This is a genomic window from Chryseobacterium kimseyorum (assembly GCF_025971945.1).
In the GTDB taxonomy this organism is placed as follows: domain Bacteria; phylum Bacteroidota; class Bacteroidia; order Flavobacteriales; family Weeksellaceae; genus Chryseobacterium; species Chryseobacterium kimseyorum.
The window spans coordinates 173,014-230,684 of the sequence record NZ_JAPDHW010000003.1 but is presented as its reverse complement, the minus strand read 5'-3'; the positions used below and the strand labels follow the sequence as shown (position 1 = coordinate 230,684).

The following is a 57,671-nucleotide window of genomic DNA, read 5'->3' as shown; positions in this document are numbered from 1 at the left end:
ATCACTCCGCCACCGTTTTTCTCCATCTGCTCCAGTTGATATTTGCAGCCATAAAACACACCATCTAAGTTAACGTTCAGTACTTTTCTCCAGCTGTCAAGGCCATATTCTCCGGTCAGTTTCTGTTCGCCTCCGATTCCCGCATTATTACAGGCAATATCTAATCTTCCGTAGATTTCGACTGTTGATTTAATAAGTGCTTCTACTTCTTCTGCCTTTGACGTATCTGCTTTTACAAATGATGCTTCACCGCCGTCTGATTTGATTTTTTCTACCGCCTGTTTGCCATGTTCTTCATTGATATCAGAAACGATAACTTTTGCTCCTTCTTTTGCATAAGACCCGGCGATTGCCAATCCGATTCCTGAACCTGCTCCTGTAACAAGAGCTACTTTATTGTCTAAAATTCCCATTTGATAAAATTTTGATTAATATTTGAATAATTAAATTTACAATAATTTCAGTTCATTGTTTCTTTTTAAAACATTAAACTTTTATTAAAGTTTTACATGGTAATTTACTCAAAAAGGATTCCGAAATCTACCAACAATTTGATTTTGAGAATTATTAAATCTTAGGCTTAAAAAATATTTAAGATTTTATGGGTGACATTATTTAAACTGATACTCTCCGATTCTGATTTTCCTTCCAGTACTTTTGCCAAGGGTGAATCTGGGGAAATGCAGAAAATTTTATTTCCATCCAAATCAATATTCGAAAGAGAAACCGAAATATAGAAAAGTCCTTTATCCGTTTTTACCAGCGCCCCTTTTTCTGCTTTGACAGAGGGTTTTGTAGATAAACTTTTAAGAAAATCTCTCTGTTTTAAGACTTCATTCAGCTGAACTTGCAGATTGTTGATTTCCTGCTGCAGTATTTCGCGCCCGGTTTCATATTTATCTCCCATTGAGCTTTTGGTGTCGTTGCTGGAGGCGCGGGTTTCAGCGATAAGATTTTCGAAAGTCAGAATTTTTTCTGAGATTTTGTTTTTGAGAATGTTTAGTATTTCTTCTTTTTTCATTTTGAATAATCCTTGTGAAAGATTAAATTTTGGCTAAAGCCAATTCCAACATCAAACTTAAAACGGGCTAAAGCCCGTTCCTATTGATATTATAAATATTCTATTAAAGTTACACCTTATTTTTCAAAAACAGCAAAAGCCGAAACTTTAAAATTAAAATCTTTTCCTTCACTGAAATCTCTCTTTGTTTTGTCAAAAACATTTTTAAAAGTTCCATCTACGTTTTCATCCTGAATGGTGAAATTTACCGGCTCCTTTGAAAAATTTAAAACCACTAAAACCTCATCTTTTCCATTTTTTCTTACGTATGCCAGAATTTTATCATTGGCGGTTGTGTTCAGAAGATATGTTGAAACTGCAGAATCTCCACCTCTCAAAGCTGGATTTGATGATTTTAAACTTAAAAGGGTTTTATAGAAGTCGGCCATATCGTATTTTCCATTCCACTCGATGACGTCTTTTTCGAAGAACTCCAATCTCTTCATATTGGGAAGTTCCTGACCGGAATACAAGAGTGGAATTCCGTTCCATGTGGCAGAGAAAACAGCCATTGGCTTTGTGATATCTCCGTACTTTTCAAACTCGGTTCCATTCCACGAATTTTCATCGTGATTGGTCGTAAACCATGCTCTCATAGAAGCATCACCGATTGCAGAATATTGTTTCAGCAAATCTTTCAGTTCACTGATAGGCTCATTTTTTTTGTAGTAGTCCGCAGATTTGTGCATCCACTTCCATGAATAACTTGCGTCGAAAACTTTACCGTAATCCGGATTTTCCAACTCGTCGTATTCGCCTATGAAGAAAAGAGGCTTTATTTTTTCAACTTCAGGTCTTGCTTCTATCCAGAAATCAACTTCAACCCATGAAGCCAGATCACATCTGAAACCATCGATGCCTGTTTCTCTTACCCAGAATTTCATTGCATCGATCATTTCCTTTCTCATCTCTTTGTTTTTATAATCCAGTTCGATGATATCATCCATTCCTGAAGCTTTGTGAAAACTTCCGTCGGGATCTTTTAAATAAAATTCGGGATGAGTTTTTGTCCATACATGATCCCAGCCGGTGTGATTGGCTACCCAGTCGATGATTACTTTAAAGCCCAAACGGTGCGCTTCGTTAACCATATGTTTAAACTCATCCATGGTACCGAATTCCGGATTGATGGAGGTGTAATCTGATGCTGCATACTGACTTCCCAGACTTCCTTTTTTATTGAGCTGTGCAATTGGGGTAACAGGCATAAACCAAAGGGTTTTCACGCCCATATTTTTGAGGCGGGGCATTTCTTTTTCAAACGCTTTGAAAGTGCCTTCCTGAGTATATTGCCTTAGATTGACTTCATAAATATTGGTGGTATGTTTCCATTCTGTAGGTAAGTCCATATTCTTTTTAATGTTTTGAGTGGTACAGGATAGAAGTCCCAGACCTATTGTTGCGAGTAGAATTGCTTTCCGCATTATTTTTGTTTTAACAAAAGTAACGATTACCGATTTAAATAGGAATTGGTAATGGTAAAATTTCGTTCTGAAATCCGCTTTTTCCTATGCAAACCATACGAAAAATAAAGACTGAGGCCTAGCCCCGGTAGAAACGGTTACCCCACAGCAAGCGTTGGATTATGCTTTGGAGCGAGGAGTATGAGTGGATGACGGGAAATAGCTCCTGAATATTTTGAAAAGTTAATAAGTTGTGAACGTTTGAGGAATTCAAGATTCTTGGAAATTTTCAAATAAAAAACCCTGAAACTTTTCATTTCAGGGCTGTATTTTTTTTAGATTCTGTCGTCGCTGTCATCTTCATCATCGAAAACATCATCGTTGTAATCGTCGTCTTCGTCATCATCAAAGCTGTCATCATCTTCGTCTGCAAAACTGTTTCCTCCGCCGAAGTCGTCTTCAAAACCAAAATCATCATCCATCAGAGGCATTGCTGATTTTTTATTTTTCGAACCTGCACTTCCACTTTTGCTTGGAGCTTTCAGAGGAGCATTTCCGAATCTGTAAACGGTAATCGGATAATTAACACCTTTGGTTTCTTCGTTCACTTCTACCAATTCACAAAAAAATTCCCAAAGGTCAAGCAAGCCGTACTGAAACTGTGCCTTATCGCCAACTGTTTCAAATGCTTCATCGATGTAAACGTCTGACATAATCTCGCCATCCCCTTCATCACTCATATCTTCCAAAGGAACACTCTTCACAATGGTACCATCTTCTTCGAGGAGATTAAAAGTAGAAAGCTCATCACCACTAAGGTTGAAAGCACTTTTGATTCCTAAATGAAGGTTCCACAGTGTTTGTTTTCCTTTAATTTCAAAATCACGGAAAATATCTTCTTTTGTATCTAATATTACACGGATTTTGTAAACCATACTACTATTCCAATTTCTATTTTTACCTTATTTCTATTGATCAATTTCTCTTGCAAATATATAATAAATGAGATTTTAGAAAAGAATATTTAATAATTTTTTAGAATTTTTTTTTGCTTACATTTTGCCCGGCTTATTTGCTTTTTTCGAGCATAAAACTGAATTTGGTACCTTCAAGATACACACTTTCTACCGTAATGTTTTCGTTATGAGCTTCCAGAATATGCTTCACGATGGCTAATCCCAGACCCGAGCCTCCCTGTCTTCTGCTTCTGCTGGTTTCTACACGGTAAAAACGTTCGAAAATTCTTGGGAGAAGTTCTTCTTTTATTCCCATCCCGTTATCGATCACTTCAATAAGCACTTTATTTCTGAGTACGCTGGTCTTCACAACAACTTTTGCTTCCTGCCTGTTGGCGTAATGAATGGCGTTGGAAATAAGATTGATGAAAACCTGCGAAATCTTCTGCTTGTCTGCCTCCACAAGTATCTGGCTGTGTAAAGTCTGTAGCTGAAGCACGGTATTGTTTTTTTCAGCTTCCAGATCGAGAAGGTCGAAAATTTCTTTCACTAAAATATTAACATCAAATTTTGAAACCGTAAGATTGATCTCTCCCGCCTCAAGTCTGTTAATCATATCAAGATCATTAACGATAGCAATCAACCGTTCCACTGAAATACCGATTCGCTCAAGGTATTTGTCTCTGATGTTCAGATTTTCCACACCACCTTCACTCAGTGTTTCTACATATCCCTGAATGGAAAACAGCGGAGTTTTGAGTTCGTGAGAAACATTTCCAATATATTCTTTCCGGTAGCTTTCCATTTTCTTCATCACTTCCATCTCGGTGACCTTCTGCTGGTTGAAATCAGAAAACCTTTCACCTAATTCTTTTAAGGTGATATTTTCCTGATTGTCATAGACAATCTCTTCCGGCAAAATTTTGGAAATATTTCTTACCTGCTTTTTGGCGTAATAGCTAAAAAGCAGTTCGAGAACCACGTAATTGACGATAAACATGACCACAACACAGATGATAAAACCGATCTGAAAAAAGGAGCTTTGATCATACTTCTCGTTCAGAGCATCAAAAATGATGACCAAAACCAGCATCACCAACGTCAGAAGACATGATGAAATGAAACTAAGTCTGTAAAATTTCAATTTTACAAATATTTAAGGGGTTATAGGTAAAGATAGGTTTTTTGAATTAAACGATCAGTTTATATCCAATTCCTTTTAAAGTCTGAATGGTGTTGATTCCCAATTTTTCTCTTAATCTTCTGATGTGTACATCGATGGTTCTTTCACCAACGATAACGTCATTCCCCCAAACTCTTTCTAAAATTTCTTCTCTTTTGAATACTTTTTCGGTGTTTGAAGCCAAGAGATATAAAAGATCAAATTCTTTCTTTGGAAGTAAAAACTGCTGTCCGCTTTTTGAAACTCTAAAGTTGTCCTTATCTATAATAAGATCTCCAACTTCGATCAGCTTTGCATTATCAGAAACCTGAGAAGTCAACTGCAGTAAAGCATTTACTTTCGAAATTAAAATTTTCGGTTTAATCAGCTTTACAATATAATCATTGGCTCCGGCCTGAAAACCTGCCAACTGAGAAAACTCTTCACTTCTTGCAGAAAGGAATACAATTAAACTTTTTTGAAGTTCTTTTACTTTACGTAGTTCCTGGCAAGTTTCGATACCGTCTTTTTCGGGCATCATGACATCTAATAAGATAAGATCCGGGATAATTTCTTTGGCTTTTTCTATACCTTCGTTTCCGTTTGTAGCGGTGGTAACATCATAGCCTTCTTTTTCTAAATTGTATGAAAGAATTTCGAGAATATCCAGTTCATCATCAATTAATAGAATCTTTTTTTGGTTCATTTTCAATTTTTACATTTCAAAGTTAACAAAATTTAAGCAACATGATTGATAATTCGTTTTCATTCACATAAACTTAATATTAAAGGGTATTTCGTAATGTTTAGTTAAGGAAAATTTAAAATTAACTAAACCATTTTCAACCCCATTGTTTTATTCCTTTGCACCGAAAGTAATTAGTAAAAAAGAAATGAATTTTAGAAAACTGAGTATCGCTGTTTTGTTCCTTACCACATCCGGAACTTTATTTTACGCTCAAGAAAAAAACGACACTGTAAAGAACGAAAAAAAGATTGAAGGTGTTGTAATTCAAGGTACCACTAAAAAAGGAGGTGAAGCAAACATCATCAGTGTACAGAGAAAATCTGTAGAAGTGATTGAAAGAGTTGGTTCTGTACAGCTTGAAAAACAAGGTGTAGGTGACGTTTCTGTTGCAGTAACTAAGGCAACAGGTTCTCAAAAACAGGAAGGCAGCGGACAGATCTTCATCCGTGGTCTTGGCGACCGTAACAACTCGACTACCATCAACGGACTGCAGGTTCCTTCAAACGATCCCTTATATAAGAATATCGATCTAAGTATCATCAAAACTGATATGATTGATTTTATCGGTTTGGAAAAAGTTTATAACCCAAGACTCTGGGGAGATATGTCTGGTGCAAACGTAGACATTGTAACTAAAGTTTACACAGGAAAGCCTTATTTTAAAGTTAATTTAGGATCTTCTGTAAACTTTAACGCTGTTCAGAAAAATAATTATTTCTTACAGGATGGGCCAAACTTCTTCGGTTCCACCATGCTGAAGAAACCATCTAAGAATGCTATTGTAAATCAAGGTTACGCATTTAAAACATCTTGGAGAAATGAGGAAGTGAACAATCCTTTTAACTCTGCACTGAGTTTTGATTTCGGAACTAATTTTAAAATTGGTGATCAGGGCAAATTCAGCATTTTCGGATATGGTGGTTTTGATAACAGTTATGAATATTTCAAAGGCGTAACCGGAGGAGCTTATGACGGACAGGATAATGCTCTTAGATTATATACTGATGCTGAAGAATTTAAATACAGCACTAATACAACAGGTTTAATTAATCTAAATTATAAGATTAACCCTAATCACAACATCAATTTATCATCAAATTATATCCATACAACCGAACAGAGATTAGGAAACTACTCTGGATACAACAGAGATTATTATGATAATGATGTCAATCAGGAAAGATATGTAACTCAGTTGCGAAGAGCTACGTACCGAACCAATGATTTATTAGTTAATCAGCTAAGAGGTGAACATGCCGTAAGCGAACCTTTAAAGATCAGCTGGAATTTAGGTTACAACAGATTAGACAGCCGAAGACCGGACAGACAACAAAACGTAACTGTGCTGGACAAACAGACAAACACCAGTTTCTTTGCAAGCTCAAATCCCGGAGCTAACAACAGATATTTTGACAGATTGCTGGAAAATGATTTCGTAGGAGACGTACACGCAGATTACAAAATTGGTGATGCCAAAATAACTTTAGGGTATAGCGGCAGATACAAAGAAAGCGAATTTAAGGCAACTCAGTACAACTTCAGAATTTTACCGGCGCAGGGAACGTATACCGTAGATCCCAATAACTACGATGCATTCTTCAATTTAGCCAATTATCAGGCAGGAGGATTTTTTGACATTGTAACGTTCCGAGGGGATATCAAATTTGATCCGAATACTGCATTAATCCCGCAATTATTTACTTCTGAAGTAAATAATCACGCAGGATACGTGAACGTGGATTATAAATTTACTGAAAAACTGACTGTACAGGCAGGTGTAAGATACGATAAACTTATGCAGAAACTTACGTACAATACTGCTATTCAGCAGGGTGCGAGAGACAAAGACTATAATAAAATTTTACCTGCTGTAAACGTTAAATACAGCATCAACGATAAGCATAATTTAAGACTTGCAGCATCTAAAACATACACAAGTCCGTTATTACTTGAGATTACACCTTACCAGTACGAAGAAGTGGATGAGACTATTCAGGGAAGCCAATCAAACTATCTTGCAGATAACTATAATGTTGATTTGAAATGGGAATGGTTTCCGAAGAAAAATGAATTGATTTCCTTAACTGCATTCGGAAAACACATACAGAATCCGCTTGCTAAAATAACAATCAATTCAGCTTCCAACTTAACGTCAGTTGTAAACGTAGGAGATACAGGAAGAGTATTTGGTTTGGAAGCAGAAGTAAGAAAGGACATCTACGATTCAGGTAAAACAAGACTTTACACCTTCATGAATGGTACTTATCTCAATACTAAAATGGAGCTGGATAGTGAAAAAGTAAGAAGAGAAAATGCAGGTATCGGAGAATCTCAATATACCGCTGATTTCCTTAAAACTTCTGATAAATTACAGGGCGCATCTGAGTTTCTGGCGAACATAAACCTTGGAATAGAACAGAAATGGGGGGATAAAAACCTAATGGATTTTGTAGTTTCTTACTCTTACATTTCAGATAACATTTATTCAATCGGTTTTCAGAGTAGAGGAAATATGGTTGATAAAGCATTCAGCACTTTAGATGCTACACTAAAATTCAAATTAGGAAACGGAATTGGATTCTCATTTACAGGAAGAAACCTTCTTAATCCTACTTTCACAAGATTCCAGGATAATACTGTTAGCGGTCAAGAGCTGGTTTCAAAAAGATATAAAAGAGGTGCAGGTGTAGGCGCAAGCATTTCTTATGAATTCTAATAAGTAAAAAAATAAATAAAATATTGTAAAATGAAAAAGAACAATTTAAAATTATTAGCTGTTGCATTTCTTGTATCAACAACAGCTGTAGTATTTCAATCTTGCAGCGACGACGACGATGATGATATCGTAATCACCAACCCAGGAGGTGCTGCTTCAGACCCAAACAACTTTAAGGGAGAAATTAAGTCTGGTGAAACAGTAACACTTGACGCAACTAAGTTATACAAACTTACAGGAGCTTTAAAAGTAAAAGCAGGAGGTACTTTGGTAATCCCTGCAGGAACGAGAATTGAAGCTAGCGGTGGTACTTCTGCATATATCACTGTAGAGCAGGATGGTAAAATTTTAGCCAATGGTACAGCTTCTAATCCAATTGTGATGACTTCACCAAACCCTACGCCAGGCAGCTGGGGAGGATTGGTAATCTGTGGAAAAGCTCCGATAAATAAGGGTACAAGTGCAAATGCTGAAGTAGGTGACGCAACTTATGGAGGTACAAATGTTTCAGACAATTCAGGTGTACTTAAATATGTAAGAATCGAGTATGCCGGAGCAATCTTTCAGGCAGATAAAGAATTCAACGGTCTATCTCTTTTCGGAGTAGGTAACGGAACAGTAATCGATAATGTATCACTGATCAACGGATCTGATGACGGTATCGAATTCTTCGGTGGAACAGTAAATGTATCCAACATTATTTCTGTAGGAAACGAAGATGATGCTTTTGACTGGACTGAAGGATGGAACGGTATTGCAACCAACATCTATACAAAAAGAAGAGCGACAGGTGTTGGAAACAGAGGGATCGAGGCAGACAACAACGCAAACGACAACAACGCAAACCCTAGATCTAATCCTACCATCAAAAATGCAACATTTATCGGAGGTACAGTAGGAGCAGAAAACGATGCAATCAAATTAAGAGTGGGTACTCACGGAACTTTAGATAATATCGTTTTATCTAACTGGTCTACAGGGATCAACGTAGAGCATGACGCATCTGTTTCTCACTTCAACGGTGGTGGTAAAATCACTAACGTGAAGTTTGATACAAACGTAACCACTAAGGCTTCCTTAAAATCTAGTACAGGTGCTACTGTAACTGCAGCAGCAAACTTATTTACTGAAAATCCTTCTGCAACAGGAGCAGGAAACGGAACAACTGCACCAACGTGGGCTGCAGGATGGGCAGGTATCTAATTAAGTAATTAGTTTCTTCATATTAAATTGAGATCCTTCAGGAGTTTTTCCTGAGGGATTTTTTTATACTCAACACCTGAAAATTCCAAAAACAATTTGAAAAAAATGATAAAGTGGTTCTGTAGCTCAATCTCAACAGAGAATGTATTTAAAATGATGAGGAATTGACTTCATTGAATAAAATATACATCAGAGACCGAAATGATTGTATTCGCAATCGAAATGATGCGGTTATTTGGAGGCGTGATTCGGTCCATGACCACAAACTGTCGGTTCCCAACACTAACGATTCGGTCATTTAGAAGAGTGATCCAGTCCATAACCACAAACTTTCGGATCCGAACCACAATGATTAGGTTCTAAACCTAAATGACTCACTTCACAACGTTAAAAATTGGTTGAAGAACCGAAACGATTGGGTAATATACCGCGATGACGGTCAAAATAACAAATATGGATCCCAGAATAACCGGAACAAATCCTTTATAATCCAAAGTGTACATAAAAACGAAAGATATCTTTAAATAACGATAATAAAACTTAAAAAAACTAAAGTGAGAAGACATTTGAAAAATTATTCGGGATATTGAATGATACATTTATTCTCAAATTAATAATATCATCAAACAAAAAAAATCCCGCTTTCGCAGGATTTAATTTATATTGAAAATATTTTTTAGAATAATTCTTTTCTGATAATATTCTGACTTCTTTCAGGACCTACAGAAACCAAGTAAACATTGATTCCCAAGTATTCTTCGATAAACTCGATGTATTTCTGAGCTGTGTCAGGAAGTTCGTCGTAGCTTCTTACTTTGGTTAAATCTTCTGTCCAACCCGGTAAATCTTTATAGATTGGCTCGTAGTTGTATAGTTTTTCTGTGGATGAAGTGAAATAATCAATGATTTTTCCATCTTCAGTTTTGTAATGCGTAACGATTTTCAGGTTTTCAATTCCTGTAAGAACATCTAATTTTGTGATGACTAAATTATTGATTCCGTTAATCATACAAGCGTGCTTCAAGGAAACCAAGTCTAACCAACCTGTTCTTCTCGGTCTTCCTGTAGTCGCTCCAAACTCACCACCAATCTGTCTGATGCTTTCACCTAACTCATTATCCAGCTCAGAAGGGAAAGGTCCGTTTCCTACTCTAGTACAATATGCTTTGGCAACACCAATCAGGTTTTTCAATGAAGTTGGCGGAACTCCCGCTCCAGTACAGACTCCTCCGGTTGACGGCGAAGATGAGGTAACGTAAGGATATGTTCCGAAGTCGATATCAAGCATCAAAGCCTGCGCTCCTTCGAACAATACGTTTTTACCGTCTCTGATTGCTTCGTTAAGCTCTAATTCAGTATCAACAATTCTTTCCTGAAGCTGTTTTCCGATTTCTAAATATTCGTTGTAGATTTCTTCAACGTCTAAAGTCGGTTTTCCGTAATATTTTTCGAAAAGAGAGTTTTTAACTTTTAAGTTTTTCTCAATTTTATCTCTTAAAATCTCAGGATTCAAAAGATCTACCATTCTGATACCGATTCTTGCGATTTTATCTTCATAGCAAGGTCCGATTCCTTTTTTGGTGGTTCCGATCTGAGTTCCTCCGTGCTCTTCCTCACGGTAAGTATCCAAAAGAATGTGGTAAGGCATGATGACATGCGCTCTTCTGCTGATAAAGATGTGATCTGTTCTCAAGCCTTTGCTTTCGATCTGGCTCACCTCTTTAATGAAAGATTTAGGATTTACCACTACTCCATTGGCAATGATACATTTCCCTTTACACTGCAAAACTCCTGAAGGAAGAAGGTGCAAAACAAATTTCTCTTCACCCACATAAACCGTGTGACCAGCGTTATCGCCCCCTTGGAAACGAACAACGTAATCAGATTTTGCCGATAAAACATCAGTGATTTTTCCTTTACCTTCATCTCCATACTGAAGACCTACAACTACGTAAGTTGACATATTTTACTTTTATTTTAGATTCGTACAAAATTACTTTTAAAAAATTGGGTGGGCAAATTTGATGGGGATTTTATTTTTGGAGCATTTGAAATAATTATTTTTTACCGTAATTATATTCTATGGTAAATATTTTATTGTTAAACATAAATAAATTATTATGATTAAGAATCAATTTTTTTTAATCTAAGAAATAGAAATTCTAAGGTATTGCTTATTTACAAACGAAAACAGTTAATAATAAGGAACAGAGTGTAAAAATTTCACTTTTCATCATTTAAGAAAAACAAAAATCCTACTATCTACAGAACTTTAAACAAGTCTCTTTATTGCGCATCCGAATAGGATATTGACTGGACAAGGATTGTAAAATTCCGTACTGGTTTTATATTTTCAATATCATAATGATAATTAAATATTTTAATAATTTCGATAATTTTAAAAAAATATTATTCATTACAAAAAGACTAATAAATTGTCAATTAGGCATAAATTTTGATTGATTTATATATATTAATCACAAAATTTTAGTTATGAAAAATTATTTTATAATAAGCTGCATAACAGCCGTTAGTATGATTGCGTGTCAAAATGAAGATACAGCATTGCTAGAAAACAGCGAGCTGAATACAAAGACCGAAGATATGAAAAGACAGGGTCAAAACTCTTTCGAAGCTTATCCACAACAAAAAGGCATTCTAAAAAAGGCGTTTTTGAATGGTGAAGAAATTTCTTACGAGGAAATAAATAATGAACTCGTTTATCAGGGAGATATTATACTAAATCCCGATATGCTAAGTACAGTTAAAGGAAATTCGACAGAAAGGACAGGAATTCGGGGAGAACAATATCGGTGGAAAAACAAACGAGTATATTACAGTATAAATCCTGATCTCCCGGCTAAACAAAGAGTTATAGATGCAATTGCACATGTTGAAGCAAACACAGATATCCGTTTTATAGAACGTACAACGCAGACAAACTACATTTATTTTAACAAAGGACAAGGTTGCAGTTCATATATTGGCAAACAAGGTGGAAAGCAAAATATTACTTTGAACATAACTTGCTCTACAGGAGCAGCAATTCACGAAATTGGTCATGCTTTAGGATTATTTCATGAGCAGTCTCGCTTAGACAGGAATGGCTTCTTAACCATCAAATGGAATAATATTGAAGACGGCTATCAACATAATTTCAAAACATGGCAAACATTGGGTTACAACGGGTTTGATTTAGGTGACAACCTAGACTTTAATTCTATTATGTTATACGGACCTTATTCATTCTCTAAAAATGGAAGACCTACAATTACAAAAAAGGACGGTTCCTTATACAATTCAAATTACTCTCAATTATCTCAAGGAGATATTACAACAATTGCTTTTATGTACAGAAACGAATAAAGCTTTTATAATAACTAATAATCGACCTGTTTATCAAAAGATAATCAGGTCTTTTTAGGGATTGTGTTTTTGCTCTACTAGTGTACAATAATCAAACCTGACGCTCAATAATTATTGAGTCTGAATAGTTCCCTTACTAAAATCTGATTATACTTTTTCTTCTACTTCCATTTGCCATGGGCTCTATGAATCCATAAATTTTTCGCCTTCTGTGAGATTTATGATGTTTAAAAGATTTTTAAATTATTTATCAGAATGAAGTTCTCAGGATGAATCTATTAGCTTACTTAAAACTTCTACCTTCACCATATCTTTAATACCATCTAAACTTTAAATGTGAATCTCAAATATAATAAACACAAGTTTCACAAACCTGATACACCTCACAAAAAACTTTCATCAAAAATCCGTAACTTTGCCGCCTACTAAAAATTTTATGGAAAGTATTCAAGTTCACGACAAAACTTTTGTTCCTTATTTAGAGGACGCCGAAATTCAGGAAATTGTAAAAGCAACCGCTTTAAAAATTTATGAAGATTACAAGGATGAAGTTCCTGTTTTCATTGGTGTTTTAAACGGAGTGATCATGTTTTTCTCTGATCTTCTAAAGCATTATCCAGGACCGTGCGAGATTGCGTTTATCCAGATGAGCTCTTACGCAGGAACTGAATCTACCGGAATCGTTTACCAGAAAATGGAATTGACGAAAGACGTAAAAGACCGTCACATTATCTTGGTAGAAGATATTGTGGACACAGGAAATACTGTGGAAAGTTTATTTAAATATTTTAACGAAACTCAGCGTCCGAAGTCTGTAAAAATTGCTTCATTCTTATTAAAGCCTGAAGTGTACAAAAAAGATTTTAAATTAGATTATATTGGAAAGGAAATTCCAAACAAATTTGTTTTAGGGTATGGCCTTGACTACGATGAGTTGGGAAGAAATTTACCCAATTTATATCAGTTGGAAGAAGGAACGATCAACCATTAAACGGCTTTTAGCTATTTGCTGATTGCTTTTAGCTAAAAAAATTAAAAAGAAATAAATTTAATAATAACTAAAATAAGCTGAGAGCAAAGTGCAAGCTGCCAAAAGCAAACTGCCAACCGCCAGAAGCGAAACTAAATTATGATAAACATTGTTCTGTTCGGCCCTCCAGGAAGTGGAAAAGGGACTCAAGCTCAAAATCTGATCGAGAAATTTAATCTAAAGCAAATCTCAACAGGTGATCTTTTCAGATTCAACATGAAAAATGATACTGAACTTGGGAAATTGGCAAAATCTTACATTGATAAAGGGGAATTGGTTCCGGATCAGGTGACGATCGATATGCTGATTGACGAATTGAGAAAGCCGACTGATGCTGCAGGATTTATTTTCGATGGATATCCAAGAACTGCTGTACAGACAGAAGCTTTGGAAAAAATCGTAAAAGAAGAACTGAATAACGATATCGATGTTTGTCTTTCATTGATCGTAGAAGATAAAATCTTGGTTGAAAGATTGCTGAAAAGAGGTGAAACCAGCGGTAGAACTGACGACAGCAATGTAGAAATCATCGAAAACAGAATAAAAGAATATTACACAAAAACTGCAGAGGTTGCAGAATTATATAAGCAGCAAGGTAAGTACGTTGAGATCAACGGTGTAGGAGAAATCAATGAGATTTCTGAAAAGCTTTTTGCTGAAGTTCAAAAAATAAAATAAATAAATTTGAGGTTTGAAGTTTGAGATTCGAGATTGAATTTCAAACTTCAAATTTTCAATTTCAAATTGAAGCATGAGCAATTTTGTAGATTACGTAAAGATTCATTGTAAAAGCGGTCATGGTGGCGCAGGTTCTGCCCATCTTCGCCGTGAAAAATATATTCCCAAAGGTGGTCCTGATGGTGGAGACGGAGGCCGTGGAGGTCACGTTATCATGAAAGGGAATTCACAGGAATGGACTTTACTTCCACTTCGTTATACACGTCACGTAAAAGCGGAACGCGGTCAGAACGGAGCGAAAAACCAGTTAACCGGTGCATACGGAGAAGATACTTATATCGAAGTTCCTGTAGGAACAATTGCTAAAAATGAAGATGGAGAAATTGTAGGTGAAATCTTAGAGCATGGCCAGGAAATCATCCTGATGGAAGGTGGAAAAGGTGGAAAAGGAAATGAGCATTTCAAATCTTCGACACACCAGACTCCGCGTTATGCACAGCCTGGTATGGACGGACAGGAAGGATACATCGTTTTCGAACTTAAAATCTTGGCTGACGTTGGTTTGGTAGGTTTCCCGAATGCCGGAAAATCTACGCTTTTGGCTTCTGTTTCGGCAGCAAGACCTAAAATCGCCAACTATGCATTTACAACATTGACACCCAATTTAGGAATTGTAGACTACAGAAATTACAAATCTTTTGTTATGGCAGATATCCCCGGTATTATCGAAGGAGCTGCTGAAGGAAAAGGTCTAGGGCACAGATTCTTAAGACATATCGAAAGAAATTCAATCTTGCTGTTTTTAATTCCTGCAGATTCTGAAGATCATTTTCAGGAGTTTAAAATTCTGGAGAACGAACTGAAAGAATACAACCCTGAATTATTGGATAAAGATTTTGTCATTTCAGTTTCTAAAGCTGACCTTTTAGATGACGAACTGAAAAAAGAAATCTCTGCAGAATTTCCGGAGCACAGAAAACCATTATTCTTCTCGGGAGTTACCGGCGAAGGACTGATGGAGTTAAAAGATGCTATCTGGAAACAACTTCACGGATAAAAATATTGATTGTGCTGTAAACTTTTTTACAGCACAATTTTTTTATAAAAACTTCGTTGAATTTAAAATTAAACTATGAAAAAAATGACAAAGAATTTTTTTTTGACCTTAGCGGTCACAATTTCGGGAGTTATGAGTGCTCAATCTGTCGCTTCAGGTTCAGATTCTCAGTTTAAATTTGGAGTAAAAGCAGGATACAGTCTTTCTTCGATGAAAGTTTTTGAAGACAAATTAGATTCAAAATCTTACTTCTATGCAGGACTTGTCGGCGAAATGCCAGTTGCTTCAAATGTTGGTATTCAGGCTGAAGTTTTATACACGCAGTTGGGTGGTAAACAATCTCTTCCCTTGGTAGACTTGGTTGGTAATGAAGTTGTGAACTTGGGAAATATAGATTTTAATTATCAGTTGACCCAGATTCAGATCCCTGTTTCGGTAAAATATTATATTATCCCACAACTTTCTGCTGCGGTAGGAATGAATTTTGGTTTTAATCTTTCTGAAAAATTAAAAACTGACGTAATAGTAAATGGCACAGATTCGCAGGACCTAATAGGTTTTAAAACATTAAACCTCTTCCCTTTTTTAGGTGCAGAATACAAACTGACAGATCACTTTTTTGTTGATGCGAGATACAATTTCAACTTTTTCGACGCTCACAAAAACGGATTTACCACAAAGATAGGTTTTATGCAGGCTGGTGTAGGATACAGATTTAATTAAAAATCAAGCAAGAGAAACACAAAAGGTTTCTCTTATTTTTTGGAACACTTCTTGAGAGATACCACACAAATTTAAGTACAATGAAATATTTATTAAGTCTGTTCGCAATAGTGGTTTTATTCTCTTGCCAGACACAGAAAGTTGCATCAAAATATTCAACGATTGAGTATGAAGCCGGAGCATGTTTCGGGTTTTGTCCGATTTATAAGATGACGATTCAGGCAGACCGAACCGCAGTTTTGGAGGCCGAGCATTTTAATTTTTCTAAAGGAACTTCAAAAGACGAATTTTCAAAACCCAGAGAAGGAACTTTCAAAACTACCATCAAAGAAGCTGATTACAATAAATTGGTAGCTTCGTTGGATGATCTAGACGTAAAATCTCTTCAGGACAAATACGGAAGCCGTAACGTTAGCGATTTGCCTACCTCTTACCTAAGAATAAAGTTTGCTGACGGCAGTGCAAAAAACACAGAGGATTATGGAAAAAGAGGTTCTGAAAAGCTGATGAATGTATATCAGATTTTTGAAGATTTGAAACAAAGTCAACAGTGGACGAAAGTAAAATAATTGCTTTCCATTAATTTAGTCTATCTTTGCAGTATATTTCGCGGCATTCTCAGCCAGTAAAGTAATTTTTTACTCAAAATTCTGTTAAAAGTTTTTAGCAGATCTGCTAAAAATGATGAAGTATACTGCTTCACCCGCACTATTTTAATACACAATACCATTTTGTTATTTACAGACTTAAACATTATCAAGCCCATCCTGGATGCGCTTCAAAAGCAAGGTTATGAAAAACCAACACCTATTCAGGAACAGGCAATCCCTTCAATTTTAGAACACAGAGATGTACTGGGAACTGCACAGACAGGTACCGGAAAAACAGCAGCATTCGCTATCCCAATCCTTCAGAATCTTACTGAAAGAAAAGGTCCAAAAAACAATCATATCAAAGCATTAATTCTTACTCCAACAAGAGAATTAGCTATTCAGATCGAAGAAAGCTTCGATGCATACGGAAAAAATTTACCTTTAAGAAAATTAGTCGTTTTCGGTGGTGTAAAACAGGGAAGTCAGGAAACAGCTTTAAGAAGAGGTGTTGACATTTTGGTTGCCACTCCTGGAAGATTACTAGATTTTATCGCTCAGGGAATTATCAGTTTAAAAAATCTTGAAATTTTTGTACTCGATGAAGCCGACAGAATGTTGGACATGGGATTTGTACACGACGTTAAGAGAATCATTAAACTTTTACCTCAAAAAAGACAAACGCTTTTTTTCTCTGCGACAATGCCTACAGAAATTCAGAAATTGGCAGATTCTATTTTGAATACTCCGATTAAAGTTTCTGTAACTCCTATTTCTTCAACGGCAGAAACCATTAAGCAGGCAGTTTACTTTGTTGACAAAGACAATAAGCTTGAATTGCTGACGCATATTTTGCACAATGATATTAAAGAATCGGTTTTGGTCTTCTCAAGAACGAAACACGGAGCCGATAAAATTGCAAGAAAACTGCAGTCTCAAAACATTTCAGCAGAAGCGATTCACGGGAATAAATCTCAAAATGCAAGACAGAATGCTTTAAATAATTTTAAGTCGGGAAGAACGCGGATTTTGGTTGCCACAGACATCGCTGCAAGAGGAATTGATATTGACGAACTTAAATATGTGGTTAACTACGAACTTTCAGACGTGGCAGAAACGTATGTTCACAGAATTGGTAGAACAGGCCGTGCAGGTTCTGAAGGATCTTCAATCTCATTCGTAGACGGTTTAGATTTATTAAACCTAAAGGATACTGAAAAATTGATTGGAATGAAAATTCCGGTTGAGAAAAACCATCCTTTCCATACCGATAATTTGGTGGTTGAGAAGAGAGATTCGAACAACAAACCTTTCACACCGAGACCAAAGCCTGCAGGTGGTCAACAGCAAAAGTCTGATCACAGCAAGAAGCCGAAAAATAAGAGTAATTTTTCCAGAAAAAAATAAATGATAAAGCCTTCCAAATTTGGAAGGCTTTATCATTTTAATCTGTAAACAGTGACAGAATCATATTGAGGTTGCCAGGTTTTGATAGGGTTTGGATAAGATTTTATTTTAACTAAATCTTTCTCATCTAAACTATCAACAATTTTTTTATCCAACGTATTTCTTAAATAGATGACGTTATCAGCATTGACGTTATTAATATCAATTCCCATAAATCCCTGAGTTTTGTCTCTAATTTGAAAATGTGTAGGAAAAAGCATATAGTCAATCTTTTTCATTTTTAGAAAATTTGGAAAACGATCTGAATTAATTTGCTCGAAAAAATTCAAATTTGCTACTAAACCATCTGCAGGGATTATGTTGAAATTTGAATAAAATGCAAATTTTCCCGGAAAATCATAAATATAAATTCTTGAATTGGCCGGTAATATCTTTCCGAGAGAGAGCGTAGTTTCTCTCACCAATTCGTTTGGTTTTTTTTCGAATTTCGAGTTTCTAGCGAATACATTATTTTGAAGACTAAGACTTGTGGTAAGTTTCAACCAACCGATAAGACATAAAAACACAATGGATAATATTGCTAAAACTTTGGTAGTATAATGATTAGTTAATGCTTTAAAATTTAATTTTTCACAACAATCATTTATAAAAAAGCCACAGAAAACCATTTGTGAAACAAAATACCACTGTCCTATTGCCGACTGAAAAAACAGATTATAAAAAAGATGAAAGAGGCTTCCCGATAAGAATACAAGTTTAATTATTCTGCCAGGCACTTCTTTCACAAAAATTGAAAATAAAAGATATAAAAAACCAATTCCGGTAAATATTTTCTGAAGTGTACCAAACTCAATATAACTCTGAATCAACGGAAACGAACTCTTTATTTTCCCGCTAATAGGAACTAAACTCCCAAAAATAAACTGATTTGAAACTAAGTAAGGAACACTTAAAAATGAGAAACCTACAATCATTTTTATTAAGTTTACAATGTTCCATTTTTTTTGTTTCCAAAACCAAAAGCCAAACGGAATGATAATAAAAATATGATCTAATCTTGCCAAAAAAACCAGACTGCAAATCAAGCCAAATAGAAAATCATTGGTGTAATTTTTACAACAGAAATAGAGGAGCAAAGCTAAAGTAAAAAAGGCAAGATGAGCTTCTGTTAGATACAAAGTTCCTACACTAAAAAACATGAGACAGTAAAACGCAAGAGATAGAATTTTGCCTGTTTCTGAATTTTTTAACAAAGTATTTTCTAAAAGTTTAAAGCCAAAAAAAATGAAAAGCACCTGAAATAGCCATAAAATATTTAATACAAAAATCTTATCGAAAGGATTAAAAAGTTCGGCCAAGACACAAAAAACCATCCATAAAGGATGAAATCCATTTGTAAGGTATAGGTCATTGAACCCCATAAAACTGTTGCGAACAATATTATGAGCGATCTGCGGATAAAAAAATCCATCATCAGCCGGGAATTTCGCGGGATTTCCTAGAAAGAATATAGCGGAAATAAAAAACAGATAATGTAGATTTTTTTTAAATATGTGCATCTGATAGTTCTATAAAATTTGATAATCTTCTTTGTGATCTGAAATCGAAAAACAGTAACCGACAATTGAAAATGGTAATGCCGCAGCCATGTAGGTTATTCCTAAAAAATTGTAAGATATACCACTAAGTGATGATTCTATAAGAAAGCAGCTGATGAGTAAAAAATAAAGAATAGCAGAACAGAAGAAGACTTGCCTTACGTTTCTCATATAACCGGATATAAAAACTGTAACTGCGATAAAAAAACACATCACCCAAACATTTCCCTGTCCCTGTGTTTTAAGCGGATTATATTGTAAAAGATAATCGATGTTCTTTACGGGAAGAACGACAGTGGCTGCTAAAATTGAAAATGAAAGAGAAAAGCCGGCAAGTAATATTACCTTATTTTTTGTTTTTGTTTTGATAAAAGGTTTCAATAAAAATAAAATGAGAGGAATTATAACAAGACTTCTCGTAAGACACAGAATGCCCAAAATAATTCCAAGTAAAAAAGGTTTCGCAAAATAATCTGTCTGGAATTTTTTGTGCCAGAAAATAATAAAGGCTGCAATAAAAATAAATGACGAAATAAAATCACTTTTACAAATCACATCATATACAAATGAGAGGGCAATACTGATCAGAAATATGCCGACAATCTGTACATTTCTGTTCCGGAATATATATAGAAGCGATAGCGTAAATATTATAAAAGCCGCGACTTGCAGATATCCCACATTCCCTAAAAAATAGAAAAAAGATGCGATTAGAAGCTGACCGGGAAGATATGAAGGCATCTGACCAATAAAGTTAGGCTTGTCGTAGAAAAAGGTTCCATGCATCCAGTCTTTAAGACAGTATTCAATCGTTTGCCACCTGTCAATATTAACTTTATACGGACTATCAATCAGATGACTGAAGATGATAAATACAATCACCATAATCATGATATAGATATAGGAATAGTTTTTTTTAATCCTAATTTCAACTCTGCTTAAATTGCCGGCCTTATAAATCACTGCATGAAAAATAAGAAAAACGGCAATTAAAATAGGAAGAGGAATTTTATCCTGTCGGATTCCATATTTAATCAGAAATAAGAGATTAATACTGAAATAAATGAAGAGCATAATGAATTTCATTGCCTTATTCTCCAAAGTGAAATTAAGTAACTTCATCATTATACTAGCAAACTTATTTTAGAACAAACAATTTCTTGGCATTCTCACTCGTAATCCTGTCAATCTCAGCAAAATCTGTTTTATAAATGTCCACAAGTTTCCCTGCAACCAAATCTAAATAAGAACTTTCGTTTCTTTTTCCTCTAAAGGGAACTGGTGCTAAATAAGGAGAATCTGTTTCAAGAACGATTTTATCTAACGGAATTTCATTTAAGAACTGATCGATCTTTCCGTTTTTGAAGGTCACTACTCCACCGATTCCTAGGATGAAATTTAAATCAACAGCATGTTTTGCCTGTTCAAGATTTCCCGAAAAACAATGGAAAATCCCTCTTAATTTCGGATGTTTTTTTCTTTCTAAAACTTCAAACGTTTCATCGAAACTTTCTCTGGTGTGAATCACAATAGGCAAATCTTTTTCAATCGCCCAATCAATCTGCTGCTCAAAAGCTTCTACCTGAATATCTAAAGTGGTTTTATCCCAATACAGATCGATCCCGATTTCACCAATGGCAGGAAAATGTCTTTCATCTAAATATTTCTTTACAGTTTCAAGTTCATTTTCCCAGGACTCAGGTTTTACGTAGCAGGGATGAAGCCCCATCATTGAAAAAATCTGATTCGGATAATCGCTTTCCAACTGGAGCATTTTTTCATGAGATTCTGAATCGATAGCCGGAAGATAAAATTCTGTAATTCCTTTATCTAAAGCTCTTTGAATGGCCTCTTTTCTGTCTCCGTCAAATTCTTCAGAATATAAATGAGTATGTGTATCAATCATTATTTAAAATTTTAATAGATCTTCGTAAGGATTTTCTAAATTCAAAAGCATCCCGAAAGCCGGTTCTGTTTTGATTCCTTCTTTCTTTAATTCTATTATTTTTTGTTTAAAATCTTTTCCTTTTTCCTGTAATATTTTGTGTTCTGCAATCATGTGTAGGTAAGCATTTTGCTGGGTTGTCGGTTTATTCTGTCCGAAAATTTCGATCGGAAAACCGTCAAGTTCAAAATTACAAACCGTCGATTCTACTCCGTTAATTATGGACGTTTCGATTTTTAAATCTAAATCAAATTCTGAAAAGGCATGCTTTAGAAATTCAGCAAACTCAATCTGATTCTTAACCTCGCATAAAATGTCCAGATCGCTTCCTTCAATATCAATTTCTATCGGAACTGTTCCTGCTAAAATCGGAGAAAAGTCAGAAAGTTTCTCAAAAACCCTGTGTTTTGTTAGAACTTCAAAAGCTCGTTTCTGTCTGTCATTTCCGTTGCTGAGATAATCAATCGTGGTAAAGTCAGTCATTCAAAGTCAGAATATTTTGTGTTTCGTTTTCTGTTGCTGCGCCTTAATCCTTTCACTCAGTTTTTCCCTGAATTCTATATATTTCGGATCTTTCTCATCATCAGACCTGTGTTCTAAAGCCTTTTGAATTTTAAAATTTTCTTTAATAAAATCTTTAGTTTCCTCAGAAAAATAAGCATTTCCAAATTTTTCAAAAATATAATTCACAGCCTGAGCATTTGGATGTATCATATCTTCCTTGTAGAAACGGTAATCCCGAAGATCATCCATTAAAATCTCATAGACAGGAAGATAATGACAGTTTTCTATCTCTGAAATCACCTCATGAATGGCCGTAATGAGTTTTGATTTGCTTAACTGATTCTCAATCATTCCATCTTTGGTATGACGCACCGGTGACACAGTGAATAAGATCTGAAGATCGTCTTTACAGATATCTTTCAAATTTAAAATCGTATCGTATACCGAATCTGTCAGTTCCTGATGTGTCAATAATCTTTTTTCAAAAAACTTCTGCGGAATTTTATGACAGTTCGCAACCAGCTTCTTCTTGGGTTCAAACTCATAAATAAATGATGTTCCGTAGGTGATGATTACCCAGTGACAGTCCTGCAGAAGTTGATTTCCTTCCACAATTTTAGAGTTGATTTTTTCTAAAGTCTGATGAATAAATCTTGTATCAAAACTTGAGTGATGATCGAGCGAAATATATTCATCATTAAACATAATAAGTTCTTCCTCGTGATAGAATTCAGAATCGTGCAGTCTTTTAATTGACTGATTAATCGAGAAAGGATTAAACAAAGTTCCGAAAGGATTATTTACGGTCTGTAACTGACCCTGCTGAAACAATTCAGACATCTCAGAAGCAAAACAGGATCCTATTGAAAATATTTTATCTTCAATCTCAATCTTAGTTTTAGATTCTGTAATATTTACTTCAGTCCGGAATTTCATTTCGTTAATTTGAAAATGTGCTGATTTGAGAATTTGAAAATGAAAATCGAATCAATAATAATTTTCAAACTGACACATTTTCAAAATTTTAAATTAACTTTCTCTTCTCAAAAGATAATTCGCCAGTTCAGCGAAAGGTTTTTTCTTGTCTTCAGCAATATCTATTTTAGAAAGGTAGCTTTGACCTATTTCATTATGCTTTTCGATCAGACGCAAGGCTTTCTCGTCTACTTTTGTTCTTCTGAAAATCTTTTCAACACCATACACTTTGTCGATGTTATCAGTCTTTTTAGAATACCAGTAATCAAGTTCTTTTTTCTCCTCTTCTGTACCGTGTTCTTTGGCTAAAAGATAGAGAACTGTTTTTTTATTTTCGTAAATATCACCTGCATGCTTTTTACCAAACTGAGCCTGGTCGCCGAAAACATCCAAATAATCATCCATAATCTGGAAGGCAATTCCGATATGTTTTCCGAAATTGAAAATGGCTTTGGCATCTTTAAACTGCGCTTTGGCAATTAATGCTCCGATCTCAAATGAAGACGCACTCAAAACACCGGTTTTGTAAGTAATCATCCTGATGTAATCATCAAAAGTTACATTTTCCTGAGTCTCAAAATTAATGTCATACTGCTGACCTTCGCAAAGAAGCAAACCTGTATGCGTAAAGATTCTGATACACGCTTTGAAAACATCCGGTTCAAGATCTTCAAAAAACTTATAAGCTTTCAGCATTAATCCGTCTCCAGAAAGGATTCCGACGTTAATACCGTGTAGCGTGTGAATGGTCGGCTTGTTTCTTCTTAACGGTGCCTCATCCATAATATCATCATGAATCAGCGTAAAATTATGGAAAAACTCAATCGCCAAAGCGGGCTTTATCGCCTGTTTCATATCACCTCCGAATAAATCACACGCCATCAATACCATAATCGGACGAAGGCGCTTACCACCGTGCGAGATGATGTAATTCATGGGGTCATACAATTCTGTGGGCTTATCTTTGAACGTATATTTATTAATGGCATCAGCAACAATCTGTTGGTAGGTGTCTAAGAATTCCATAAAAGTTTTTAATTTGAACAAAAATACGATTTTTCAAGGCTTTATAAAACAAAAAACTTTGCCTATTAAGACAAAGTTCAGTGATATGATTTATTTTTTTTATTAAGTCAGATACGTTACCGCAAGATATGTAAGTGCAGCAACAATCGCTGAAATAGGAATTGTTAAAACCCAAGCCCAAAGTAAGCTTACCGTAATTCCCCATCTTACTGCGGAAACTCTTTTCGTCAATCCAACCCCGATAATAGAACCGGTAATCGTGTGCGTTGTAGAAACAGGAATACCAAAGTGATCGGTGATAAATAAAGTGATTGCACCAGCAGTTTCAGCACTCACGCCTTCTAATGGAGTTACTTTTGTAATCTTAGTACCCATTGTTTTGATGATTTTCCAACCACCACTCATAGTACCTAAAGCAATTGCGATGAAAGAAACCAATGGAACCCACATGTAATGATCTGCAAAATAATTAAAACGTTCTGCAGTTTCAATATTCAGATAAACCGGATCCTGAAGCATATTAACATGGTAGTAGATCAATGCTGCTCCGATGATTCCCATTACCTTCTGAGCATCATTCAAACCGTGTCCTAAACTGAAAAGAGCTGAAGAAACCAACTGTAATCTTTTGAAAGATTTATCAGCTTTATGCGGATTTGATTTTTTATAAAGGTGAACAATAATTAAAGTGATAATAATTGAGATCACCATCCCGATAATTGGTGCCAGGAAAATGAATAAGAAAATAGGAATTACTTTGCTGAATTTCACCACATCCTGACTCGCAACTTTCGTCACAGTCTGCGTTAAGGTATCCCAGATTCCTAAGTCTGGAGTTGCAACAACCACTTCTCGGTAATCCATCAGGAAAGCATGCATTAATGCTGCTCCTAAGAAACCACCAATCAATGTGTGAGATGATGATGAAGGAATTCCAAACCACCATGTCAAAAGATTCCATGCGATAGCGGCGATTAATCCTGAGAAAATAACTTCAAGCGTAATAAAGTTTTCATTGACGGTTTTGGCAATCGTGTTACCGATTTTAAATTCACCAATGATATACGCTGCGATAAAGAAAGCTGCAAAATTCCAAAGTGCTGCCCAAAGTACAGCCTGAAACGGCGTTAAAACTTTTGTGGAAACAATCGTCGCAATAGAATTGGCAGCATCATGAAAACCATTAATATAATCGAAGATTAAAGCCAAAGCAATAATAACCGTAAGTAAAATAGGAAAATCCATTTTTTGTTATGTATTGTTTTTTTTAAGCGTATTTAATCATGATATTCTCGATCGTATTGGCAACATCTTCTGCTTTGTCGGTTACGATTTCAAGATAATTAAGAACTGATGATATTTTGATGATATTGATGGCATCATTCGTTTCGAAAAGCTCTACCATTGAGTTTGAAAGAAGATCATCAGCAATATTCTCAATAGAATTTACTTTAATACATGCTTCTTTTACCTGCTCCATATTTTTAAAACCTTTCAAATTCTTCATAGCATTCTGAATTTCAAGACAAGCCTTGTGAATCAGCAATGAGAAGTCTGCATAAGCCTTCATCATCGGAGATTTGTACAGGAATATATATTTTGTAGAAGCGTAGATATAATCTGCAATATCATCAAGACCTGTTGCTAAGGTGTGAATATCTTCACGGTCGAAAGGTGTGATGAAGTTTTTCCCCAATTCAATAAAGATCTCGTGAGTAAGCTCGTCATTTTTGTGCTCATAGTCGCTCATCAGTTTCAACATTGCATCATCATTAAGATCGAAATCTTTCACTCCGTTGTTGAAATCATTAGACATTGCAACTAAATTTTCTGTTACTTTTTCGAAAAGCACAAAGAAGATTTTGTCTTTTGGCTGAAATGCGTGGAAAATATTACCAATTGCCATTTGTAAATTGTATTTAATTTATTCGTGTGCAAATTTCCTAAAAAAGCACCTTAACAAAAAGCATCCAGCATTAATTTTTGTTAATATTGAATTAATATTTGTTCACACCAGAATTTATACAATTTAAACTGCTGTAAATCAACAACTTAAATTCAATTTAATACAAACTATTTTTGATCTAATTTCGCCTGATTCAAGTAAATCATTGCTCATTATACACGATATCCACAAAGCTTTTTTAACGGTATAGTTCTTACGCAGGCACTACCTTGGATATTATTTAGAGATCACAGTATTTTTAATACAACTCTAAATTTCAAATAAAAAAAAGCCGGCAAAATTGCCGGCTCACATTATATTGTAGGTTTAAGATCAGTTCGCCTCTTCAGCTCTCATATCTTTTCCTTTAAACTTCATAGACTGAATATTTCCTAAAAGTTCTTTCCCGTAAGATTTTTCAACTTCAAAGAATGAGAATTTCTCAAGAATTTCGATGTTTCCGATCTCAGCTCTCTTACTTCCTTTGCTTGATGTAGCTTTGTTGATGATTTCCAATACATCCAGTTTTTTCAATTGGTCTTTTTTACCAAGGTTGAAGAAAAATCTAGTCATATTTTCGTCTCTCTGTCTTGGCTTACCACCACGATCTCCTCTTCTTTCTCCTCTGTCGCTACGTTCTCCTCTGTCACGGTCTCTTCCTCTGTCGCGGTCTCTTCCTCTTCCGTCTCTGTCTCTTCCACCTCTGTCATCATCTCTGTTGTTAAACTTCTGATCCACAAGATCCTGCTTGTCTTTATAGTACAAAGCAAAGTCTTTCAACTGGAACTGTAGCAGCTGGATAACCAATTCTTCCTTCGTGAAATTACTTAAGTCGGGAACAAGGTTTTGATCGAATTCAAAAACATTTTCATGTTCTGTCATCAGTTTTTCAAAAACTCCTTTTACCTGAGCCGACATTACTTCGTCTCCTGTAGGAATTTTCTTCTCAACGATCTCAATTTTCGTTGTAGATTTTATCTGTTTCAGCTTTCTGCTTTCTTCAGGTTTGATCAAAGACATAGAGATACCATCTTTCCCTGCTCTACCTGTTCTTCCGCTTCTGTGTACAAAAACTTCAGGATCATCCGGTAAAGAGAAATGGATAACGTGCGTCAGTGAATCTACATCCAAACCTCTTGCAGCTACATCAGTCGCAACTAAGATATCGATGTTTTTCAGTCTGAATTTCTTCATTACTGTATCTCTCTGTGCCTGAGAAAGATCACCATGAAGAGCGTCAGCACCATAACCGTTTTGCATTAAAAAGTCTGCAACCTCCTGAGTTTCCATTCTTGTTCTACAGAAAATAATAGAATACTGATTTGGGTTTGCATCAATAAGTCTTTTCAGAGCTTCTTTCTTGTTACGGTAACCTACAACGTAAAATTCATGCTTAATGTTCTTTTTAACTTCGTTAATAGAACCCACAGAAATACGGTGAGGAGTTGTAAGGTAACTTTTAGAAATTCTTTCTACTTCTTTGCTCATCGTTGCCGAGAACAGGAAAGTTTGTTTTGTTTCAGGAGTTTCTCTTAAAATTGTTTCCAATTCGTCTTTGAAACCCATAGAAAGCATCTCATCTGCTTCATCCAAAACCAACCAGTGGATTTCAGAGAAGTCAAGAGCTTTTCTGTTGATCAAGTCGATCACCCTTCCCGGAGTACCCACAATTACCTGTGGCTTATCTCTCAAAGAACGCATTTGATCCGTAATACTGCTTCCACCATAAACTGCTGTAGTTTTGATGTTTTTCATGTACTTCGAATAGTTGTTAATGTCTTTTGAAATCTGTAGACATAGTTCTCGTGTCGGGCAAAGCACCAAAAATTGGATTTTGCGACTCGTATCGTCAATCATGTCCAAAATCGGAAGCGAAAACGCTGCTGTTTTGCCTGTCCCTGTCTGCGCAAGTGCGATTAGATCGCGAATATCTGATTGAATAAAAGGGATAGTCTGTTTTTGGATTTCTGTCGGGCTTTCGTAACCCAGTTCGCCAATGGCCTTAAGGATATCAGGACTTAAATTGGTCTCCGTAAATAAATTCATTAATTGATATAAAATTTTTGCAAAGATACAACTAATTATTTGATAACGCTTTATATAATATTAACGAATTGATAATTTTAATTTGGAAAACTCTAAGTATTTTTGAATTTATGCAAAAAAAGGATAAAAATTTTATTTTAAATTTAAAAAACCCACAAATTCATTTTTGTTTATCGATTTATTTGAATTTTTAATTAATATTTATGAATTATTTAAATGAGAGATAAAAGCTTCAAGTCTGATTAGATTTATTTAATTTTGATTAAAAGTAATAAGAAAATGGCGGCTACCCTTTCAAAAAAAGTATTTGACTATCTGAAACAACTGAATGAGAATAATAACCGGGAATGGTTTAATGATCATAAAAATCTATTCATCGATGCTCAGCAAGAATTTGAAAATTTTGTAGAACATCTTATTCAGGAAGTTGGAAAAACAGATGAAAAAGTAGCCAAACTGAATGCTAAAAAATCACTGCTAAGAATCTACAGAGACATTCGGTTTTCTAAAGATAAAACACCATATAAAACCTACTTCGGAGCTTCATTAGGCATGGGTAAAAGCAATGAAAAGTCTGGTCATTATCTTCACATACAGCCCGGAAAATCATTTATCGCAAGCGGAATTTATTTACCGGAAGCTTCAGTATTAAAGGAAATCAGAAAAGAAATATCTGTTTTCAAAAATGAATTTCTGAAAGCAGTTGATCATCAGGATTTCAAAAAATACTATGGTGCATTAGACCGCGAGCACGAGCTTAAAAAAATTCCGCAGGGATTTGAAAAAGAAGATCCCATGGCTGATTATCTCAGACTTAAAAGTTTTATTGGAGTTTATAACTTATCCAACAAAGAAGTGATGGATAAAAATGCAGTGGAAAACCTAACAGATATTATGAATTCTGCAAAGCCTTTTAATGATTTCTTAAATGCACCGTTTTCGGAAACGCCGGCGTAATTTTTTAGTCATCTGCCACACACTATTCATGTAAACTCTGATCTGTGGTGATAATATTTTAACACCATTTTAACATTTTTCACTACCTTTGTCGGTCGATATAAAATTGAAATCAATGTCTTTATACCAACAGCTCGCAGAAAACTTACAGTACATCAGTCCGAGTTTTTATAAACAGAGGTATTTTAAAAATTTAAAAAATCTCACTAAAGAAAATTTTTCTGGCCGTAATGTAGAACCCGAGCTCGTTTGGATTAAAGAGTATTTAAACAGCAACGCTGTAATTTTTGATATTGGTGCCAACGTTGGAACTTTTCTTTATCAGTTTGAAAATAAACTGAAACATCAGAATATTTACGCTTTCGAACCTAACAAAAAACTCAACATCAGACTGAAAAGATTATTTCCGTCGATGAATATTTCTTCTGTAGCTCTGTCTGACGAAAATACGACTGCAGAATTTAAAGTTCCAATCATCAAAGGAAAAATGGTGGCTTCGAGAGGAACCTTGAATACCTCTTACAAAGAAAAAGATGAGGAAAATTCTTACACCGAAACTGTAGAAGTGGTAAAACTGGATGAATGGGCAAAATCTAAAAACATTCAAAAAATAGATTTCATCAAAATAGATGTTGAAGGAAATGAAATGAAAACTCTTTTTGGAGGAAAGGAAACCATTCAGAAATTCAGACCTACTCTCATGGTTGAAATGGAACAGAGACATCACGATCAACCCATTTGGAATGAAATTTCCGAAGTTGAGAGCTGGGGATTTGACGCCAACTATCTCAACCGAAAAACTTTTACACTTGAAAAATTAACCGAAGAAATTTTAACCAAAAACATCAGCGACGAAAAAAACAAAACCGACTACATCAACAATATTATTTTTCTTCCAAAAAACTAAAATCTTATGAGTGTAGTTGCAAGACAGGGTTTTAAATATTCGATCATTGGGTATTTTGGGTTTTTGATCGGTACAATTTCGGCGATTTTCATTTTCCCTAACGATTTTGAATTCTACGGAAAACTGAGATATATTTTGCCCACGGCAGAAATGCTGGTACCGTTTGTGGTGCTGGGAATTTCTTATTCTAATGTGAAATTTTTTCACAAAGTTGAAAAAGATGGCAAAAAGCAAAACATGCTTTCACTATCTCTGTTGGCGATTTTTGTCAATTTCTGCATCTTTTCAATTGTCTTTTTTATTCTTCCTTATATTTTTCCTAAATTTAAAAATACTGAGGCCTGGAAGATTAAGGAAGTGATCCTACCGATGATTTTACTGCTCTCACTCTGTGCGGTATTCAACAAATACACTTCCAATTATAAACGGATCGTTGTTTCAAATATTTTTGACAATTTATTTCCAAAAATCGCCAATCTCGGAGCCTTCTGTCTGGTATTTTACTTTGCATTGTCACAGAAGATTGCCTACGCATTTTTCTTCGGAATGTTTGCTTTAATGCTTTCAGGATACATTTATTACACGAATCGATTAGAGAAAATAAATTTTGATTTCAGTACAGATTATTTTAAAAAAGATAATTTCTGGAAAGAATTTTCAAGCTATAGTTTTTTTGGATTTCTGGGGACTTTCGGGAATTATTTAGCGATCAACAGCTTTATGATCGGTGAGTTTTTGGGAATGGAAGAAAACGGAATCTACTCGGTTCTGTACGCCTTGATTTCTTTGATATCTATTCCACAACTCGGTTTGTTTAATATTTCTGCTCCGATTATCAGCAAAAATCTTGCAGAAGGAGACATGGATGAGCTTGACAGATTTCATAAAAAAACATCCTTATCTCTTTATTTTCTGGGAGCGGTTCTGTTTTCGTGCATCATGGTTGGATTTCCTTTTCTTACGCACTTTATGCCCAAAAACGGTCTGCAGTTACAGGAATACACTCCTGTAATCTGGATTTGGGGTTCTGCAGTCCTGATCGATCTTGCAACGGGTTTTAACGGCAACATTATTTCGCTTTCAAAATATTACCGTTTCAATATCCTTGTTATGCTCTTGCTGGCAGGATTAACGATTACTTTAAATTTATATTTTATAAATCATACCGACCTAAAACTCATGGGAATCGCTTTATCTACGGCAATTTCCCTAAGTACTTACAATGTCATTAAGATCATTTTTAATTACATTATGTTCAAAGTTTCACCATTGAGTATTGAGATGATTTTTGTTTCGATTATCTGCACGTTAGCGATTACGGTGGCCATTGTTCTGCCAAATTTTGCCAATCAGTTTATTAACTTAGTTTACAAGCCTGCCGTTGTTCTGATACTGATTTTCATTGGAAATTATTTCACCAAAATATTTCCTGTGGAGCAATATTTGAATATGAAATTCCTTAAAAGTGTATTGAAATTTAAATAGATACAAATCTGTTCAGAACATTTTCAACATCATTCAGAATTTTTTCTTTGCTAAAATCTTTTTGAAAATCGAACTCCGAATCTTTCAGCTTTAAAAACTGTTCAATCACATTTTCTTCTTCAGGAATAATAAATTCAAGTTTTGAAGAATAGTTTTTAGGAAAAACTGCAGGTTTACCATATTTGATGGCATCACCTAAATTTCCGGTCATTTTTGTTTCGCCATAGATTTCTTTATTGCTGAAAAATTCGGCTTCCTCCCGAATCGGACACCAGAGAACATCAGCTTTTCGCATCCACTGATCAAAGATTTCAGGAGAAACTCTTTCAGAAAAATAGATTGTTTTAATATTTTCCGGAAGATTTTTATCTAAATTTTCAAGATCTTTAAGTTCATGACATTTTGCTTTTCCCAGAAAAACAAAGGTAAACTGATCTTCGGTTTTTAAATTCCGGATGATATCGAAAACCTTTTTATAATCTCTCCTCTTCTGAGAAACCCCTCCAGGAATAACAATGGTGAAAATCTTATCCCTAATTTTATCAACCGACTTTGTGTAGAAAAGCGGTAAAAATTCAAGCTTATCAGAAGATAATTCCCGATCGAGAACCAAATGATGCTTTGCCTTTGCATAGGTTTTGTTTGCATAAAACAATCCTTCTTTCCACCATAATTTCAGTCTGTAAATCAAATCATTTTTAAAAATATTTTTAATTAAATCTGATTTTGAAATTTTAGAAAAATTCAAATTATGAATTATAACCGAAGTATTATATTTCTCGCCTATGGCCAAAAAAGTATTGAAATAACGGTGAACAGTTCCAATAATAATCAAATCATAGTTTTTTGTAGACAGCTGATCCAGAATCATCGATGAATCTGATTGGTGTACCACATTACCATTTTCCTGAATTTGATTTTTAATCTTTTCCGACAAATAATAATCCACAGAAAATGCTTTGGAGTCTTGCAACAAATCCATAAAATCCTGCGCAATCTCTGCGTGGGTGTCAATTTCTATGTAGGCTATGTTTCTCAAGTGAGGTAAATTAAGTTTTAGATAAAGCCAAATCAGCTTTTATTTATATTTTGAACGCGCTTCCTTCGGCTAAATCAGGATGATATGCCCAACCGATTAGAATTACAGTTTAAACCATTTCTTTTTGAACATATTCCATCGCTGCTCATTAATCACTTTCTGTTCGTCTTTCGAAATCTTCAACTCCAGATTTTGAGATTTACACTTTTCATACGAACCGACAATTTGAAAGAGAAAACCCGGTGATTTCAATTTCATCGCTTCTTTTCCCGCAGCAACATAAGTAAGAAAACGGTTTAATCCTAAAAAATAAAAGTATCTGCCATAGTAATCTGCAGGTTTTATCGTATAATCGGCTCCTTTTACTTTGATTAATTTCACATGCAGTTCAGGTAAAACAATTTCTTCCCAACCCAAATTTTTAAGTAAAATAGAATCAATATTGTCCCAACCTAAGGTTTCCCTTAAACCGCCAATCGCTTCAAAACATTCTTTCCGATAAGCTTTCATTGGGCCGCGAACGTGATGTCTATTTGAATTTCCTTCATAAACCCAATTTCCATTTTGTTCAACATACAGCAGACCTCCAACCAGTCCATAGCTGGGATTACTGACGAATGCTTTCTCCACTTCAGAAAGATAGTTGTCATTTAAAATAATATCGGCATCAAACTTACAGATTATATCAAAATCATTAATATTTTGAGTTTTCAAACCGTTTTTAAATGCGCTGACCACTTTAGAACCAGGCTGATGAGCAGATTTCCCAAGATTAACTGTCTCAAAACGGGGATCGGAATCTGTATAATTTTTGATAACCTCAGATGTTCTATCCGTGGAACCGTCGTTCACAATTACCACTTTAAAATCTTTAAAACTCTGTTGCTGTAAAGAATCTAAGGTGAATGGAAGATTATGCTCTTCGTTGTGCGCGGGAATGATAATTAAAAATTTCACTGGATGATGCAGATTATTGATGATGAGATCAATGATAATTATTTAACAAATTTTAAACTATAAAAAAGAAGGTTTTAAACTTAACAAATGATGCTTTAAAACTAAAAATTGATGCTTTAAGCTTAAACGTTACTGCTTTAAGCTAGAATTTTGATGCGTTAGACCTGAAAGTTCATGCTTTACACATTGTTTTTGATACTTAAAACAAGTGTAAGCAAATATTAAATAATTCTTTATATTATGCATGATATGTTTAAAACTCTCATGTTATCTTTTACATTTATTTTCTAATGCTTAATACTTATCTGATGTACTTTACCTTATTTATTGTGAGGTCTCAGCATGTTTCTGGGATCTAGAATTTCATCTAACTGTTCCTGAGAAAGCAGATTCTTTTCCAATACCAAATTGTATACACTCTGACCTGTTGCCAGAGCCTCTTTAGCAATCTGAGTCGACTGTTTGTAACCGATGTAAGGGTTGAGTGCCGTTACAATTCCGATGCTGTGTTTAACCATATTCAGACACATTTCTCGGTTAGCAGTAATCCCTACAATACATTTCTCACGAAGCGTATCGAGAGCGTTGCAAAGGAAATGAATATTTTCCATGATCGTGTGAGAAAGCACGGGCTCCATTACATTAAGCTGTAACTGTCCGGCTTCTGCGGCAAAAGTAACCGTCAAGTCATTTCCAATCACTTTAAAGCAAACCTGATTCACAACTTCCGGAATAACCGGATTTACTTTTCCTGGCATAATGGACGATCCCGGCTGCATCGGCGGTAAATTGATTTCAGATAAACCTGCTCGTGGTCCTGAAGAAAGCAATCTTAAATCATTACATATTTTCGATAATTTTAAAGCCAGACGTTTCATTGCTGAAGAATAAATAACGTAAGAACCGGTATCCGGAGTGGCTTCAACCAAATCTGGTGCAGAAATGACAGGATAACCTGTGATTTCGGCTAAATTCTTAGCACAAAGCGTGGCATAACCAATCGGAGCATTTATTCCCGTTCCAATAGCTGTTGCACCCATATTCACCTCAACAAAGAGATTGGCGTTGTTATTCAGTTTTGAAATATCTTCTTCAAGTGTCGCAGCAAAAGCTTCAAACTCCTGCCCCATCGTCATCGGAACAGCGTCCTGAAGCTGTGTTCGTCCCATTTTGATGACGTCCTGAAATTCTACTCCTTTCGCTCGGAATGCTTCAACGATTTTTTTCAGTTTTTCAACCAAAGTTTCATTCATCTGGAGCAATCCCATTTTGATTGCTGTGGGATAAGCATCGTTCGTAGACTGTGAAAGATTGATATGGTCATTGGGCGAACAGAATTCATATTCGCCTTTGTTTTTTCCTAATTTTTCCAAAACCCGGTTGGCAATTACCTCATTCGCATTCATGTTGATGGAAGTTCCCGCACCTCCCTGAATCATGTCAACGGGAAATTCGGTATGAAACAGTCCGCCGATTAACTCATCGCAGGTTTCAGCGATTTTAAAATATAAATCCTGATCTAGTAAACCTAATTCATAATTGGTTTTTGCGGCTGCTTTTTTCACAAAAGCCAAACCTTTTATAAATTCGTGATAAGAAGAAAGTAGCTGACCCGAAATTCTAAAATTATTGATAGCCCGCTGAGTCTGAACTCCGTAATACGCCTCTAAAGGAACATTGAGAACACCCAAGAGGTCACTTTCCTGTCTGAAATTTTCCATTAAAAAAGTTTTAACAGTTTATTGTATTTAAATGATAAAAAACGCACCGTTAAAAGATGCGTTTTGAATTTTATTTTGTTGGATATTTTTGATTCAACGACTGCAAAATTGCCCACGTTTCAGCATCCAGAACTCCACTGTAATTCTGTGGTCTGAAATGGTACTGCAGAGCTTCAACCGTTTTCTTTGTAACATCGTCCCATTTTCCATTTGGCAAGATATCATAGCCAAATTTCTGTAAAGCAGTCTGCACCACAAAAATAAATGAAGGCTCGTTGTATCTTGTTTCAATATCGGTCTGCGCCAAAGTCAGAAAGTTCTGTTTAGCCATTTCGTCGTACCACATACCAATCTGATATTCGTCGTACAGTTTTTTCCACGGGAAAAGCGGTCCAGGATCCTGTTTTCTAGTCGGTGCGATATCCGAATGCGCCAAAACATTGGTAGCCGGAATATTATATCGCGTCACAATATCCTTTGCCAGAGCAGCAACCTTTTTAATCTGTTCATCGCTGAAAGGTTGGAAGACCTTCATCCCTGAAGCATCAGCCTTGTACCCCATATTAACGATTTCAATTCCGATGGAAGTGTCATTGAGGTTTTTATCGCTTCTCCAGGCACTGATCCCTGCATGATATGATCGTTTGTTCTCATCAACCAACTGGTAAATTTCATTATCCCCTAAATTATTCACCAGATAATGAGCGCTTACAGACTGTTGCGTAAGAACTTCCACAGATTTATCATCAGGTAAAACGGTGTAATGTAAAATCAGATATTTTTGTCTGAAATTTTGCGCTACTGCAGGGAAATGAGTTTTCACCACTTTGTAGCCGGCAGGTTTTGCAGAGACGATAGATCCATAGCTTATGGTGTTATCATTTTTAGTAATATCTGCAATATTGGTTCTGAAAAATTCAACACCATGTTCAGTGGCAACTTCCGGTTTATTTTTTTCAAAATTTTGAGAGTTAACCGCCGTTTTTGGTTGTGCAGCGGTAGTTTTTGGCCTGTAGGTATTTTTCTTCACATTTTTTTGGGAAGTACACGAAAAAACGAGAGTACTTAAGCCGATGATATATAATGTCTTACGCATTAGTTTATTTTTTTAACTGATTATTCCCTCAAAAATACACAATTTTTTTCTTAAAATTATTTGGTAAATAAGGAAATCTATTCTATATTTGCACTCGCAATAACGGAACAACGATCATTCAAAAAACGTTATAACAGGAGAGTTGCCTGAGAGGCCGAAAGGACATGTTTGCTAAACATGCGTACTGGAAACGGTACCAAGGGTTCGAATCCCTTACTCTCCGCAGCAAGATAAATTCGGGGCGTAGCGTAGTCCGGTCATCGCGCCTGGTTTGGGACCAGGAGGTCGCAGGTTCGAATCCTGCCGCCCCGACTGTTTTAGTAATTTTCTCAAAATTACAAATGGGTGCGTAGCTCAGCTGGATAGAGCATCTGCCTTCTAAGCAGACGGTCTCAGGTTCGAATCCTGACGCGCTCACAAAAAACCGATATTTTAAATATCGGTTTTTTTTATTCCCCAATTTCAACATGTAAAGAAATTTTTTCTGTGATCCTGTTTTCAATTTTCAAAACTGCTTATCATAAGATTCATATACATTACCTTAGTTTCTTTATTACCTTCATAATTAATTCTTACAATATATTTCAAAGAGTCCTTTTTTCTTATTTTGTCTTAAGAATAATAAACGTTATCTACTTTAAATATGAAATGCCATATTCATTTGTGCACGTGGCTTTAACGATTCATAATTATCCTTAACTGCGTTTTCATCGCTGTTATCAACAATTATCATTACTTAAACATTCAATTTTTTTTTGACTATTGAAATTATAGTCAAAAAAAAACTCCGACTTACTATCGGAGTTTCACTATATTTTAAATGAGGAAAGCTTACAAAATTTTTGAAACTTCATTACAAAGCCATTCCAATAATTCTAAATCTTCTTTCGTGAAAGGATCTATCGTGTGAGAATCGATATCAATTTGCCCGATATTTTCACCGTTTTTGAAAATAGGAACCACAATCTCCGCCTTAGTATCAATTGAACAGCTTAAATAATTATCCTGCAAATGAACATCCGGAACGATAAATGTTTCATTAGAAACTGCAACCTGCCCGCAAATTCCCTTTCCATAAGGAATAATGACATGATCTGTTTCTGCTCCTACGTAAGGCCCTAATTTCAGCTCGTCTTTATCTCCGTTTTTGAAGTAAAAACCTGTCCAGTTAAAATAGGATATTTCCTGATCTAAAAGATGACAAACTTTTTCAAGTTTTTCTTCAGTATTATGTTTTGGACTTTCAAGAATAGACGAAAGTCTTTTTTTTAATTCAGACATTTTAAATTTGTTTTAAGAAAATTGTTTTAGAGAAAGTTCCTGTTTATAACCGAACATTCCTCTGTCTTTTATCATTTCGGCAACACCTTCCGGCACCTGATTTTCCCAACCGCTTACGTTGCAGGCTATTTTTCTCAGTATCTCTCTTGAATAAATTTCCAGGAACTCAGGATCGTAGTTTTTAATGTCTACAATACGGTTATTCAATTTGAAATATTTATATAATTCTTTCAGACTTTCTTCTACTTTAAGGTTATCTGAATTTAATAATTCGTGAGTTTCAGGATCTTTGTAAGGATAAAGATATACTCTCATTCCGTTTCGGAAAAACTTACCGAAGGCTTCCAAAATTCCACCAGAAAGATCTTTATAATATTTCTCGTCGAATACCATCAACATATTATTCACACCCATCGCAACTCCAATGTCGCCATTAGTGTAATGAGAGAAATAATCAATCAGTCTGTAGTATTCGGAGAAGTTTGAGATGATCACCGTATATCCTAATTTCCCAAGAACGTCTACTCTATCCAAGAAATCCCGTTCATCGATATCTCCGTCTGCACGAAGATTAGAGATGGTAATTTCGATCAGAACTTCAGTTTCTTCCTGCGTACAGATGGCGTCTTTCAGGAACATATCCATACCGTTGCGCAGCATATCAATGTTCACTCTCGTTACAGGTCTGAAACTTCCTCTTACAGCGAAAATATTTTTCTTGTACAAAACATCCGCCGGAAGCATATTGTTCCCCTGAGAATTAAAAATCACCGCATCGGTCATATTGTTTTTCACAAGTTGCAAAGACATCAGTCTGTTATCAACATAAGCGAACGCCGGACCGCTGAAATCAATCATGTCTATCTCAAGATTATCTGTAGCCACATCATCATAAAGAGATTCTATCAGACGTCTTGGATTATCAAAATAAGTAAATGCACCGAAGATAAGATTTACCCCTAAATTACCAAGAGTTTCCTGCTGTAAAGTCGCGTCATTCTCTTTGAATTTTACGTGAATTACCACTTCGTTGTAATCTTCATTTTCCTTTACCTGAAAACGTATACCAACCCATCCGTGACCTTTTACAGTTTTATCGAAATTAATGGTGGTTACAGTATTTGCGTAGGAAAAAAACTTTCTGTTCGGACTGTTTTCCCGAGAAATTCTTTCTTCGATTAATGAAACTTCATAGCGAAGCATTTTTCGAAGTCTGTTCTGAGTTACATACCTGTTTTTAACTTCTTTTCCGTAGATGGCATCACTAAAATCTTTGTCATAGGCTGACATTGCCTTAGCAATCGTACCGGAAGCTCCCCCTGCTCTAAAAAAGTGTCGTACAGTTTCCTGCCCTGCTCCAATTTCTGCGAAAGTACCATAAATAGTAGGATCTAGATTAATTGTTAATGCTTTTTGTTTAGGAGTTAGTTTCTGATACATTAGGACATTAAATTTTTCGTAAATTTACCAAAATTAAACCAACCTCAAAACAAATGAAGTTGAAATTTTTAGGAACCGGAACTTCTCAGGGCGTTCCCGTTATTGGTTGCACCTGCGAGGTATGCACCTCAAAAAATCCAAAGGACAACCGTTTCAGATCATCTGCAATGGTTACAACCGATGAAAATAAAAAAATTCTCATCGACTGTGGCCCCGATTTCAGACAGCAAATGCTGATTAACAAAGAGAACCATATCGACCTTGCGCTTTTAACCCATGAACATAACGATCACGTTATCGGTCTTGATGACATGCGCCCTTTAATTTTCAAAAGCGGTAAAAATATGCCGCTTTACTGCAGTGAAAGAGTAGGAAATGAAGTCAGAAACCGTTTTCCGTATGCATTCTCTGATGAAAGATATCCTGGAGCTCCTGCTTTTGATTTGCACAAAATTGAAAACCACTCGTTTGAAGTTTTAGATATTGAAATAACTCCTGTAGAAGTTATTCATTACAAAATTTCAGTTTTCGGTTATAAATTTAAAAACTTAGCCTACATTACAGATGCCGGCTTTATTTCAGACACTGAGAAGGAAAAACTGAAGAATCTGGATGTTTTGATTTTAAACTGCATTCGTAAATTTGATCCGCATCCTGCCCATTTTATTCTGGCAGACGTTATAAAATTGCACGAAGAGCTGAGGCCTAAAAAATTATTTTTAACGCATATCAGTCATCATTTCGGTCTGCATAACGTTGAAGATAAGTTACTTCCCGACGGAATTCACCTTGCCTACGACGGTTTGGAGATTAATTTTTAAAGAAAAATTAATAAAAAGTTTTTGAACATTAAAAAAAGTTCCTATATTTGCACACCAATTAAAAACAAGCCCAGTTGGCGGAATTGGTAGACGCGCTAGACTCAAACTCTAGTATCGAAAGATGTACCAGTTCGATTCTGGTACTGGGTACAAAAAGGCACTAACTGCAGACAGTTGGTGCCTTTTGATTTTAAAATCATCGGTGATTTCCTGCACAAAACTTCAGTCTTTCTGCTTTCTCAGCACGAAATATGACATCAAGTATATAATGCGCGCCATCTCTTTCATATATAAATCTCCCTTTTAATGAAATTGAAGTTGCTCAAGGTTAATTGATATAAAAAGGAAAAACACCATGTCGTTTTCTACTATTTCTTTATTATCAATAAAATGAATTGTTGGATGTACTATTTTTATTAATTTAGATAATTAAAGTTTAGGTGTAAAGTAGAGAGTACTCAAATAATTAGTATGAATAAAGATATTACGATAACCGACAGCAAAGAAGGTCAGTTTTTAGGTATTGCTGGAGGAAATTACAGAATTATAATCTCGGGTGATCAAACGAATGGCAGCTATGCAGTGATCGAAATGGTCGTACCTCCCAATGGAGGGCCGCCTCCACATGCTCACGAAGATACGCAGGAGATGTTTTATGTTTTGGAGGGAGAGGTAGAATTTAAAACAGAAAACGAGAAAAAGACGGTTGGTAAAGATGGATTCATCAACATTCCTTTAGGTGGAGCAGTGCACTGTTTTAAGAATCAATCTAACGAATTTGCAAGATTACTTTGTACCGTTGTTCCTGCCGGACTGGAAAAAATGTTTTTGGAAATAGGCGAACCTGTTGCTTTCGGAGAATTTTTAAAAGTGCCGGAATTAACTGAAGAAAGAAAACAATTACTTAAACAGCTTGATCTGAAATACAATCAAAAAACCTATCCTCCAGACTTTTTAGACTGATGGAGAATCATTTTAAAGATGTTTTTAAACTCCTCAAATTTTATTGGAAATAAAATTCAGTTGCTGATAAATAGAAAACCCTATGATCAATCAGGGGACGTTTATTCATTATAAATCCACATCAAAATTGGCTTTTCAGACTTTTCAATCAACGGATCAATCTTTCTCATCGCATTATTTGAAATTGTCGGACAGCCCCAACCTTCCGGCGAACCTTTGGGAAAAACCTCTTTATCGCTCATCAAGTTCCAAGAATGGAAAACGATAAATCTCTTCATGGCATTACTGTTTGTATCCTCGAGTCCGTGCATCAGATATTTTACATTAATTCCCCAATCGCTGTGCCCTCTTCCAGATAACTTATATTTTCCAAGCGATGAAAGATGACTGCCATCTTCATTGCTGAATGTTGGATCTTCTTTTGATTCATCGCTGCTCCATGCATTGTTTCCGCAACCATGACCGACAAGATGCTGACCAGAAATTTTTTCCTCTTTAAAATCCCAGATCACGAAACGGTTCACGCCAGAATGCAGGCTCATATCAATCAGAATACACAAATCAGTATTCATTTTTTTACTTCTGCAGAATTCGAGTGCTTCCTGCGCTTTCTTTCTGGTTTTAACTAAATCTAATTCAGGTTTCTTCAGTTCCACATTAGTCTCTTTCTTAGCAAGGACCGCACCTAACGACTTCCTGCTATCATTCTGACATGAAACAAAAAATAGTACAGTTAATAATAAAACGGAAAATCGCACCTGAATTATTTATAATGAATGAAAATCCCGTAGTCAGTAGGAGTCCAAAGAGCTGCTTTCTGGCCGGCTGCTTTCAGAGCGTTATTTGCCCAGGTATTACAGGTATCTAAGAAGCTGTAACGCCCCTGCGCATCGTAAAATGCATCATTATCACTGTAAACTGCGTTGGTTGGGATTAAAATATAATTCCCATTCTGATCTTTATCAAATTTAGCATCAATAAATTTCACCAGATCCTGATACTGTTTTCTGCTGATCATTATTTTTTTGCAGTCTGATGCTTCAGTCATTGTTTTGTAAAATGAAGTATGCATTGCAGATTCGCTCATCCAAAATGCAGCTTTCACAGCTGTCGTAAATTTAAGATCTGCCCAGGTTGGCGTGTCAAGATAGAAGCCCTTATCGCCCCAGCCCATTCCCACATAATTATAATCTGTTCTCTTCGATGTTGTATTGGCAAAAGGAATCTTAGAACTCCAGTCATAAAGATCATTTTTCACAGGCATTACGATGTCAGTATGAACGCCATTGGTGTAAATATAGATGGGAACTTCTTTTTTGCCACCATCATCCTTAGCCGAAACTTCTATAAAAGGTAGCAAATAGCCCAGAAGGGCATATACCACGATGATTCCGAGGATGAATCCCAAAGTCTTAAGGATGTAAATGAATAATATTTTTACACTCATGTTGATGATTATTGATTACAAAAATTTAATTATCAATTTTCCGTAAAAGTATTTGTTTTATTCCGAAAAATCAGTAAATTTAGTCAACAAAGTATCACAAATATGCACAAAAACACGAAATCCCAAAAAAGATTTAAAGTAAGAGTGAAAACTGCTCCCAAAAGAACCCAAAAAAAACGTTGATTTTCTTAAAGACAGTATCTTTTTGAAAGTCATTTTTTCTTTTACAGCAAAGGTTTTCTGATTTTTACGAATTGTAATCTTTCATTTCTTTAAAAACAAAATTTTAAAGAACGGAGAACTACCCACTTTATTTTTGGAAAGTAAAATTTCCAAACAGATATCTTCACCTTTAGATTTTAGATCAATCCTTCTGACGAGTCGTTCAAAAATTCAATATTTCTTTTCAAACCTGAAAATTTCGTCCGCTTTACCGGTGATTTCCTGAAGATTTCTGAGAACAATTCCTGAGTCAATTCTTTCCACTCTCCTTTTTTGAAATTTTTTAAAGCATTATTAGGTTTAAATTTAGCCTGAAGATTGGGAGCAGAAAATCGGTTCCAAGGACAGACATCCTGACAGATATCACAACCAAACATCCAGTCTTCCATTCTGTCTTTAAAATAATCCGGTATTTCACTTTTCAGTTCGATCGTTGCATAGGAAATACATTTGCTTCCATCTACAATTTTATCAGACACAATCGCATCTGTAGGACAGGCATCGATACATTTCCTGCAGCTTCCGCAGTGATCGGTCGTTGCATGATCCGGAATCAGATCTAAATCACAGATGATTTCAGCTAAAAAATAGAAGGAGCCGCTTTGTTTTGTGATTAAATTGGCGTTCTTTCCTACCCAGCCGATTCCTGATTTCTTAGCCCAGCTTCTCTCTAAAACCGGAGCAGAATCTACAAATACACGAAATCCGAAATCACCGATTTCCTCCTGCAACTCTGAAACCATATCACGAAGAATTTCTTTTACCACTTCATGATAATCTTCCGCGTAAGCATACTTTGAAATTTTATAATTCTCAAAAGTGGAAATTTTTTCTTCGGGAAAATAATTGTAGGAAAGTGAAATCACCGATTTAGAACCTTCAACAAGCAACCTCGGATCGAGTCTTTTGTCGAAATGGTTTTCCATGTATTTCATTTCGCCGTGGAAATTATTTTTAAGCCACTTTTCCAAATAACGGGCGTCTTCTTCCAGAAAATCTGCTTTAGAAATTCCACAATTCTGAAACCCAAAACTTTTGGCTTTGGCTTTAATTAAATGTGAATATTTTTCGGCAGCTGAATTCATTATTTTACATTGCAAAACTAAGATTATTTTATAAATTTGTTGGTCTTTGGATTTGTGAAAAATTCACGATCCATTTTAAGTATTTAACTCTAAAAAATCAAATATTATGTCATTAGCAGAAGTTTTAAAATCAGGAAATTACCACTTAATCGACGTTCGTGAACCTATGGAATTGGAGATGGACGGAAGTATTGAAGGTGCTGAAAATATTCCGTTAGGTGAAGTAGAAGACAGAAAAGACGAAATTTTGTCAATCGAAAAACCTGTTGTTTTATTTTGCAGAAGCGGAAACAGAAGCGGAAAGGCATTAGAATATCTTCAGTCTGAAGGTTTGAAAGATGGCTACAACGGTGGCGGATGGGCTGAGTTGAAAGCGCATTTAGAAGCAACTGAAGGAACTTTTTAAGTTCCTTTTTTTATATCTTTAAGTATGAATTTAAGGGATTATTTCCTTCAACTATGTTTGTCGTGCAGTATGGATGAAATATTGGCTGACAATTTATGGCTTGAAATTGAGAGGAAATATTCTGAGAAAGAAAGACATTATCACAGGTTAAGCCATTTGGAAAATATGTTTTCTGAATTGGAATTTGTGAAAGATAAGATACTGGACTTCCGTACCGTTTCCTTCTCAGTATTTTATCATGATGTGATTTATGATGCAACGTCAAAGCAGAATGAGGAAGAAAGCGCTAAATTCGCACAAATAAGACTTACAAGATTAGGAGTGATTGAGACCGATATTGCAGAAATTTCCAATCAAATTTTAGCAACAAAATCTCATCAGCCGTCAGAAAGCAGTGATACTAATTATTTACTGGATGCAGATTTGTCTGTTTTGGGAAAAGAATCACCGATTTATACAGAGTACACCCAAAACATCAGAAAAGAATATTCTGTATATCCCAATTTTCTCTACAAACCTGGAAGAAGAAAAGTCTTAAAGCATTTTTTGGAGCTTGACAGTATCTTTAAAACTGAATATTTTAAACAAAAGTATGAAGTTCAGGCAAGAGAAAATATAGAATCTGAACTGAACAGGTTATAGTTTTGGCTGAAGCCTTTAATTTCAGAATATTTAAGCGGACTAAAGTCCGCTCCTATTGATTTTGTACTAATTTGAAATAAGAAATACGCTCCAAAAATTCTCTGAATTTCGACACTATCATATTATGATTGAGTTTACAAATTCCGTTGCTTTATTTAAAACAATCTCCGGAGTTTCTTTATGTGGTGTATGTCCTACATTCGGAATGATAAACTTTTCGGAATTTCCACTGATCTGTGTAACCGTCTTATCAACCTGATCTAAACTTCCGTACTCATCATTTTCTCCCTGAACAAACAAGAGCGGACAGGCAATATTTTTCAGCATTGGCTCAATATTCCAAGTTCGGAATTGATCACTGAGCCAAATGTCTGTCCAAGCTTTTACAATGACATCCACTTTATCACCGTGGTATTTTTGCAGACGTTCCGGCAGATTTGTGGTTCTGTAAGCATTTAAAGCATCTTTCACGCCTTGTACCGTAATGTCTTCCACAAAAATATGTCCGGCCTCGCAAATTAGAGCTTTTACTTTCTCAGAATATTTAGATGCAGTAATTAATGCAATGGTGCCGCCGTCACTGTGCCCGAAGAGAATTGCATCGTTAATATTTAATTCAGAAAGCAAATCATTAAGAAGATCAGCTTCCAGTTCCATGTAGTTGTTTTCTCTTTTATGAGTCGTCATCGGAAAGGACTTTCCATATCCCAGGCGGTCATAGATCAGAAAATTACATTGAGTGGCTTCAGCCAACTTCTCAGGAAAATCTCTCCAAAGCTGAACAGAACCTAAAGAATCATGTAAAAATACAATTGTCGGCTTATTTTCGAATGAGTTATTAAATTTTATAAATAAGTTTTTACCCTTTACCTCAATTACCTTTTCAATCATTATTTACAGAGAAGGATTTTTTGTTTCATGAAACTCTTTCAGAAGATTCGCAAATACCTTTTCTACAGGCAAAACCTCATCAATCAAAGCGGAAACCTGACCGATTTCCAGTTCGCCTTCTTCCATATCACCCTCGAACATTCCTTTTTTTGCTCTTGCTCTTCCTAAAGACGCGACCAAAGCTTCAGAATTTCTTCCAACATTATATATTTCCTCGAGCTCGTTAAAAAATTTATTTTTAACCATTCTTACCGGTGCCAATTCCTTTAAAGTAAGATGCGTATCACCTTCATCAAGTTCGGTGATTTTCTTCTTCCAGTTATCATGTGCACTTGCTTCAACTGTAGCTGCAAAACGGCTTCCGATCTGAACTCCGTCTGCACCTAAAATCATTGCAGCTTTGACCTGAGAACCGAGAGCAATTCCACCGGCCGCAATTAATGGTTTTGAGATATGTTTTCTAACGTTGGGAATCAGACAAAAAGTTGTAGTTTCATCTCTTCCGTTGTGACCGCCCGCTTCAAAACCTTCTGCAACAACAGCGTCTACTCCGGCATCTTCACATTTTACCGCAAACTTGGTTGATGAGACTACGTGTGCTACCTTCAAACCTTCTTTCTGCAAAGTTTCCGTGTAAGTTTTCGGACTTCCGGCTGAAGTGAAAACGATTTTCACTCCTTCTTCCAAAATAATCTGAATGACTTCATCTAAATTTGGATACAACATGGGAACATTCACGCCAAATGGTTTATCAGTAGCTAACTTGCATTTCTGAATATTCTCTCTTAAAATGTCCGGATACATGCTTCCTGCTCCAATAATTCCCAATCCGCCACAGTTTGAAACTGCCGATGCCAACCTCCACCCGGAATGCCAAATCATTCCTGCCTGAATGATAGGATACTGAATATTAAAAAGTTCACTAATTTTATTTCTGCTTTCCTGCATCTCATGAAGTTTTTTGGCTGAATTGAAATCTATAAAGTTGCTCATATTGTAAAAATACTAAAATCATAGATTTCACAATAGATATCAGAAGTTTTTTGCAAAAAAAACCTCCAGAAAATTCTGAAGGTTTTTATTTTATTTTTTGATGGATTCTTTTTTCCAGTTTCCTTTAAAGTCGCAGGTGTCGTACCGACCGTCTAACGAAATAAAAGTTGTTGATATTTTTGAATTGACAAATTTCTCAACCATCTCACCCTGTTTTTTCCGCAGAGCCATCTGTTTTATTCTGTCGTAATCCGTTTCCATTGTTATCTGGTGCGCTGGGATGACATCTTCGATTTTCACGATCTTCACCACCTGTCTGTCTCTGTCATCTTTATCATCAAAAGCGCTGGTCACATCTCCTTTGTTCAGTCCAGCCAATTCATAACTGATTGACACCGGAATACTTTCTCTTTCAATTTTATTAGAACCGTCAGCACCAGGAATTACTCCAGCATTGAATTTTGTTCTTTTATCGTCAGAAAATTTAAAAGACGCATCTTTAAAAGTAATTTTTTCAGCTAAAATCAAACCTCTAATGCTGTCAAGTTTCTTTCTGGCAGTTTTCATCTCTTCTTCTGTAGGTGTTGCCATCAAAAGAATATGTCTTGCGTCATAAGCTTTACCAGACTTTTTCACCAACTGAATAATGTGATATCCAAACTCAGATTCTATCGGCTCAGAAATTTCACCTTCCTGAAGATTCAGAGCTGCAGCCTCGAATGGCTTCACCATTTGTCCTTTGAAAATATTTTTCATTAAACCACCATTGGCAGCAGAAGCTTTGTCTTCAGAATAGATTCTTGCCTGGCTTTCAAAACTTTCTCCGCCTGCAACATCCTGTTTGATTTTCTTTAATCTGTTAATCAGTTCTTCTTTATGAGCTTCCGTCAACTTAGGATTCATCACGATCTGAGAAAGAGAAACCTCATCTTTAATCTCAGGTAACTGAGATTTATAAAGGTTATAAAAATCTGTCACCTCATTCGGGGTAACGTCTGCTTTTTCTGTAATTCTCTGATATTTTGCCTGTCCGTAATACGTATCTGTATCTATCTTTTCGATAGCATTTTTCATTTCGTATCCCGTTCTGAATTTATAAGCCGTCAACATTGATTTTTCATCCGGAAACTGAGAAAGCAACTGGTTGTATTTAGCATTTGCCTGCTCTTTGATTGCTGCTGAACGGTTGTCGATCAATGTATCCTTTTTAGCTTCAAAAACCAAAAATTTATTATTGATCAAATTCTCCAAGAACTCACATTTATCTCCGGTACCAGCACCCTGCTGTTTTGCATAATTCATCTGCTCTTCAACATCAGATTCCAGAACAATTTCATCGCCTATCACTGCCGCAATACCATCGATCAACTGACCTTGCTTAAGCTGGGCATTTACTTTAGTTGAAAACAACACAGCAAAAGCTCCAAAAAGAAAAGCGATTTTTAATTTATTTATCATTTTACTATTTTAAACGAGTTGCAAATTTATAATTCTTAGCGAATTACACTCAATTATTTATTATAAATATTTCTTAAAAAAGCCTGATTGCTTACAACTCAACAGCGAAAGTCGTCAATTCTTTAAATTGATTGATTCTTTCCAACATATCAGCTTCATTAATTTCCTCTAATCTCTCTGTTCCGAATTTTTCTACAGTGAAAGATGCCATCGCAGAACCTACGATCAATGCAGACTTCATCGTTTCGAAATCGAACTTTCCTTTTTTAGCCAAATAAGCTGCGAAACCTCCTGCGAAAGTATCACCAGCACCTGTCGGATCGAAAACTTCTTCTAATGGAAGAGCCGGAATTGCGAATATTTTACCGTCGTGGAAAAGAATTGCACCATGCTCTCCTTTTTTGATGATTACAAACTTAGGTCCCATTGTATGAATTTTCTTCGCTGCTTTTACCAAAGAATATTCTCCTGAAAGCTGTCTTGCTTCTTCATCATTAATGCTGATGACGTCAGTTTTAGCAATCATATCTTTTAAAATATCCATTGCAGAATCCATCCAGAAATTCATTGTATCAAGAATAACCAACTTAGGACGCTCATTCATTTTTTCAAGAACGGAAAGCTGAACGCCAGGGTGAAGATTTCCTAAAAGCAAAATCTCTGCATCCTGCATCGATTGAGGAATTTTTGGGTCGAAATTTTCAAGAACGTTTACTTCAGTTGCTAAGGTATCTCTGGTATTTAAGTCGTTGTGGTATTTACCAGACCAGAAAAATGTTTTTCCGTCTTTTACGATTTCCAACCCTTCAATGTTGATATCTCTTTTGGTAAACATATCCAAATGCTCCTGAGGAAAATCTCCTCCAACAACAGAAACAATCCCCGACTTCACTCCCATCACTGATGAAGTAATCCCAATGTACGTGGCAGCTCCTCCTAAAATCTTATCTGTTTTACCAAATGGTGTTTCTATTGCATCAAACGCAACACTTCCTACAACTAAAAGTTTCATATGTATTTTCTTATTTTTTTTAAAGGTCATATGCAATCTCACGATGTCATATGTATTTTCTTATTTTTTTTAAAGATCATATGCAATCTGATGATGTCATATGTATTTTATATTTTTTTTAAAGGTCATATGTAATCTCACGATGTCATACGTATTTCTTTTTTTTAAACCTCACATGCCATCTTTCTCGAACGCAATGCATTATTGGTCTTACATGGAACTCGTAGATTCCACATAAATGATCAATTTTTCTTAATTAATTTTTCCATTCAAAGGTATCAAGCATGTGCATGATATCTTTTTTGATGTAATTGACTGCCGGAGCCAGAGAATCCGGCTTTGGTCTTGTATCAAAATACAGGTAAGCGGTCACAAAATGTTTTGTGCTGTCTGTTGCATAAAACTGAAGATTGGAAGCAGTCTGCCCTTTCAGTTCATAAAAATTTCCGTAAACTTTCTTTTCAGGATACTGAAAAGATTTCGCATCAATAGAACTTGCCTTAATCGTGTGCTCGTAAACCATTTTTTCAGATTCCCTCACATGATCTGCAAAATCACCTTTCACGGGGAAATAAGTAATGAAAACTTTAGCTTTCATCTTCGGGTAATTCATGTAATACCAGCAAGGCTTTTTGGCATCTGCAATTGTAGCAAAATCTGAATATTCAAAAGTATAAGAACAGTTTTTTTCAAATTTCTGATATTTCGGTGTAGGATATTCTAATCTCAATTCACCATAAGGTTTTGGATTTGTTTCCTTTTCACACGAAATTAGCAGCAGAGAAGCGAAAATAAAAATGACTTTTCTAATCATTTTGCAAAAATACAAATTACATTTTAGATTTTAGGTTACAAATTTCAGCATTTCAGTGAGTTTAGAATCTCAACTTACCTTTTCTGCAAAAGATTGAAGTGTACCCGATGAATAATTCACTGAGATAAACATTTATAATTACAGAATGCTGTAAGCGGTTTCATAATTGCGAATATAGTTTTCCAAGGGTTTTGGAAAAGATTTTTCGTGCGAACTTTCAACACTTGTGATGATATAATCATTTTCAGCAATGAAGTTTTTCCAAACTTCTTCTGAATCTACCTCAACGTTAAAAATTTCTATACTTAAATTCTTATGCGTCAATTTATGATTAACCGTTTTTGAACTTCTTATAAAAGTAACCAATTCACCAGAAATTTCAAGTGGAAATTCAAACAGCTTTTTCCAGATGAAATCATCTTTTCTCTGCTGAATTAAAAATTGGCCGTTTCTGTGAACAAAATAATATTTTAATTCTAAATCTGTTGCTTTTACTTTTTTCGTTTTCACAGGAAATTCTGAGATTTTATGCAATGAAAAAGCAAGACAATCATCATTGATCGGACAATCTCCACATATAGGATTTCTGGGTTTGCAAATTTCTGAACCTAAATCCATCATCGCCTGATTAAAATCCCCAACATTTTCAGGCATAATTAAATGCGCCAGTTCTGAAAAATAAGTAAACGCCCTGGAACCGGAAACATCAAAATCATCCGCAAAAACGCGGCTTAAAACTCTGTAGAAATTTCCATCCACGGCAGGCATTTTTCCATTAAAACAAATACTGGAAACTGCAGCTGCTGTATATTTCCCTACACCTTTCAGTTTTAAAATTTCATCATATTCAGAAGGGAAAACTCCGTTGTAATCGTTGATGATCTGCTGTGCCGCTTTGTGAATATTAATGGCACGCGAGTAATATCCTAAGCCTTTCCAATATAATAAGACCTCATCTTCCTGAGATTCTGCCAACGTTTTCACATCCGGAAACCTTTTGATAAAATTATTATAGTGATTTAAGCCCTGTGCAATTCTGGTCTGTTGGAAAACGATCTCACAAATCCAAATTTTGTAAGGATCTTTTGTATTTCTAAAAGGCAAATCTCTTGCATGGGTATCATACCACTTCAAAAGTTTGGTTCCGATGTGAAGAAAGTCTGATGTTTTTTTATTCTTTTTCAAAAAGCCGTCTCATTTTATATTTTGCAAAGATAATTTATTATTTATCGTGTTTTTATGATTTTAAAATATGGAACTTGACAGGCTATAATTTTATTTGAAAGATTAATTTTTTAAGCCTGGCAGTGCAACTCCCACGGAGCTCGTTTTCTTTTTGCTTATTTAATTACAAACATTTAGCTCTTCGGCGCTGAGACATTTTGAAAATTATCTGAAATTATTGCATAAAAAAACCGATGCTTTCAACACCGGCTTTATATTTATTTTTAGAATGATTAATCCTGAATATACTCAGCATCCCACTCGTTACCGTCATCTCCCTTGTGACCGTCAAGTTTAATAACAAAACTTTTAGTCGGGAAATAAGGAGTCAAACGAATGTCTAACCAGACTCTGTCTTTATTCACTTTATCCTGTTCGAAACGAACAATTTTAAATTTCTCAATCAACTTATCAGCACCTTTAATACCGTCTAAGAATGTAACGATTTGTTTTCTTAAATCATCTTCATTTTTAGCGTTCCAGTTTTCGAAGGCTCTTCTGTTTAGGAAATCTAATAAAACTTTGGTCACGTAATCAAATACACGAACTACTGAGTACGTCTGAAGTCCAATATTGTCTCCTGTAAACAGTGTTTTTGCAGAGAATGCCATGATCTTACCATATTCGTTAACCATTGGTACAAGACCCATTTTTTCCAACTGAGAGATTTCACTTTTCTTCAGTTCGAATTTCACAGCGTCTACTTCGTTGATATTACCGTGCTTTTTACCGGCAGCAACCTGAGACATCAGTGTTTTGTGGATTTTTCCTGCCAGTGAAGTTGAAGGTGGAAGTTCTACGTTCTCCTCTTCACCTACTTCTTCAGCTCTACCACGTCCTACCAACCAGTTACAGGTCATGATTACATTACTTCTATGCAATTCACCACCGGTAAGATTAGCAGAATGGAATAAATCTACAACGTCGTCCGGCTTATCCAAATTGGCAAAGTCGGTCACCATCATTACTTTGTTTTCGTTACAAATTTTCGCCCACTTTTCAATCACTTTGTTAGACCCTAAATAACCCGGAATCGCAAGAATTGAATAATTATCTCTCAAATCCAAACGATCATAATACTGTTTGAATTCTTCAGCAACAGCATCAATAAACAAAGGATTATCTAAATCTGACATCTGCTCCAATGAAGCATTGACAATACTTACGTTATCAACCTTATCTAATTCTGTATTTTTATAAAACTGTGCAACAGTTCGGTAAGATGTTTCCAGCTGACGTGATGCATCAAGACTGTTTTTTAAATTGGTCTTTAGATTTTGGTCTGCGGCCTGCGCTTTTGTTTTGCAGGTATCAGCCATTTTCTCAGCAGATTCATTACTGCTTAAGAGTTCAACCCAGAGATTGATTTTCTGCAGCAATTCTTTTCTCTCATCGGTTTTGTTGGCATCATTCAGGAAAATTTCTTTTCTTGCCTTTCTGGTAGGATTCATGTTGGCAATACCGTCTACTACCGATTCTATGAAGCTAAAACCTCCGATTTTACTGAGTTCTTCAACAGGATTTCCTTTCGGTTTTCCGCCTTGCTGCTGTTGATTATGTTGTTGGCTTTCTGCAGCCTGTAATTTACTATCCATGATATTTGTGTAGGTTCTTTTGGTTATTTTTCAAGTTCTTGTGCCACATCCTTTAACGCCTCAATAAAAGCTGCTCTTGTCTGCTCATTTTCAAGCATATTGCGCAAGATTTTATTGGTTTTCAACTGACGTACGATCTTATTGTACTGCTCCTGCTCCATGCTGAGCTTTTGGAGATAGTCTGATTTCTGTACCAAATTTTTGGGAGTAAAGTCAGCAAGATTCTGAAAGCGGAATTCTTCTTCTACTACATTTCCGTCTTCCGTCTCGTGCTGTACAGCAACAGAGGGCTGAAAATGTCTGAAGACATCGTCTACAGTTTTAAGTCCTGTAACAATTTCGGGAACATAAGATTCATCAGTAGTAAGCTGGCTTACGATAAGGGATTTGTTTTCCTGAATTTCCTGAATAGCTTCATTAGCGTCGACCTTGACTTCGTTTCCGCCAACACCATAATTAAACATTGCCATATTATTATTATTTTGAGATTGTTGATTTTGGTTTGGATTAGCAAACTTTTGACCAATCCATTGTTTAAATTTATAAAAAAACTGCAACATACAAAATTTTGTAATGATTTTTCTTTAAATAAATCAATTAGCCTCAGATAATTAAATGATACATAATACCTTTAGCTTTCACTAAGCTATGAAAAATAAATAAAAAAACGCACCATAAGGTGCGTTTTTCATATTAAGATTATAACAATTTTTTTACCAGATTTTGATTCTCTCTTCCGGAGCTTTATACAGCTTGTCTCCAGGCTTAATATCGAAGGCTTTCATAAAACCATCCTGATTTACCAAAGGTCCAAATGCTCTGAAATATCCCGGTGAATGCGGATCTGTTTTTACCTGATTCATCATATACTGATCGGTAGATTTCGTTCTCCATACTGTTGCCCAGCTCATGAAAAATCTCTGATCCTGATTAAATCCGCTGATCAGTCCCCGATTTCCTTTATCTTTTAAATACATTTGAAGTGCATCATAAGCCACGGCTACTCCACCCAAATCTCCGATATTTTCTCCACTTGTGAATTTACCATTCACAAAACTTCCTTTCACAGGTTCGTAAGCATTATACTGAGCGGCTAACTGTCCCACTTTTGCATCGAAATTTTTACGGTCCTGCTCTGTCCACCAGTTATTTAGATTTCCATCACCGTCAAATCTTGATCCACTGTCATCGAAACCATGCGAAATCTCGTGACCGATCACTGCTCCGATTCCTCCAAAATTTACGGCTGCATCAGCTTTTGGATTGTAGAAAGGTGGCTGAAGAATTGCTGCGGGGAATACAATTTCGTTATTTGAACCGCTGTAATATGCATTAACAGTTTGTGGAGACATTCCCCATTCTGTTTTATCTACCGGCTTTCCTACTTTTTCTAGACTCTTTTCATATTGCCAGGCCGAAACATTTTGTAAGTTTGAATATAATGTTGCGCCCTGTGCCGGAGCTTCCACTTTTAATTTAGAATAATCTTTCCACTGATCGGGATATGCAATTTTCACAGTGAATTTGGATAGTTTTTCCTGAGCTTTCACTTTGGTTTCAGGAGACATCCAATCCATTTCACTGATATGATTTTTAAATGATTTTAAAATATAATCAATATAAATTTCCATTTGCTGCTTAGATTCCGGAGTGAAATATTCGTCCACATAAAGTTTCCCGAAAGCTTCACCTAAGACGCCGTTTACAAGAGCAAGCCCTCTTTTATCCATCGCTCTCTGCTCTTTCTGACCCTGAAGATATTTAGAATAAAAATCAAAACGGATATTGTCCAGACTTTCTCCCAAGTTGCTTGCGTTACCGTTGATGACATGATATTTCAGATAATCTTTCAGCAGAGGTAGATTTTTCTGGTTGATAAACTGATCCATGTTCTGGTAATATTTCAATTCACCAACGATCACTATATCTGTATTGACACCAGCATCTTTTAAGTATTTTGCCAGATTTACATTTTTCACCAACCCAGACAGTTCAGATACATTTTTAGGATTATACCTTAAATTTGCGTCTCTGTTCTGTTCTAATGTCAATAAATAATTAGCCAGCTGTTTTTCGAAATCGACAACATTCTTTGCTGTAGCGTCAGAATTTTTATAGCCTAAAACTCCAAATAGCTGCGCTACATATTTTTGATATTCTGCTAAAGTTTTTGTGTTGGCTTCACTTACTTTCTGGTAATAATCTCTCCCCAAACCAAGATCCGGACCGCCAAGATACACCGCATTCATTTTAGAATTTTTCATATCGGCACTTACTCTCCAGCCGTAGAAAGAATTGTCGCCAAGTTTTGTAGCTTCTAAAAGATACTTCTGCAAATCACTGACATTTTTAATCGCATCGATTTTCGCCAAGTCTCCTTTTATAGGATTCAGACCGTCTGCATTTCTTTTGCTGACATCCATAAATGAAGCGTAGAGATTCTGGATCTTCTGACCTTCTGAACCTTCTGCATATTTTTCGGTTAAAATCTTATTTAAAATATTTAAAGAAGCATCATCTACATTTTCCCTTAACGCATTGAAAGATCCCCAGCTTGCTTTATCTGACGGAATCTGAGTTGTTTTAACCCAATTTCCATTGACATAATTGAAAAAATCATCCTGCGGACGAACCGTCTTATCCATATAAGATAAATTGATTCCGTTTTCTGGATAAATGGTCAGTGAAGAATTCTCAACCACGATATTTGTCGGTGCTTTTTCTGCTGTTGCAGTGGTATTTTTTGTCGTTCCACAAGAATTTAAGAATACAATACCTGAGAATGCAAGTACTGCAATATTTACGTTTTTCATTAAATTAATTTTGAATTGTAATCAGTTTGATCAAATATAAGAAATTATGTTAAATGAGAATTGATGAAAATGAGTTAAAGTTTCTGGCTAATTAAAAATTTAATTTCATAAAAAAACCGCTCATTTCTGAACGGTTTTGATATTGTTTACCAGATTTTAATTCTGTCTTCCGGTTTTTTGTATAATTTGTCACCAGGTTTTACATCAAATGCTTTGTAGAAAGAATCTACGTTGGTCAACGGACCAAAACTTCTGAAATATCCAGGAGAGTGTGGGTCAGTTTTTACTTGGTTTACCATATATTTTTCACTTGATAAAGTTCTCCAAACGGTAGCCCAGCTTAAGAAGAATCTCTGATCCTGAGTATAACCGCTGATTACACCTGGGTTTCCTTTATCTTTTAAATACATTTGCAATGCATCATACGCGATATTTACACCACCTAAATCTGCAATATTTTCACCGTTGGTAAACGTTCCGTTCACGAAAGTTCCTTTTACAGGCTCATATTTATCATATTGAGCAGCCAATGCTTTTGTAGCTTTTTCGAAGTTCGCTTTATCTTCCGGAGTCCACCAGTCTACTAAGTTTCCGTCGGCATCAAACTGAGCACCGGAATCATCAAATCCGTGAGAAATTTCGTGACCGATAACCGCACCGATTCCACCAAAATTAACGGCAGCATCAGCTTTAGGATTAAAGAAAGGCGGCTGAAGAATCGCAGCAGGGAAAACGATTTCGTTGTATACCGGGTTGTAGTAAGCATTTACAGTTTGTGGAGTCATTCCCCATTCTGTTTTATCTACAGGCTTACCGATTTTTGCCAAATCTTTATTGTACTGCCATTCTGCAATATTCTGAAGATTCGCATAAAGATTTCCACCTTTAGATTCCGGAGTGATATTTAATTTAGAATAATCTTTCCAGGTATCAGGATAAGCAACTTTTACTGTAAACTTATTCAGTTTAGTCATTGCTTTTTCTTTTGTCGTAGAAGACATCCACGTCAAACCATTGATGTGAACTGCAAAACTTTTCTTCAGATAATCGATCAATTCAACCATCTGAGCTTTTGCTTCAGCCGGGAAATATTTCTCAACATACAGTTTACCGAAAGCCTCACCTAGAGAACCGTTGATTAACTCATACCCTCTCTTGTTTAAAGCTCTCTGCTCCTGCTGGCCTCTCAGATATTTACCGTAAAAAGCAAATTTAGTATCACCCAGTTTTTCACTCAGGTAAGAAGCACCACCGTTGATCATGTGAAACTTCAGGTAATCTTTGATCACAGGAAGATTCTTAGCATTCACCAACTGGTCAAAGTTTTTGTAATATCCAATTTCACCGATAATTACTCTGTCGGTATTCACTCCCACTTTTTTCAGGTAAGAAGCAAGGTCTACATTCTTTACCAAAGATGAAAGTTCGGCAATTGTTTTTGGGTTATACTGAAGTGTATTGTCTCTGCTCTGCTCATTAGTCAGCAAATGCTTGGCAATACTTTTTTCGTAATCCACAACACCTTTTGCAGCGGCATCAGCGTTGGTATAGCCTAACTCTTTCAACATAGAAGCTACATACTTTTGGTATTCTGCCAAAGCCTCAGTGTTTTTCACATCTACTTTCTGATAGTAATCTCTTCCCATTCCCAACGAAGCGTCACCCAAGTAAACCGCATTCATATTAGAGTCTTTCAAATCAGAATATACACCCCAGCTGTAGAAAGTGTTGTCTCCTTCTTTAGTAACAGTCGCTAAATAATTCTGTAGATCTGTAAGATTTTTTATCGCATCTATTTTGCTGATGTTTTCCTGAATAGGTTTGATTCCGTCTGCATTTCTCTTCTGCATATTCATATAGGTAGCGTACAGATCCTGAATTTTTTTACCTTCACTTCCGTCTGCAAATTTATCTTTCAGAAGAGAATTTAAAATCGTCATCGAATTGTTATCTGTATCATCAGCCAATTTGTTGAAACTTCCCCAAGTTGGTTTATCAGAAGGAATTTTAGCTGTTTTCATCCATGTTCCACTCACGAAGTTGTAGAAATCATCCTGTGGACGAACAGTTTTATCCATCAAACTAAGGTCTAAACCTTTGTCTGTTGTACTTGCTGCATTAGTTGATTTAGCCTGAGCGTTCAGCGTATTCTGCGAACAAATTCCTGCCAATAAAAACAAAGAAAGCGTTAATTTTTTCATTATAGAAACTTTTTATTTTTTTTAAAGGTCACCTGCAATCGTCAACATCCTTAGATATTTTTT

The 57,671-nt window shown here is 35.6% G+C and carries 51 protein-coding genes and 4 tRNA genes (1 of these 55 running past the window's edge); 20 read left to right on the top strand and 35 right to left on the bottom strand.

Annotation, left to right across the window (positions count from 1 at the left end):
• The 6 genes from OMO38_RS06060 to OMO38_RS06035 all read right to left on the bottom strand — a co-directional run.
• On the bottom strand, positions 1-413 hold the 5' portion of the coding sequence (locus OMO38_RS06060) for an SDR family NAD(P)-dependent oxidoreductase (protein WP_264749314.1). It extends 337 nt beyond the left edge of the window; only the first 413 of its 750 coding nucleotides appear in the window; its start codon is at positions 411-413; its stop codon lies off the left edge, out of view.
• Between the two features lie 167 nt (positions 414-580).
• Positions 581-1,021, bottom strand: a complete 441-nt coding sequence (locus OMO38_RS06055) for a hypothetical protein (protein ID WP_264749313.1) — start codon at positions 1,019-1,021, stop codon at positions 581-583.
• 116 nt (positions 1,022-1,137) lie between these two features.
• A complete protein-coding gene (locus OMO38_RS06050) occupies positions 1,138-2,484 on the bottom strand; it encodes an alpha-amylase family glycosyl hydrolase (RefSeq protein ID WP_264749312.1) in 1,347 nt (448 codons plus the stop codon).
• A 314-nt stretch (positions 2,485-2,798) separates the two neighbouring features.
• A complete protein-coding gene (locus tag OMO38_RS06045; RefSeq protein ID WP_264749311.1) occupies positions 2,799-3,398 on the bottom strand; it encodes a plasmid pRiA4b ORF-3 family protein in 600 nt (199 codons plus the stop codon).
• A 133-nt stretch (positions 3,399-3,531) separates the two neighbouring features.
• Entirely contained in the window at positions 3,532-4,563 is a 1,032-nt protein-coding gene (locus OMO38_RS06040; protein ID WP_264749310.1) for a sensor histidine kinase, read from the bottom strand.
• 46 nt (positions 4,564-4,609) lie between these two features.
• Complete coding sequence (locus OMO38_RS06035) at positions 4,610-5,287, bottom strand: response regulator (RefSeq protein WP_229985593.1); 678 nt, start codon at positions 5,285-5,287, stop codon at positions 4,610-4,612.
• A 187-nt stretch (positions 5,288-5,474) separates the two neighbouring features.
• On the opposite strand from OMO38_RS06035, the gene OMO38_RS06030 reads away from it, so the two are divergent.
• Complete coding sequence (locus OMO38_RS06030) at positions 5,475-8,045, top strand: TonB-dependent receptor domain-containing protein (protein ID WP_264749309.1); 2,571 nt, start codon at positions 5,475-5,477, stop codon at positions 8,043-8,045.
• Positions 8,046-8,075: 30 nt separating this feature from the next.
• On the top strand, positions 8,076-9,248 hold the full coding sequence (locus tag OMO38_RS06025; protein ID WP_264749308.1) for a hypothetical protein: 1,173 nt from the start codon (positions 8,076-8,078) through the stop codon (positions 9,246-9,248).
• 676 nt (positions 9,249-9,924) lie between these two features.
• On the opposite strand, the gene OMO38_RS06020 is transcribed toward OMO38_RS06025, so the two are convergent.
• Positions 9,925-11,211: an adenylosuccinate synthase gene (locus OMO38_RS06020; RefSeq protein ID WP_264749307.1), complete on the bottom strand. Its 1,287-nt coding sequence runs from the start codon at positions 11,209-11,211 to the stop codon at positions 9,925-9,927.
• A 572-nt stretch (positions 11,212-11,783) separates the two neighbouring features.
• Between OMO38_RS06020 and OMO38_RS06015 the strand changes: the two genes are divergently transcribed.
• The 7 genes from OMO38_RS06015 to OMO38_RS05985 all read left to right on the top strand — a co-directional run bounded on the left by OMO38_RS06015 (position 11,784) and on the right by OMO38_RS05985 (position 18,099).
• Positions 11,784-12,614 carry a M12 family metallopeptidase gene (locus OMO38_RS06015; RefSeq protein WP_264749306.1) on the top strand — a complete coding sequence of 277 codons (831 nt, stop codon included), beginning with the start codon at positions 11,784-11,786 and terminating at the stop codon, positions 12,612-12,614.
• 436 nt (positions 12,615-13,050) lie between these two features.
• Positions 13,051-13,605 carry a hypoxanthine phosphoribosyltransferase gene (gene hpt / locus OMO38_RS06010; RefSeq protein ID WP_076452285.1) on the top strand — a complete coding sequence of 185 codons (555 nt, stop codon included), beginning with the start codon at positions 13,051-13,053 and terminating at the stop codon, positions 13,603-13,605.
• 138 nt (positions 13,606-13,743) lie between these two features.
• Entirely contained in the window at positions 13,744-14,322 is a 579-nt protein-coding gene (locus OMO38_RS06005) for an adenylate kinase (protein ID WP_264749305.1), read from the top strand.
• A 73-nt stretch (positions 14,323-14,395) separates the two neighbouring features.
• A complete protein-coding gene (obgE, locus tag OMO38_RS06000) occupies positions 14,396-15,379 on the top strand; it encodes a GTPase ObgE (RefSeq protein ID WP_264749304.1) in 984 nt (327 codons plus the stop codon).
• A gap of 84 nt (positions 15,380-15,463) precedes the next feature.
• Positions 15,464-16,102: a porin family protein gene (locus OMO38_RS05995; RefSeq protein ID WP_264749303.1), complete on the top strand. Its 639-nt coding sequence runs from the start codon at positions 15,464-15,466 to the stop codon at positions 16,100-16,102.
• A gap of 80 nt (positions 16,103-16,182) precedes the next feature.
• Positions 16,183-16,671, top strand: a complete 489-nt coding sequence (locus tag OMO38_RS05990; protein WP_264749302.1) for a DUF6438 domain-containing protein — start codon at positions 16,183-16,185, stop codon at positions 16,669-16,671.
• A gap of 162 nt (positions 16,672-16,833) precedes the next feature.
• Positions 16,834-18,099, top strand: coding sequence for a DEAD/DEAH box helicase (locus OMO38_RS05985; protein WP_264749301.1), 1,266 nt, complete (start codon positions 16,834-16,836; stop codon positions 18,097-18,099).
• A 32-nt stretch (positions 18,100-18,131) separates the two neighbouring features.
• Here OMO38_RS05985 and OMO38_RS05980 read toward each other — a convergent pair whose 3' ends face one another.
• The 9 genes from OMO38_RS05980 to OMO38_RS05940 form a co-directional block, all read right to left on the bottom strand.
• The gene (locus tag OMO38_RS05980) at positions 18,132-19,073 is read right to left on the bottom strand and encodes a hypothetical protein (RefSeq protein WP_264749300.1); all 942 of its coding nucleotides are present in this window, start codon (positions 19,071-19,073) and stop codon (positions 18,132-18,134) included.
• Positions 19,074-19,667: 594 nt separating this feature from the next.
• Entirely contained in the window at positions 19,668-20,822 is a 1,155-nt protein-coding gene (locus tag OMO38_RS05975) for a hypothetical protein (RefSeq protein ID WP_264749299.1), read from the bottom strand.
• Positions 20,823-20,835: 13 nt separating this feature from the next.
• Positions 20,836-21,603: a TatD family hydrolase gene (locus OMO38_RS05970; RefSeq protein WP_264749298.1), complete on the bottom strand. Its 768-nt coding sequence runs from the start codon at positions 21,601-21,603 to the stop codon at positions 20,836-20,838.
• A 3-nt stretch (positions 21,604-21,606) separates the two neighbouring features.
• A complete protein-coding gene (locus OMO38_RS05965) occupies positions 21,607-22,125 on the bottom strand; it encodes a DUF4269 domain-containing protein (RefSeq protein ID WP_264749297.1) in 519 nt (172 codons plus the stop codon).
• Positions 22,126-22,131: 6 nt separating this feature from the next.
• On the bottom strand, positions 22,132-23,082 hold the full coding sequence (locus OMO38_RS05960) for a GSCFA domain-containing protein (protein WP_264749296.1): 951 nt from the start codon (positions 23,080-23,082) through the stop codon (positions 22,132-22,134).
• A 93-nt stretch (positions 23,083-23,175) separates the two neighbouring features.
• Complete coding sequence (locus tag OMO38_RS05955; RefSeq protein ID WP_264749295.1) at positions 23,176-24,147, bottom strand: polyprenyl synthetase family protein; 972 nt, start codon at positions 24,145-24,147, stop codon at positions 23,176-23,178.
• A 102-nt stretch (positions 24,148-24,249) separates the two neighbouring features.
• Positions 24,250-25,392, bottom strand: coding sequence for an inorganic phosphate transporter (locus OMO38_RS05950; RefSeq protein ID WP_264749294.1), 1,143 nt, complete (start codon positions 25,390-25,392; stop codon positions 24,250-24,252).
• 22 nt (positions 25,393-25,414) lie between these two features.
• The gene (locus OMO38_RS05945; protein WP_129536417.1) at positions 25,415-26,053 is read right to left on the bottom strand and encodes a DUF47 domain-containing protein; all 639 of its coding nucleotides are present in this window, start codon (positions 26,051-26,053) and stop codon (positions 25,415-25,417) included.
• 372 nt (positions 26,054-26,425) lie between these two features.
• Entirely contained in the window at positions 26,426-28,138 is a 1,713-nt protein-coding gene (locus OMO38_RS05940; protein WP_264749293.1) for a DEAD/DEAH box helicase, read from the bottom strand.
• Between the two features lie 279 nt (positions 28,139-28,417).
• On the opposite strand from OMO38_RS05940, the gene OMO38_RS05935 reads away from it, so the two are divergent.
• The 3 genes from OMO38_RS05935 to OMO38_RS05925 all read left to right on the top strand — a co-directional run bounded on the left by OMO38_RS05935 (position 28,418) and on the right by OMO38_RS05925 (position 31,487).
• Complete coding sequence (locus OMO38_RS05935; RefSeq protein ID WP_264749292.1) at positions 28,418-29,095, top strand: DUF2461 domain-containing protein; 678 nt, start codon at positions 28,418-28,420, stop codon at positions 29,093-29,095.
• Positions 29,096-29,210: 115 nt separating this feature from the next.
• Positions 29,211-30,002, top strand: a complete 792-nt coding sequence (locus OMO38_RS05930) for an FkbM family methyltransferase (RefSeq protein WP_264749291.1) — start codon at positions 29,211-29,213, stop codon at positions 30,000-30,002.
• 6 nt (positions 30,003-30,008) lie between these two features.
• Complete coding sequence (locus OMO38_RS05925; RefSeq protein WP_264749290.1) at positions 30,009-31,487, top strand: lipopolysaccharide biosynthesis protein; 1,479 nt, start codon at positions 30,009-30,011, stop codon at positions 31,485-31,487.
• On the opposite strand, the gene OMO38_RS05920 is transcribed toward OMO38_RS05925, so the two are convergent.
• From OMO38_RS05920 to OMO38_RS05905, 4 genes are all read right to left on the bottom strand, one after another.
• Positions 31,480-32,526 carry a hypothetical protein gene (locus OMO38_RS05920; protein ID WP_264749289.1) on the bottom strand — a complete coding sequence of 349 codons (1,047 nt, stop codon included), beginning with the start codon at positions 32,524-32,526 and terminating at the stop codon, positions 31,480-31,482. The genes OMO38_RS05925 and OMO38_RS05920 overlap by 8 nt on opposite strands.
• A 102-nt stretch (positions 32,527-32,628) precedes the next feature.
• Entirely contained in the window at positions 32,629-33,483 is an 855-nt protein-coding gene (locus OMO38_RS05915; RefSeq protein ID WP_264749288.1) for a glycosyltransferase family 2 protein, read from the bottom strand.
• Positions 33,484-33,803: 320 nt separating this feature from the next.
• Positions 33,804-35,204, bottom strand: coding sequence for an aspartate ammonia-lyase (gene aspA, locus OMO38_RS05910; protein WP_264749287.1), 1,401 nt, complete (start codon positions 35,202-35,204; stop codon positions 33,804-33,806).
• A 70-nt stretch (positions 35,205-35,274) separates the two neighbouring features.
• Positions 35,275-36,300: an N-acetylmuramoyl-L-alanine amidase gene (locus OMO38_RS05905; RefSeq protein ID WP_264749286.1), complete on the bottom strand. Its 1,026-nt coding sequence runs from the start codon at positions 36,298-36,300 to the stop codon at positions 35,275-35,277.
• A gap of 136 nt (positions 36,301-36,436) precedes the next feature.
• Here OMO38_RS05905 and OMO38_RS05900 point away from each other — a divergent pair.
• The 3 genes from OMO38_RS05900 to OMO38_RS05890 all read left to right on the top strand — a co-directional run bounded on the left by OMO38_RS05900 (position 36,437) and on the right by OMO38_RS05890 (position 36,717).
• Positions 36,437-36,523 (top strand) — tRNA-Ser (locus OMO38_RS05900).
• Positions 36,524-36,537: 14 nt separating this feature from the next.
• Positions 36,538-36,612 (top strand) — tRNA-Pro (locus OMO38_RS05895).
• 31 nt (positions 36,613-36,643) lie between these two features.
• Positions 36,644-36,717: transfer RNA gene (locus OMO38_RS05890), tRNA-Arg, on the top strand.
• 414 nt (positions 36,718-37,131) lie between these two features.
• Here the strand turns inward: OMO38_RS05890 and OMO38_RS05885 are convergent.
• Together OMO38_RS05885 and OMO38_RS05880 are read right to left on the bottom strand one after the other, a co-directional pair.
• Positions 37,132-37,581: a GAF domain-containing protein gene (locus tag OMO38_RS05885; RefSeq protein WP_219971472.1), complete on the bottom strand. Its 450-nt coding sequence runs from the start codon at positions 37,579-37,581 to the stop codon at positions 37,132-37,134.
• Between the two features lie 12 nt (positions 37,582-37,593).
• The gene (locus OMO38_RS05880) at positions 37,594-39,021 is read right to left on the bottom strand and encodes a TonB-dependent receptor (protein ID WP_264749285.1); all 1,428 of its coding nucleotides are present in this window, start codon (positions 39,019-39,021) and stop codon (positions 37,594-37,596) included.
• A gap of 53 nt (positions 39,022-39,074) precedes the next feature.
• Between OMO38_RS05880 and OMO38_RS05875 the strand changes: the two genes are divergently transcribed.
• From OMO38_RS05875 to OMO38_RS05865, 3 genes are all read left to right on the top strand, one after another.
• Positions 39,075-39,842, top strand: a complete 768-nt coding sequence (locus OMO38_RS05875; RefSeq protein ID WP_264749284.1) for an MBL fold metallo-hydrolase — start codon at positions 39,075-39,077, stop codon at positions 39,840-39,842.
• Between the two features lie 68 nt (positions 39,843-39,910).
• Positions 39,911-39,992, top strand: a tRNA-Leu gene (locus OMO38_RS05870).
• A gap of 321 nt (positions 39,993-40,313) precedes the next feature.
• Positions 40,314-40,805 carry a cupin domain-containing protein gene (locus OMO38_RS05865; RefSeq protein ID WP_264749283.1) on the top strand — a complete coding sequence of 164 codons (492 nt, stop codon included), beginning with the start codon at positions 40,314-40,316 and terminating at the stop codon, positions 40,803-40,805.
• Positions 40,806-40,906: 101 nt separating this feature from the next.
• Here the strand turns inward: OMO38_RS05865 and OMO38_RS05860 are convergent, their stop codons facing one another.
• The 3 genes from OMO38_RS05860 to queG form a co-directional block, all read right to left on the bottom strand.
• Positions 40,907-41,461, bottom strand: coding sequence for a murein L,D-transpeptidase catalytic domain family protein (locus tag OMO38_RS05860; RefSeq protein WP_264749282.1), 555 nt, complete (start codon positions 41,459-41,461; stop codon positions 40,907-40,909).
• Positions 41,462-41,568: 107 nt separating this feature from the next.
• Positions 41,569-42,252 carry a TIGR02117 family protein gene (locus tag OMO38_RS05855; protein WP_264749281.1) on the bottom strand — a complete coding sequence of 228 codons (684 nt, stop codon included), beginning with the start codon at positions 42,250-42,252 and terminating at the stop codon, positions 41,569-41,571.
• A gap of 359 nt (positions 42,253-42,611) precedes the next feature.
• Complete coding sequence (gene queG, locus OMO38_RS05850) at positions 42,612-43,559, bottom strand: tRNA epoxyqueuosine(34) reductase QueG (RefSeq protein WP_264749280.1); 948 nt, start codon at positions 43,557-43,559, stop codon at positions 42,612-42,614.
• A gap of 106 nt (positions 43,560-43,665) precedes the next feature.
• Here queG and OMO38_RS05845 point away from each other — a divergent pair, with 106 nt between their 5' ends.
• Both OMO38_RS05845 and OMO38_RS05840 read left to right on the top strand, forming a co-directional pair.
• Complete coding sequence (locus tag OMO38_RS05845) at positions 43,666-43,965, top strand: rhodanese-like domain-containing protein (RefSeq protein ID WP_264749279.1); 300 nt, start codon at positions 43,666-43,668, stop codon at positions 43,963-43,965.
• 69 nt (positions 43,966-44,034) lie between these two features.
• The gene (locus OMO38_RS05840) at positions 44,035-44,607 is read left to right on the top strand and encodes an HD domain-containing protein (protein WP_264749278.1); all 573 of its coding nucleotides are present in this window, start codon (positions 44,035-44,037) and stop codon (positions 44,605-44,607) included.
• Between the two features lie 117 nt (positions 44,608-44,724).
• Here OMO38_RS05840 and OMO38_RS05835 read toward each other — a convergent pair whose 3' ends face one another.
• The 10 genes from OMO38_RS05835 to OMO38_RS05790 all read right to left on the bottom strand — a co-directional run bounded on the left by OMO38_RS05835 (position 44,725) and on the right by OMO38_RS05790 (position 57,608).
• The gene (locus OMO38_RS05835; RefSeq protein WP_264749277.1) at positions 44,725-45,498 is read right to left on the bottom strand and encodes an alpha/beta fold hydrolase; all 774 of its coding nucleotides are present in this window, start codon (positions 45,496-45,498) and stop codon (positions 44,725-44,727) included.
• Positions 45,499-45,501: 3 nt separating this feature from the next.
• A complete protein-coding gene (locus tag OMO38_RS05830) occupies positions 45,502-46,491 on the bottom strand; it encodes an NAD(P)H-dependent flavin oxidoreductase (RefSeq protein ID WP_406567283.1) in 990 nt (329 codons plus the stop codon).
• Between the two features lie 90 nt (positions 46,492-46,581).
• Positions 46,582-47,949 carry a peptidylprolyl isomerase gene (locus tag OMO38_RS05825; protein WP_264749276.1) on the bottom strand — a complete coding sequence of 456 codons (1,368 nt, stop codon included), beginning with the start codon at positions 47,947-47,949 and terminating at the stop codon, positions 46,582-46,584.
• Positions 47,950-48,040: 91 nt separating this feature from the next.
• A complete protein-coding gene (locus tag OMO38_RS05820; RefSeq protein WP_264749275.1) occupies positions 48,041-48,961 on the bottom strand; it encodes a PfkB family carbohydrate kinase in 921 nt (306 codons plus the stop codon).
• Between the two features lie 256 nt (positions 48,962-49,217).
• Entirely contained in the window at positions 49,218-49,775 is a 558-nt protein-coding gene (gene gldD, locus OMO38_RS05815) for a gliding motility lipoprotein GldD (RefSeq protein ID WP_264749274.1), read from the bottom strand.
• Between the two features lie 138 nt (positions 49,776-49,913).
• A complete protein-coding gene (gene mutY / locus OMO38_RS05810) occupies positions 49,914-50,960 on the bottom strand; it encodes an A/G-specific adenine glycosylase (RefSeq protein ID WP_264749273.1) in 1,047 nt (348 codons plus the stop codon).
• A gap of 272 nt (positions 50,961-51,232) precedes the next feature.
• The gene (locus OMO38_RS05805; protein WP_264749272.1) at positions 51,233-52,594 is read right to left on the bottom strand and encodes a DUF5458 family protein; all 1,362 of its coding nucleotides are present in this window, start codon (positions 52,592-52,594) and stop codon (positions 51,233-51,235) included.
• Between the two features lie 23 nt (positions 52,595-52,617).
• Positions 52,618-53,154, bottom strand: a complete 537-nt coding sequence (locus OMO38_RS05800; protein ID WP_264749271.1) for a type VI secretion system contractile sheath small subunit — start codon at positions 53,152-53,154, stop codon at positions 52,618-52,620.
• A gap of 153 nt (positions 53,155-53,307) precedes the next feature.
• Positions 53,308-55,407, bottom strand: coding sequence for a M13 family metallopeptidase (locus tag OMO38_RS05795; RefSeq protein ID WP_264749270.1), 2,100 nt, complete (start codon positions 55,405-55,407; stop codon positions 53,308-53,310).
• Between the two features lie 146 nt (positions 55,408-55,553).
• Positions 55,554-57,608, bottom strand: coding sequence for a M13 family metallopeptidase (locus tag OMO38_RS05790; protein WP_264749269.1), 2,055 nt, complete (start codon positions 57,606-57,608; stop codon positions 55,554-55,556).
• Positions 57,609-57,671 lie beyond the last annotated feature (63 nt).

Bases quoted from the DNA above. Each gene is read 5' to 3' on its own strand.
- OMO38_RS06055 (WP_264749313.1), bottom strand. From the start codon at position 1,021: ATGAAAAAAGAAGAAATACTAAACATTCTCAAAAACAAAATCTCAGAA.
- OMO38_RS06050 (WP_264749312.1), bottom strand. From the start codon at position 2,484: ATGCGGAAAGCAATTCTACTCGCAACAATAGGTCTGGGACTTCTATCC.
- OMO38_RS06045 (WP_264749311.1), bottom strand. From the start codon at position 3,398: ATGGTTTACAAAATCCGTGTAATATTAGATACAAAAGAAGATATTTTC.
- OMO38_RS06035 (WP_229985593.1), bottom strand. From the start codon at position 5,287: ATGAACCAAAAAAAGATTCTATTAATTGATGATGAACTGGATATTCTC.
- OMO38_RS06030 (WP_264749309.1), top strand. From the start codon at position 5,475: ATGAATTTTAGAAAACTGAGTATCGCTGTTTTGTTCCTTACCACATCC.
- OMO38_RS06025 (WP_264749308.1), top strand. From the start codon at position 8,076: ATGAAAAAGAACAATTTAAAATTATTAGCTGTTGCATTTCTTGTATCA.
- OMO38_RS06020 (WP_264749307.1), bottom strand. From the start codon at position 11,211: ATGTCAACTTACGTAGTTGTAGGTCTTCAGTATGGAGATGAAGGTAAA.
- OMO38_RS06015 (WP_264749306.1), top strand. From the start codon at position 11,784: ATGATTGCGTGTCAAAATGAAGATACAGCATTGCTAGAAAACAGCGAG.
- hpt (WP_076452285.1), top strand. From the start codon at position 13,051: ATGGAAAGTATTCAAGTTCACGACAAAACTTTTGTTCCTTATTTAGAG.
- OMO38_RS06005 (WP_264749305.1), top strand. From the start codon at position 13,744: ATGATAAACATTGTTCTGTTCGGCCCTCCAGGAAGTGGAAAAGGGACT.
- obgE (WP_264749304.1), top strand. From the start codon at position 14,396: ATGAGCAATTTTGTAGATTACGTAAAGATTCATTGTAAAAGCGGTCAT.
- OMO38_RS05995 (WP_264749303.1), top strand. From the start codon at position 15,464: ATGACAAAGAATTTTTTTTTGACCTTAGCGGTCACAATTTCGGGAGTT.
- OMO38_RS05990 (WP_264749302.1), top strand. From the start codon at position 16,183: ATGAAATATTTATTAAGTCTGTTCGCAATAGTGGTTTTATTCTCTTGC.
- OMO38_RS05980 (WP_264749300.1), bottom strand. From the start codon at position 19,073: ATGATTGTAGGTTTCTCATTTTTAAGTGTTCCTTACTTAGTTTCAAAT.
- OMO38_RS05975 (WP_264749299.1), bottom strand. From the start codon at position 20,822: ATGATGAAGTTACTTAATTTCACTTTGGAGAATAAGGCAATGAAATTC.
- OMO38_RS05970 (WP_264749298.1), bottom strand. From the start codon at position 21,603: ATGATTGATACACATACTCATTTATATTCTGAAGAATTTGACGGAGAC.
- OMO38_RS05965 (WP_264749297.1), bottom strand. From the start codon at position 22,125: ATGACTGACTTTACCACGATTGATTATCTCAGCAACGGAAATGACAGA.
- OMO38_RS05960 (WP_264749296.1), bottom strand. From the start codon at position 23,082: ATGAAATTCCGGACTGAAGTAAATATTACAGAATCTAAAACTAAGATT.
- OMO38_RS05955 (WP_264749295.1), bottom strand. From the start codon at position 24,147: ATGGAATTCTTAGACACCTACCAACAGATTGTTGCTGATGCCATTAAT.
- OMO38_RS05950 (WP_264749294.1), bottom strand. From the start codon at position 25,392: ATGGATTTTCCTATTTTACTTACGGTTATTATTGCTTTGGCTTTAATC.
- OMO38_RS05945 (WP_129536417.1), bottom strand. From the start codon at position 26,053: ATGGCAATTGGTAATATTTTCCACGCATTTCAGCCAAAAGACAAAATC.
- OMO38_RS05940 (WP_264749293.1), bottom strand. From the start codon at position 28,138: ATGAATTTATTTACGGAGACCAATTTAAGTCCTGATATCCTTAAGGCC.
- OMO38_RS05935 (WP_264749292.1), top strand. From the start codon at position 28,418: ATGGCGGCTACCCTTTCAAAAAAAGTATTTGACTATCTGAAACAACTG.
- OMO38_RS05930 (WP_264749291.1), top strand. From the start codon at position 29,211: ATGTCTTTATACCAACAGCTCGCAGAAAACTTACAGTACATCAGTCCG.
- OMO38_RS05925 (WP_264749290.1), top strand. From the start codon at position 30,009: ATGAGTGTAGTTGCAAGACAGGGTTTTAAATATTCGATCATTGGGTAT.
- aspA (WP_264749287.1), bottom strand. From the start codon at position 35,204: ATGGAAAATTTCAGACAGGAAAGTGACCTCTTGGGTGTTCTCAATGTT.
- OMO38_RS05905 (WP_264749286.1), bottom strand. From the start codon at position 36,300: ATGCGTAAGACATTATATATCATCGGCTTAAGTACTCTCGTTTTTTCG.
- OMO38_RS05885 (WP_219971472.1), bottom strand. From the start codon at position 37,581: ATGTCTGAATTAAAAAAAAGACTTTCGTCTATTCTTGAAAGTCCAAAA.
- OMO38_RS05880 (WP_264749285.1), bottom strand. From the start codon at position 39,021: ATGTATCAGAAACTAACTCCTAAACAAAAAGCATTAACAATTAATCTA.
- OMO38_RS05875 (WP_264749284.1), top strand. From the start codon at position 39,075: ATGAAGTTGAAATTTTTAGGAACCGGAACTTCTCAGGGCGTTCCCGTT.
- OMO38_RS05865 (WP_264749283.1), top strand. From the start codon at position 40,314: ATGAATAAAGATATTACGATAACCGACAGCAAAGAAGGTCAGTTTTTA.
- OMO38_RS05855 (WP_264749281.1), bottom strand. From the start codon at position 42,252: ATGAGTGTAAAAATATTATTCATTTACATCCTTAAGACTTTGGGATTC.
- queG (WP_264749280.1), bottom strand. From the start codon at position 43,559: ATGAATTCAGCTGCCGAAAAATATTCACATTTAATTAAAGCCAAAGCC.
- OMO38_RS05845 (WP_264749279.1), top strand. From the start codon at position 43,666: ATGTCATTAGCAGAAGTTTTAAAATCAGGAAATTACCACTTAATCGAC.
- OMO38_RS05840 (WP_264749278.1), top strand. From the start codon at position 44,035: ATGGATGAAATATTGGCTGACAATTTATGGCTTGAAATTGAGAGGAAA.
- OMO38_RS05835 (WP_264749277.1), bottom strand. From the start codon at position 45,498: ATGATTGAAAAGGTAATTGAGGTAAAGGGTAAAAACTTATTTATAAAA.
- OMO38_RS05830 (WP_406567283.1), bottom strand. From the start codon at position 46,491: ATGAGCAACTTTATAGATTTCAATTCAGCCAAAAAACTTCATGAGATG.
- OMO38_RS05825 (WP_264749276.1), bottom strand. From the start codon at position 47,949: ATGATAAATAAATTAAAAATCGCTTTTCTTTTTGGAGCTTTTGCTGTG.
- OMO38_RS05820 (WP_264749275.1), bottom strand. From the start codon at position 48,961: ATGAAACTTTTAGTTGTAGGAAGTGTTGCGTTTGATGCAATAGAAACA.
- gldD (WP_264749274.1), bottom strand. From the start codon at position 49,775: ATGATTAGAAAAGTCATTTTTATTTTCGCTTCTCTGCTGCTAATTTCG.
- OMO38_RS05805 (WP_264749272.1), bottom strand. From the start codon at position 52,594: ATGGATAGTAAATTACAGGCTGCAGAAAGCCAACAACATAATCAACAG.
- OMO38_RS05800 (WP_264749271.1), bottom strand. From the start codon at position 53,154: ATGTTGCAGTTTTTTTATAAATTTAAACAATGGATTGGTCAAAAGTTT.
- OMO38_RS05795 (WP_264749270.1), bottom strand. From the start codon at position 55,407: ATGAAAAACGTAAATATTGCAGTACTTGCATTCTCAGGTATTGTATTC.
- OMO38_RS05790 (WP_264749269.1), bottom strand. From the start codon at position 57,608: ATGAAAAAATTAACGCTTTCTTTGTTTTTATTGGCAGGAATTTGTTCG.